The 54,862-nt window shown below is 62.2% G+C and carries 59 protein-coding genes; 22 read left to right on the plus strand and 37 right to left on the minus strand.

Annotated elements, in window-relative coordinates:
• Nucleotides 1–62: 62 nt before the first annotated feature.
• The 4 genes from F2P47_RS09850 to F2P47_RS09865 form a co-directional block, all read right to left on the minus strand.
• Nucleotides 63–767: a tetratricopeptide repeat protein gene (locus tag F2P47_RS09850; protein WP_152216192.1), complete on the minus strand. Its 705-nt coding sequence runs from the start codon at nt 765–767 to the stop codon at nt 63–65.
• Nucleotides 768–936: 169 nt separating this feature from the next.
• Nucleotides 937–2,586, minus strand: a complete 1,650-nt coding sequence (gene groL / locus F2P47_RS09855) for a chaperonin GroEL (protein WP_152216193.1) — start codon at nt 2,584–2,586, stop codon at nt 937–939.
• A gap of 83 nt (nt 2,587–2,669) precedes the next feature.
• Nucleotides 2,670–2,975 carry a co-chaperone GroES gene (gene groES, locus F2P47_RS09860; protein ID WP_152216194.1) on the minus strand — a complete coding sequence of 102 codons (306 nt, stop codon included), beginning with the start codon at nt 2,973–2,975 and terminating at the stop codon, nt 2,670–2,672.
• 173 nt (nt 2,976–3,148) lie between these two features.
• Nucleotides 3,149–3,757: a TetR/AcrR family transcriptional regulator gene (locus F2P47_RS09865; protein ID WP_185681053.1), complete on the minus strand. Its 609-nt coding sequence runs from the start codon at nt 3,755–3,757 to the stop codon at nt 3,149–3,151.
• Between the two features lie 186 nt (nt 3,758–3,943).
• On the opposite strand from F2P47_RS09865, the gene F2P47_RS09870 reads away from it, so the two are divergent.
• Nucleotides 3,944–5,083, plus strand: coding sequence for a DSD1 family PLP-dependent enzyme (locus F2P47_RS09870; protein ID WP_152216196.1), 1,140 nt, complete (start codon nt 3,944–3,946; stop codon nt 5,081–5,083).
• A 6-nt stretch (nt 5,084–5,089) separates the two neighbouring features.
• On the opposite strand, the gene F2P47_RS09875 is transcribed toward F2P47_RS09870, so the two are convergent.
• From F2P47_RS09875 to purD, 3 genes are read right to left on the minus strand one after another with little or no spacing between them, the layout of a single operon-like run.
• Complete coding sequence (locus F2P47_RS09875; RefSeq protein ID WP_152216197.1) at nt 5,090–5,515, minus strand: GNAT family N-acetyltransferase; 426 nt, start codon at nt 5,513–5,515, stop codon at nt 5,090–5,092.
• Nucleotides 5,516–5,565: 50 nt separating this feature from the next.
• On the minus strand, nt 5,566–6,666 hold the full coding sequence (locus F2P47_RS09880) for a phosphotransferase family protein (RefSeq protein ID WP_152216198.1): 1,101 nt from the start codon (nt 6,664–6,666) through the stop codon (nt 5,566–5,568).
• Between the two features lie 57 nt (nt 6,667–6,723).
• Complete coding sequence (purD, locus tag F2P47_RS09885; protein ID WP_152216199.1) at nt 6,724–8,007, minus strand: phosphoribosylamine--glycine ligase; 1,284 nt, start codon at nt 8,005–8,007, stop codon at nt 6,724–6,726.
• A 140-nt stretch (nt 8,008–8,147) separates the two neighbouring features.
• Here purD and xseA point away from each other — a divergent pair, with 140 nt between their 5' ends.
• From xseA to F2P47_RS09900, 3 genes are read left to right on the plus strand one after another with little or no spacing between them, the layout of a single operon-like run.
• Entirely contained in the window at nt 8,148–9,623 is a 1,476-nt protein-coding gene (gene xseA, locus F2P47_RS09890; RefSeq protein ID WP_152216200.1) for an exodeoxyribonuclease VII large subunit, read from the plus strand.
• Nucleotides 9,624–9,663: 40 nt separating this feature from the next.
• Nucleotides 9,664–9,897: a DUF2093 domain-containing protein gene (locus tag F2P47_RS09895; RefSeq protein WP_152216201.1), complete on the plus strand. Its 234-nt coding sequence runs from the start codon at nt 9,664–9,666 to the stop codon at nt 9,895–9,897.
• The gene (locus tag F2P47_RS09900; protein WP_152216202.1) at nt 9,894–10,745 is read left to right on the plus strand and encodes a M23 family metallopeptidase; all 852 of its coding nucleotides are present in this window, start codon (nt 9,894–9,896) and stop codon (nt 10,743–10,745) included. Before F2P47_RS09895 ends, F2P47_RS09900 begins: the two co-directional genes overlap by 4 nt.
• 6 nt (nt 10,746–10,751) lie before the next feature.
• Here the strand turns inward: F2P47_RS09900 and F2P47_RS09905 are convergent, their stop codons facing one another.
• The 10 genes from F2P47_RS09905 to F2P47_RS09950 form a co-directional block, all read right to left on the minus strand.
• Entirely contained in the window at nt 10,752–11,633 is an 882-nt protein-coding gene (locus F2P47_RS09905; RefSeq protein ID WP_152216203.1) for a lysophospholipid acyltransferase family protein, read from the minus strand.
• A gap of 71 nt (nt 11,634–11,704) precedes the next feature.
• Entirely contained in the window at nt 11,705–12,760 is a 1,056-nt protein-coding gene (lpxK, locus tag F2P47_RS09910) for a tetraacyldisaccharide 4'-kinase (RefSeq protein WP_152216204.1), read from the minus strand.
• Nucleotides 12,753–14,090 (minus strand): 3-deoxy-D-manno-octulosonic acid transferase, encoded by a 1,338-nt coding sequence (locus F2P47_RS09915; RefSeq protein WP_246176841.1) that lies wholly within the window; start codon nt 14,088–14,090, stop codon nt 12,753–12,755. Before F2P47_RS09915 ends, lpxK begins: the two co-directional genes overlap by 8 nt.
• Before the next feature lie 5 nt (nt 14,091–14,095).
• Nucleotides 14,096–14,842 carry a lysophospholipid acyltransferase family protein gene (locus F2P47_RS09920; RefSeq protein ID WP_152216205.1) on the minus strand — a complete coding sequence of 249 codons (747 nt, stop codon included), beginning with the start codon at nt 14,840–14,842 and terminating at the stop codon, nt 14,096–14,098.
• A gap of 11 nt (nt 14,843–14,853) precedes the next feature.
• Nucleotides 14,854–16,734: an ABC transporter ATP-binding protein gene (locus F2P47_RS09925; protein WP_185681054.1), complete on the minus strand. Its 1,881-nt coding sequence runs from the start codon at nt 16,732–16,734 to the stop codon at nt 14,854–14,856.
• A 181-nt stretch (nt 16,735–16,915) separates the two neighbouring features.
• Nucleotides 16,916–17,458 carry a TspO/MBR family protein gene (locus F2P47_RS09930; protein ID WP_204886614.1) on the minus strand — a complete coding sequence of 181 codons (543 nt, stop codon included), beginning with the start codon at nt 17,456–17,458 and terminating at the stop codon, nt 16,916–16,918.
• Complete coding sequence (locus F2P47_RS09935; RefSeq protein ID WP_152216207.1) at nt 17,455–17,694, minus strand: DUF4170 domain-containing protein; 240 nt, start codon at nt 17,692–17,694, stop codon at nt 17,455–17,457. Before F2P47_RS09935 ends, F2P47_RS09930 begins: the two co-directional genes overlap by 4 nt.
• Nucleotides 17,695–17,744: 50 nt before the next feature.
• On the minus strand, nt 17,745–18,557 hold the full coding sequence (locus F2P47_RS09940; RefSeq protein WP_246176826.1) for a 3'(2'),5'-bisphosphate nucleotidase CysQ: 813 nt from the start codon (nt 18,555–18,557) through the stop codon (nt 17,745–17,747).
• The gene (locus F2P47_RS09945) at nt 18,544–19,920 is read right to left on the minus strand and encodes a TldD/PmbA family protein (protein ID WP_152216208.1); all 1,377 of its coding nucleotides are present in this window, start codon (nt 19,918–19,920) and stop codon (nt 18,544–18,546) included. The genes F2P47_RS09940 and F2P47_RS09945 overlap by 14 nt, the downstream gene beginning before the upstream one ends.
• 129 nt (nt 19,921–20,049) lie before the next feature.
• Entirely contained in the window at nt 20,050–20,451 is a 402-nt protein-coding gene (locus F2P47_RS09950; protein ID WP_152216209.1) for an MAPEG family protein, read from the minus strand.
• Nucleotides 20,452–20,542: 91 nt separating this feature from the next.
• Here F2P47_RS09950 and F2P47_RS09955 point away from each other — a divergent pair, with 91 nt between their 5' ends.
• On the plus strand, nt 20,543–21,061 hold the full coding sequence (locus F2P47_RS09955) for a macro domain-containing protein (protein ID WP_152216210.1): 519 nt from the start codon (nt 20,543–20,545) through the stop codon (nt 21,059–21,061).
• Between the two features lie 170 nt (nt 21,062–21,231).
• Entirely contained in the window at nt 21,232–21,489 is a 258-nt protein-coding gene (locus F2P47_RS09960; protein ID WP_152216211.1) for a hypothetical protein, read from the plus strand.
• A gap of 69 nt (nt 21,490–21,558) precedes the next feature.
• Here the strand turns inward: F2P47_RS09960 and F2P47_RS09965 are convergent, their stop codons facing one another.
• Nucleotides 21,559–21,825 (minus strand): hypothetical protein, encoded by a 267-nt coding sequence (locus F2P47_RS09965; protein ID WP_152216212.1) that lies wholly within the window; start codon nt 21,823–21,825, stop codon nt 21,559–21,561.
• Nucleotides 21,826–22,098: 273 nt separating this feature from the next.
• Between F2P47_RS09965 and F2P47_RS09970 the strand changes: the two genes are divergently transcribed.
• The gene (locus F2P47_RS09970; protein WP_152216213.1) at nt 22,099–23,049 is read left to right on the plus strand and encodes a TerC family protein; all 951 of its coding nucleotides are present in this window, start codon (nt 22,099–22,101) and stop codon (nt 23,047–23,049) included.
• Nucleotides 23,050–23,085: 36 nt separating this feature from the next.
• Here F2P47_RS09970 and F2P47_RS09975 read toward each other — a convergent pair whose 3' ends face one another.
• On the minus strand, nt 23,086–23,826 hold the full coding sequence (locus F2P47_RS09975; protein WP_152216214.1) for a transglutaminase-like cysteine peptidase: 741 nt from the start codon (nt 23,824–23,826) through the stop codon (nt 23,086–23,088).
• A gap of 253 nt (nt 23,827–24,079) precedes the next feature.
• On the minus strand, nt 24,080–25,606 hold the full coding sequence (locus F2P47_RS09980) for a UbiD family decarboxylase (protein WP_152216215.1): 1,527 nt from the start codon (nt 25,604–25,606) through the stop codon (nt 24,080–24,082).
• 144 nt (nt 25,607–25,750) lie between these two features.
• On the opposite strand from F2P47_RS09980, the gene F2P47_RS09985 reads away from it, so the two are divergent.
• Nucleotides 25,751–26,347: a DUF6101 family protein gene (locus tag F2P47_RS09985; RefSeq protein WP_152216216.1), complete on the plus strand. Its 597-nt coding sequence runs from the start codon at nt 25,751–25,753 to the stop codon at nt 26,345–26,347.
• A 59-nt stretch (nt 26,348–26,406) separates the two neighbouring features.
• Here the strand turns inward: F2P47_RS09985 and F2P47_RS18130 are convergent, their stop codons facing one another.
• The 4 genes from F2P47_RS18130 to F2P47_RS10005 all read right to left on the minus strand — a co-directional run bounded on the left by F2P47_RS18130 (nt 26,407) and on the right by F2P47_RS10005 (nt 28,622).
• On the minus strand, nt 26,407–26,835 hold the full coding sequence (locus F2P47_RS18130) for a PIN domain-containing protein (RefSeq protein WP_152216217.1): 429 nt from the start codon (nt 26,833–26,835) through the stop codon (nt 26,407–26,409).
• A gap of 3 nt (nt 26,836–26,838) precedes the next feature.
• A complete protein-coding gene (locus F2P47_RS09995) occupies nt 26,839–27,168 on the minus strand; it encodes a hypothetical protein (RefSeq protein WP_152216218.1) in 330 nt (109 codons plus the stop codon).
• Between the two features lie 88 nt (nt 27,169–27,256).
• Entirely contained in the window at nt 27,257–27,763 is a 507-nt protein-coding gene (locus tag F2P47_RS10000; protein WP_152216219.1) for a DUF1993 domain-containing protein, read from the minus strand.
• 67 nt (nt 27,764–27,830) lie between these two features.
• A complete protein-coding gene (locus F2P47_RS10005) occupies nt 27,831–28,622 on the minus strand; it encodes an enoyl-CoA hydratase (protein ID WP_152216220.1) in 792 nt (263 codons plus the stop codon).
• Between the two features lie 190 nt (nt 28,623–28,812).
• Between F2P47_RS10005 and F2P47_RS10010 the strand changes: the two genes are divergently transcribed.
• The gene (locus tag F2P47_RS10010) at nt 28,813–29,391 is read left to right on the plus strand and encodes an HdeD family acid-resistance protein (RefSeq protein ID WP_152216221.1); all 579 of its coding nucleotides are present in this window, start codon (nt 28,813–28,815) and stop codon (nt 29,389–29,391) included.
• A gap of 15 nt (nt 29,392–29,406) precedes the next feature.
• Here the strand turns inward: F2P47_RS10010 and F2P47_RS10015 are convergent, their stop codons facing one another.
• The 5 genes from F2P47_RS10015 to F2P47_RS10035 form a co-directional block, all read right to left on the minus strand.
• The gene (locus F2P47_RS10015) at nt 29,407–30,057 is read right to left on the minus strand and encodes a class I SAM-dependent methyltransferase (protein ID WP_152216222.1); all 651 of its coding nucleotides are present in this window, start codon (nt 30,055–30,057) and stop codon (nt 29,407–29,409) included.
• The gene (locus tag F2P47_RS10020; protein ID WP_152216223.1) at nt 30,054–30,998 is read right to left on the minus strand and encodes a bifunctional riboflavin kinase/FAD synthetase; all 945 of its coding nucleotides are present in this window, start codon (nt 30,996–30,998) and stop codon (nt 30,054–30,056) included. The genes F2P47_RS10015 and F2P47_RS10020 overlap by 4 nt, the downstream gene beginning before the upstream one ends.
• A 215-nt stretch (nt 30,999–31,213) precedes the next feature.
• Nucleotides 31,214–32,092, minus strand: coding sequence for a TIGR01459 family HAD-type hydrolase (locus F2P47_RS10025; protein WP_246176827.1), 879 nt, complete (start codon nt 32,090–32,092; stop codon nt 31,214–31,216).
• 7 nt (nt 32,093–32,099) lie between these two features.
• Entirely contained in the window at nt 32,100–32,666 is a 567-nt protein-coding gene (rsmD, locus tag F2P47_RS10030) for a 16S rRNA (guanine(966)-N(2))-methyltransferase RsmD (RefSeq protein WP_152216224.1), read from the minus strand.
• A complete protein-coding gene (locus F2P47_RS10035) occupies nt 32,663–33,913 on the minus strand; it encodes a pseudouridine synthase (protein WP_152216225.1) in 1,251 nt (416 codons plus the stop codon). The genes rsmD and F2P47_RS10035 overlap by 4 nt, the downstream gene beginning before the upstream one ends.
• 79 nt (nt 33,914–33,992) lie before the next feature.
• Here F2P47_RS10035 and F2P47_RS10040 point away from each other — a divergent pair, with 79 nt between their 5' ends.
• The 3 genes from F2P47_RS10040 to F2P47_RS10050 all read left to right on the plus strand — a co-directional run bounded on the left by F2P47_RS10040 (nt 33,993) and on the right by F2P47_RS10050 (nt 36,559).
• Nucleotides 33,993–34,460, plus strand: a complete 468-nt coding sequence (locus tag F2P47_RS10040; RefSeq protein ID WP_246176842.1) for a nucleoside deaminase — start codon at nt 33,993–33,995, stop codon at nt 34,458–34,460.
• A gap of 138 nt (nt 34,461–34,598) precedes the next feature.
• Nucleotides 34,599–35,837: an acyl-CoA dehydrogenase family protein gene (locus F2P47_RS10045; RefSeq protein ID WP_152216226.1), complete on the plus strand. Its 1,239-nt coding sequence runs from the start codon at nt 34,599–34,601 to the stop codon at nt 35,835–35,837.
• A gap of 71 nt (nt 35,838–35,908) precedes the next feature.
• On the plus strand, nt 35,909–36,559 hold the full coding sequence (locus F2P47_RS10050; protein WP_152216227.1) for a glutathione S-transferase family protein: 651 nt from the start codon (nt 35,909–35,911) through the stop codon (nt 36,557–36,559).
• A gap of 4 nt (nt 36,560–36,563) precedes the next feature.
• On the opposite strand, the gene F2P47_RS10055 is transcribed toward F2P47_RS10050, so the two are convergent.
• The 4 genes from F2P47_RS10055 to F2P47_RS10070 form a co-directional block, all read right to left on the minus strand.
• On the minus strand, nt 36,564–38,507 hold the full coding sequence (locus F2P47_RS10055; protein WP_185681055.1) for a PAS domain S-box protein: 1,944 nt from the start codon (nt 38,505–38,507) through the stop codon (nt 36,564–36,566).
• Nucleotides 38,508–38,658: 151 nt separating this feature from the next.
• On the minus strand, nt 38,659–39,729 hold the full coding sequence (locus tag F2P47_RS10060) for a phosphotransferase (protein WP_152216229.1): 1,071 nt from the start codon (nt 39,727–39,729) through the stop codon (nt 38,659–38,661).
• A gap of 119 nt (nt 39,730–39,848) precedes the next feature.
• Nucleotides 39,849–40,868, minus strand: coding sequence for a fatty acid desaturase family protein (locus F2P47_RS10065; RefSeq protein WP_152216230.1), 1,020 nt, complete (start codon nt 40,866–40,868; stop codon nt 39,849–39,851).
• Complete coding sequence (locus tag F2P47_RS10070; RefSeq protein ID WP_185681056.1) at nt 40,865–41,536, minus strand: TetR/AcrR family transcriptional regulator; 672 nt, start codon at nt 41,534–41,536, stop codon at nt 40,865–40,867. The genes F2P47_RS10065 and F2P47_RS10070 overlap by 4 nt, the downstream gene beginning before the upstream one ends.
• A 362-nt stretch (nt 41,537–41,898) precedes the next feature.
• Here F2P47_RS10070 and F2P47_RS10075 point away from each other — a divergent pair, with 362 nt between their 5' ends.
• Entirely contained in the window at nt 41,899–43,149 is a 1,251-nt protein-coding gene (locus F2P47_RS10075) for an MFS transporter (protein ID WP_152216232.1), read from the plus strand.
• Here F2P47_RS10075 and ubiA read toward each other — a convergent pair.
• Nucleotides 43,146–44,069 (minus strand): 4-hydroxybenzoate octaprenyltransferase, encoded by a 924-nt coding sequence (gene ubiA, locus F2P47_RS10080; RefSeq protein WP_152216233.1) that lies wholly within the window; start codon nt 44,067–44,069, stop codon nt 43,146–43,148. The two genes, F2P47_RS10075 and ubiA, sit on opposite strands and share 4 nt — an antisense overlap.
• 4 nt (nt 44,070–44,073) lie before the next feature.
• Complete coding sequence (locus F2P47_RS10085; protein WP_185681057.1) at nt 44,074–44,568, minus strand: NUDIX hydrolase; 495 nt, start codon at nt 44,566–44,568, stop codon at nt 44,074–44,076.
• 96 nt (nt 44,569–44,664) lie between these two features.
• Between F2P47_RS10085 and F2P47_RS10090 the strand changes: the two genes are divergently transcribed.
• The 5 genes from F2P47_RS10090 to F2P47_RS10110 all read left to right on the plus strand — a co-directional run bounded on the left by F2P47_RS10090 (nt 44,665) and on the right by F2P47_RS10110 (nt 48,676).
• Nucleotides 44,665–45,453: a 16S rRNA (uracil(1498)-N(3))-methyltransferase gene (locus tag F2P47_RS10090; RefSeq protein ID WP_152216235.1), complete on the plus strand. Its 789-nt coding sequence runs from the start codon at nt 44,665–44,667 to the stop codon at nt 45,451–45,453.
• Between the two features lie 175 nt (nt 45,454–45,628).
• Nucleotides 45,629–46,999: a glutamate--cysteine ligase gene (locus tag F2P47_RS10095; RefSeq protein ID WP_152216236.1), complete on the plus strand. Its 1,371-nt coding sequence runs from the start codon at nt 45,629–45,631 to the stop codon at nt 46,997–46,999.
• 148 nt (nt 47,000–47,147) lie between these two features.
• Nucleotides 47,148–47,384 (plus strand): hypothetical protein, encoded by a 237-nt coding sequence (locus tag F2P47_RS10100; RefSeq protein WP_152216237.1) that lies wholly within the window; start codon nt 47,148–47,150, stop codon nt 47,382–47,384.
• 217 nt (nt 47,385–47,601) lie between these two features.
• The gene (locus F2P47_RS10105) at nt 47,602–47,985 is read left to right on the plus strand and encodes a VOC family protein (protein WP_152216238.1); all 384 of its coding nucleotides are present in this window, start codon (nt 47,602–47,604) and stop codon (nt 47,983–47,985) included.
• 22 nt (nt 47,986–48,007) lie between these two features.
• Nucleotides 48,008–48,676: a hypothetical protein gene (locus F2P47_RS10110; RefSeq protein ID WP_152216239.1), complete on the plus strand. Its 669-nt coding sequence runs from the start codon at nt 48,008–48,010 to the stop codon at nt 48,674–48,676.
• A 9-nt stretch (nt 48,677–48,685) separates the two neighbouring features.
• Here the strand turns inward: F2P47_RS10110 and tldD are convergent, their stop codons facing one another.
• Both tldD and F2P47_RS10120 read right to left on the minus strand, forming a co-directional pair.
• Nucleotides 48,686–50,119 (minus strand): metalloprotease TldD, encoded by a 1,434-nt coding sequence (gene tldD, locus F2P47_RS10115; protein WP_152216240.1) that lies wholly within the window; start codon nt 50,117–50,119, stop codon nt 48,686–48,688.
• 42 nt (nt 50,120–50,161) lie between these two features.
• Nucleotides 50,162–50,560 (minus strand): hypothetical protein, encoded by a 399-nt coding sequence (locus F2P47_RS10120; RefSeq protein ID WP_152216241.1) that lies wholly within the window; start codon nt 50,558–50,560, stop codon nt 50,162–50,164.
• Between the two features lie 568 nt (nt 50,561–51,128).
• On the opposite strand from F2P47_RS10120, the gene coxB reads away from it, so the two are divergent.
• From coxB to F2P47_RS10140, 4 genes are read left to right on the plus strand one after another with little or no spacing between them, the layout of a single operon-like run.
• On the plus strand, nt 51,129–51,983 hold the full coding sequence (coxB, locus tag F2P47_RS10125; protein WP_152216242.1) for a cytochrome c oxidase subunit II: 855 nt from the start codon (nt 51,129–51,131) through the stop codon (nt 51,981–51,983).
• Nucleotides 51,984–52,038: 55 nt separating this feature from the next.
• Nucleotides 52,039–53,646: a cytochrome c oxidase subunit I gene (gene ctaD, locus F2P47_RS10130; protein ID WP_152216243.1), complete on the plus strand. Its 1,608-nt coding sequence runs from the start codon at nt 52,039–52,041 to the stop codon at nt 53,644–53,646.
• A 20-nt stretch (nt 53,647–53,666) separates the two neighbouring features.
• Nucleotides 53,667–54,632: a heme o synthase gene (cyoE, locus tag F2P47_RS10135; protein ID WP_152216244.1), complete on the plus strand. Its 966-nt coding sequence runs from the start codon at nt 53,667–53,669 to the stop codon at nt 54,630–54,632.
• Nucleotides 54,633–54,642: 10 nt separating this feature from the next.
• Entirely contained in the window at nt 54,643–54,855 is a 213-nt protein-coding gene (locus tag F2P47_RS10140) for a hypothetical protein (RefSeq protein WP_152216245.1), read from the plus strand.
• Nucleotides 54,856–54,862 lie beyond the last annotated feature (7 nt).

Consider the following 54,862-nt stretch of genomic DNA (forward strand, 5'->3'; position numbering starts at 1 on the left):
GATCTGCTCTTCCGTAAAACGCTGCCTCTTCATCGTCCGTCTCCCTTCCATAGGGCCGGACTCTAAATCCTTCTGGACGAAAATCTCAGTGGCACGTCAATTAGTCCAAGTACTTCCGGCGAACGACGTTCAAAACTGTCGAACGTAGTGTAGTCTTGCAGTATGGCGACCGCCTCGCATGGGCGCCCCAGTTTTGCGGCGTCCTGAGCTAGGGACTCAAACGCTCGGTAAAGGATTGTCGAAGGGTCCGAGAAAACATAGATCGCCTTGCGAATATCCTCGTAGGAACCGGCAATATCGCCGTGTAATGCGCGGACCTCGCCGCGATTGAAATAGGCTTTGCCAGAGCTCGGGTAGATTTCCACCACTCGTGTAAGGGTCTGTTCCGCCGCTTCAAAATTGGACAAACCTTTTTGAGCGACGACGAGGGGTTCCATCAAGTCAACATTGGAGCCACATTTCTTCTCTGTATTTTGAATGAAGGAAATCGCGGCCGCATATTCGGAGGCGCCTGTCAGTGAAGCGCTTAGCCGCCTTGCCAGCATCCGATTGCAGGGTTCTTCATTTAGCCGAATCACGATCTGGCGCGTCGACGCATCAAGGCGCGAGAAGGTATTTGCGGATATGGCGTACTCGGTCTTCGGCAGAGTTAGATAATACCAAAGCCCAATAGCGCCGGACGCCAATAACATGGCGGCAAAAATCAGGAGTGCGTAGCTCTTCTCCGAAGAACCGCTCCCATAGCTCCGTTCTCTGATGTCGTTCAATGGATCCCCCCATACCTTTCCCGACGTCGATTATGAAGCGACGCTGCGAACAGTTTCAATCCGGGAGTTTTGAGCAGGGACCGCCAGGCGACCGCATCGTATCGCAAAGCAAAAGGGCCGGTGTTTCCACCGGCCCTTCGCATCCCGTAGCGTCGTCTGAGCGCTGGACTTAGAAGTCCATTCCGCCCATGCCGCCCATACCACCCATGCCGCCGGGCATGGCGGGGGCGCCGCCGTCCTTCTTCGGGGCTTCGGCGATCATGGCTTCCGTCGTGATGAGGAGGCCGGCGACCGAGGCCGCGTCCTGAAGCGCCGTGCGCACGACCTTGGTCGGGTCGATGATGCCGGCGGCGACGAGGTCGACATACTCTTCGTTCTGCGCGTCGAAGCCGAAATTGGCGACTTTCGACTCGAGGACCTTCTGCACGACGATCGAGCCTTCAACACCGGCGTTCTCGACGATCTGACGGATCGGAGCTTCGAGAGCCTTGCGAACGATGTTGATGCCGGCCTGAATGTCCGGGTTGTCGCTCGTGAGCTTGAAGACGGCCTTGGTGGCCATCAGGAGAGCCGTGCCGCCGCCGGGGACGATGCCCTCTTCGACAGCCGCGCGGGTCGCATTGAGCGCGTCGTCGACGCGGTCCTTGCGCTCCTTCACTTCGACTTCCGTCGCGCCGCCGACCTTGATCACCGCAACGCCGCCCGCGAGCTTCGCGAGACGTTCCTGCAGCTTCTCCTTGTCGTAGTCCGACGTCGTCTCTTCGATCTGACGTTTGATCTGCGAGACGCGGCCTTCGATGTCCTTCTTCTTGCCGACGCCATCGATGATCGTCGTGTCGTCCTTCGTGATGCGGACGCGCTTGGCCTTGCCGAGCATGTCGGGCGTCACGTTCTCGAGCTTGATGCCCAGTTCTTCGGAGATAACCTGGCCGCCCGTGAGGACCGCGATGTCCTCGAGCATGGCCTTGCGGCGGTCACCGAAGCCCGGCGCCTTCACGGCGGCAACCTTGAGGCCGCCACGGAGCTTGTTGACGACGAGCGTGGCCAGAGCCTCGCCTTCGATGTCTTCCGCGATGATGAGGAGCGGACGGCCCGACTGCACCACGGCTTCCAGGATCGGGAGCAGCGGCTGAAGGTTCGTGAGCTTCTTCTCGTGGAGAAGGATCAGCGGCTCGTCCAGTTCCGTCACCATCTTGTCGGCGTTGGTGATGAAATAGGGCGAAAGGTAGCCGCGGTCGAACTGCATGCCTTCGACGACTTCGAGCTCGCTGTCGAGCGACTTGGCTTCTTCAACCGTGATGACGCCTTCGTTGCCGACCCTGGCCATCGCTTCGGCGATCATCTTGCCGATTTCAGCTTCGCCATTGGCCGAGATCGTGCCGACCTGGGCGATCTCGTCGTTCGACTTCACCTTCTTCGAACGCTTCGTAATGTCTTCGCGCGCCGTGGCAACGGCGAGGTCGATGCCGCGCTTCAGGTCCATCGGGTTGAGACCGGCAGCAACGGCCTTCGCGCCTTCGCGAACGATCGCCTGCGTCAGAACCGTCGCCGTGGTGGTGCCGTCGCCGGCCGTGTCGTTCGTCTTCGAAGCGACTTCCTTCACCATCTGGGCGCCCATGTTCTCGAACTTGTCTTCAAGTTCGATTTCCTTGGCGACCGTGACGCCGTCCTTCGTGATGCGCGGCGCGCCGAAGGACTTGTCGATCACGACGTTGCGGCCCTTCGGACCGAGCGTGACCTTTACCGCATCGGCGAGAATGTCGACGCCGCGGAGCATGCGCTCGCGGGCCGAACGGCCGAATTTGACTTCCTTAGCCATGTTTTGGTTCCTCTAGAATTCTGTGCAGGTTCGGATGCGGGACATGAAAAATGCCCGCGAACCGTTCACCGGTTTCACGAGCCTTAGGCCTTCTTCTTGGCGCCTTCGACGATGCCGAGAATGTCGGACTCTTTCATGATCAGCAGATCCTGGCCGTCAATCTTGACTTCCGTGCCGGACCACTTGCCGAAGATCACCCGGTCGCCGACCTTGACGTCGAGCGCGACGATCTTGCCGTCTTCGCCACGGGCGCCGGGGCCCACGGCGAGAATCTCGCCCTGCGAGGGCTTTTCCTGGGCCGTCTCGGGGATGATGATGCCGCCGGCGGTCTTCGTATCTTCCTCGACGCGCTTGACGACAACGCGGTCATGCAGAGGACGGAATTTCATCTCTGTCTTCTCCTGTTTCGGAACCGCGGGTTTCGCGGGAAACTTTAGGGATTATGGATTGTTAGCACTCACCCTCCGGGAGTGCTAACAGCCCGACAGAGAGATAGTGGCGACCCTCCATTGAGTCAAGGAGGGCCACAAAACCTTCTTGTTTCCAAAGGTTAACGTGTGCGTCAGGCTGATTTTTTGAGACCGCGGAGGCAGAGGCGGACGATCCGGGCCAGCCTGTCCTGAAAGTTGGCCTCGCTCCCGGCTCCGCTTTCGGCGCCATAGGCGGCGGCGATCAGCGTCTCGGCAGCGCTTTCGACGGAAAATCCGGCCGATTTTGCGTCCAGTTCGCCCCGGCGGATGCCATCCCGGAGGACCTTGGCGATGGATGCCCGGAAATCCCGGTCGACCGATTCAAAGATCGTGGCCGAGAGTTGGGCCTTGGAATCGATGAGTTCCGCCGCATGGGGGCTCGACAGGACCCAGCGATAGAGGAAGCCAAGCTTGGCATCGAAAAGGGCGAGAATCTTTGGCTCGGTGTCGAGGTCGCGGGCCGCTACCGCCTTCAGATTGGCCTCGATCAACTCGGCGAGCCGCCGGGCCAGCGCTTCGAAAAGCTCGTCCTTGCTTTTGAAATAGAGATAGAGCGTACCCTTGGCGACATTGGCCGCCCGGGCGATGTCTTCCATCGAGGTGCGGCGGAAGCCGTAATGGCGAAAGAGGTTGAGCGCAGCGTCGAGGATCAGCGCGTGTTTGTCCGCGCCTCCCGCCTTCACGCCCATATCTTCCTTCACTCGTGCTGCCATAGCTGTTGCGGACTGCGCCGCTGACCCTTTGACTGATGCTGCTTAATTATTCGCATATAGAAGTTCGCCGCGCAAAGTCATGGGACGCGCGGTCGCAGCCAGGTGGAAGGCGAGTTGCGGTTTGGAGAAGCCCCGTTAGGATGGCGCCTCGTTTCAAATCGCGGGGAGAGCAGAATGGCGGGCCGTTTCGTCAATGAGGGGCTGATTGGAAGGCCGGGTTCGAGAGGCAAGCTTCAGACGCCCGCGCTGGTACTCGATCTCGACGCCTTCGAGCGCAACGTCGCCGCCATGGCCGAGCATTGCACGCGGAACGGTATGAAGCTTCGCCCCCATGCGAAGACGCACAAGAGCGTCGCCATCGCGAAGAAGCAGATCGCGGCAGGAGCCGTGGGACAATGCTGCGCCAAGCTCGGCGAGGCGGAAGCGATGGGCGAAGGCGGCATTGAAAGCCTGCTCATCACTTCGCCGGTCGTGACCGAAGGCGCGATCATGCGCCTCATGGCGCTCAATGCGCGCGTAGCCGATCTCATGGTCGCCGTCGACAATCCGCAGAATGCCGAGGCGCTCGCGGGTGCCGCGAAGGCCGCGGGCAAAAAGCTCAAGGTTCTCGTCGATCTCGATCCGGGTCTGCACCGCACAGGGATAGCGCCGGGAGAGCCGGTGCTGTCGCTCGGCCGTCAGGTCCATGCCTCCGAATGGCTCGAGCTTCGCGGGCTTCAATGCTATGCGGGCCATGTCATGCATATCGAGGACTTCGTCCAGCGGCGCGAGCAGTCGCTTGCGGCAATGAAGGTTCTCGGCGAAACGCGCGACGCTTTCCGCGCGGCGGGCCTGCCGGTCGATATCGTGTCGGGCGGCGGCACGGGCAGCTTCAACATCGACCCGGAAGCGAAGGTGCTGACGGAGCTGCAGGGCGGCTCCTACATCTTCATGGACAAGCAATATAATGATGTCCATGTCGGCAATGGCGCGCCGATCCCCTTCGAGACATCGCTCTTTGTGCAGATGAGCGTTGTCTCGAACAATACGAAGAACCTCGCAACGACCGATGCGGGCTTCAAGGCCTTCTCGACCGATGCGGAGGCGCCGATGCTTCTGTCCGGTGCGCCGGAAGGCTCGGCCTATTTCTTCTTCGGAGACGAGCAGGGTGGTATCGCCTTGCCGCAGGGCGCCTCGCTTTTGCTTGGCGCCGCGCTCACCGCGATCACGCCGCATTGCGACCCGACGGTCAATCTCTACGACGCCTATCATGTCGTGCGCGGCGATACGCTCGTTGACATCTGGCCGGTCGAGGCGCGGGGCAAGAGTGCCTGAGAGTCCTCACCGCACCAGCATCATCATCTTGTCGGCCTCTTCGCCGGCGATGAGCGAGAAGCCCATGCGCTCGTAGAGCGCGTGGGCGTCCCTGGTGCTGAGTATGATGCGGCTGATCCGGGCAAGCGCCGGATCGTTCACCACCGTTTCGACGAGCCACTTGCCGAGGCCCCGCCCGCGATGCACGGGCAGGACATAGACGTCGCTGAACCAGGCAAAGCGCGTCATGTCGGTGACCATGCGCGCGAAGCCTGCCTGCTCGCCATCCGGCGAGTACAAGCCGTAGGAGCGTGAGTTCAGAATGCTTTCCCACAACTCCTCGGCCGGAACTTCGCTTGCCCAATAGGTGGCGCGGAGCATGCGAAGGATCGAATCCCTGTCGAGTTTCGTCTTGTCGGTATTTATCTCGAAGCCGTGACGCGACCAGTTCATCGTTTCGACAATCCCTGTTTTTGTTGTTATTGGGGTTGTTTGTTATTGGGTTATTTGGCGCCGGCGCGCTGGGCGTATTTCCATGCTTCCACAGCCAGAGGCCTGACGTTCTGCGACATGGTCTTCGCATGTTCGCTCGACGCCGTGCCGTCGCGTACGCGGCCCGCGATGCCCTGCAGAATCCCTGCGAGGCGGAAGAAGTTGTACGCGAAGTAGAAGTCGAGATTGTCGATACCGGAGCGGTTTGTGCGCTCGCAATACATCTTGATGTATTCATCGAGCGTCGGGATGCCGAGGCTCTTGAGGTCGGCGCTCGCGATAGAGCCCGTGCCGCCACCCGTGCCCTGACCCGGCATCACCCATTGCATGCAGCTATAGGTGAAGTCGCCGATCGGATGGCCGAGCGTCGAGAGCTCCCAATCGAGCACGGCGATGACCTTCGGTTCGGTCGGATGCAGGATGGTGTTGTCGAGCCGGTAGTCGCCATGGACGATCGAGGTCGAGTCGTCGGTCGGCACGTTCTCCGGCAGCCACTCCATCAGCCTGTTCATCTCGGTGATGGTCTCGGTTTCCGATGCGACGTACTGCTTCGACCAGCGCGAGATCTGGCGCATGAAGTAATTGCCGGGCTTGCCGAAATCGCCGAGGCCAATGGCTTCGTAATCGACCGTGTGGAGGCGCGCCATGGTCTCGTTGAGCGAGTCGTAGATCTTCCAGCGCGTGGCGGGGTCCTGCCCGGGCAGTAGCGGCTCCCAGAGCACACGGCCCTCCACCATGTCCATGATGTAGAAGGCTGTGCCGATGACGCTGTCATCCTCGCAGAGGCAGTAGGTGCGCGGCGCGGGAAAGCCGACGCTATGGAGCGCCGTGATGACCTTGTATTCGCGGTCGACCGCATGTGCGGAGGGAAGGAGCTTCCCCGGCGGCTTGCGGCGCAGCACATATTTGCGGTTCGGCGTCACAAGCTGATAGGTCGGATTCGACTGGCCGCCCTTGAACTGGCGCACCTCGAGCGGGCCGGTGAAACCCTCGACATGCTCGCGCATATAGGCTTCGAGGCTGGCGGCGTCGAAGCGATGCGATTCGACCACGTCCTTCGTGCCGGAAAACTGGTCCTGCCGGCTCGCTTCAGTCGGTGTCCCGTTGCTCATGGCCTTGCTCTCCCGATAGGTTTTTATTTGTATACGGATTTTGATGAAGGAACGGTTTCACTCCGTTCCGCGTTCGCGCTCAATCGCGCGCCAACCGATATCGCGGCGGCAGAAGCCTTGCGGCCAGTCGATGAGGTCGACGGCGCGATAGGCCGTTGCCTGAGCCTCCGAAACCGATTTTCCGGTCGCGGTCACGTTGAGCACGCGGCCACCTGTGGCCAGAATGCGCCCACCATCGGCACGGGTGCCTGCATGGAAGACCTGCACGTTTTCGATCGCGCCGGCCTGGTCGAGACCCTTGATCCCCGTGTCCTTCACATAGTCACCCGGATAGCCCTTCGCGGCCATGACGACAGTGAGCGCCACTTCGTCTTTCCAGCCGAGCGCGATCTTGTCGAGCGTGCCGTCATGCGTCGCGATAAGTGCAGGCAGGAGATCGGATTGGAGTCGCGTCATCAGCACCTGAGTTTCGGGATCGCCAAACCGGGTATTGTATTCGATGAGCTGCGGGCCCTTCTTCGTGATCATCAGCCCTGCAAAGAAGACGCCCTTGAAAGGCGTTCCGCGCTTCTGCATGGCGGCGGCTGTCGGCTCCACGATCTCGCGCATCACGCGGTCGATGAGTTCGGGCGTGAGAACGGGCGCAGGCGAATAGGCGCCCATGCCGCCTGTGTTCGGGCCCCTGTCGCCATCGAAGACGCGCTTGTGGTCCTGCGCGGTTGCGAGCGGCAGCACGGTCTTGCCGTCGCAGAGTGCGAAGAAGCTCGCTTCCTCGCCGTCGAGAAATTCCTCGACCACGACTTCCGCGCCCGCTGCGCCGAAGCGCCCGCTGAAAATCTCGTCGATGGCCGAGTCGGCCTGTTCCACGGTTTCGGCGACGGTCACGCCCTTGCCCGCGGCGAGACCGTCAGCCTTTACGACGATCGGCGCGCCATTGGCCTTCACGAAGGCTTTCGCGTCGACGGCATTGGAGAAGCGTCCATAGGCTGCGGTCGGAATGTTGAATTCGGCGCAGAGATCCTTGGTGAAACCCTTGGAACCTTCGAGACGGGCGGCCGCCGCGCTCGGTCCGAAGGACTTGATGCCTTCGTGGTCAAGCCGGTCGACGAGACCGTTGACCAGCGGGTCTTCAGGGCCGATGACGACGAAGCCGATGTCCTTCTCGCGGCAAAAGGCGACGATGGCGTCGAAATCGAGGGGCTTCAGAGATACGCATTCAGCGACTTTCGCGATGCCGCCATTTCCCGGCGCGCAGTAGAGCCTGGTCAGAAGGGGGCTCGATGCGAGCTTCCAGCAGAGAGCATGTTCCCGGCCGCCGGAGCCGATGACGAGTACGTTCATGCCAAGAGTGCTTCCCTGATTTCGTGAGCGAGGCCGCGACCTTAAGGTTACGGCCGAAGAGGTTTTCCTTGTAACATGAGGGCCGATTCAGGCAAGTCTGCGCCTCTTTATTAACCATATCCTTTCCCGCCCGGAGTCCGATGGCCGAACCAGTGTCAGGCAGGCGCAAAGCCCCCGCTTCCGCCTCGGGCGAAGCGGGGGGTAACGCCCATGAATTCTCGGTCAGCGAGCTTTCCTTCGCGCTGAAGCGGACGGTTGAGGAAACCTTCGGTCATGTGCGCGTCCGGGGCGAGATCACGGGGTTTCGCGGCGTCCATTCCTCGGGCCATTCCTATTTCGCCCTGAAGGACGAGAACGCCCGGCTCGAAGCCGTGATCTGGAAGGGCGTCTATTCGAAACTCCGCTTCAAGCCCGCCGAAGGGCTCGAGGTGATTGCGACGGGCAAGCTCACCACCTATCCGGGCAGTTCGAAGTATCAGATCGTCATCGAGCAGCTGGAGCCCGCAGGCATAGGCGCCCTGATGGCGCTTCTCGAAGAGCGACGCAAGAAGCTCGCGGCGGAAGGCCTCTTCGCGCCGGAGCGCAAGAAAAAGCTGCCGGACATTCCTGATGTCATCGGCGTTATCACCAGCCCGACCGGTGCTGTCATTCGCGACATTCTGCATCGGCTGGCAGATCGTTTTCCGCGCCATGTCATCGTCTGGCCCGTGCGCGTGCAGGGCGAAACGGCGGCGGCGGAAGTTGCAGCCGCTATCGAAGGCTTCAACAAGCTCAAGCCCGGCGGCAAGATTCCGCGGCCCGATCTTCTCATCGTCGCGCGTGGCGGCGGTTCGATCGAGGATCTGTGGGGCTTCAATGAAGAAGTCGTCGTCCGTGCCGCAGCCGCCAGCGACATTCCGCTCATCGCGGCGGTAGGCCATGAAACCGATGTGACGCTGATCGACTACGCTGCGGACAAGCGCGCGCCGACGCCGACGGCGGCTGCCGAAATGGCAGTGCCCGTGCGCGCCGATTGCATCGCAACCGTGCTTGATCTCCAGCGAAGGCTCTTGCGTGCCGAGGTACGGCTTGTCGACAACAACCGTTCGCAGTTGAGGGGCCTCGCGCGGGGTCTGCCGCGTCTGCAGGATCTCATTGCGCTGCCGCGCCAGCGTTTCGACCATATCGGGGAGCGGCTCGGCCTCGCGTTGAGGCGCGCAGCGGAAAACAAGCGCGCGCGGCTCAGCCGTATCGAGGGCAAGCTTTCGACGCAGTTCATCCGCTTCAAGATCGCAGATGGGAAGAAGCGTCTCGAACAATATGACAAGCGCGCGGTAATGGCCGAGTGGCGGCATCTCGCCGATCTTGCCCGCCGTCTCGGCGGTGCGGGAAAGCTCCTTCAATCCTATTCCTATCAGGGTGTGCTGGAGCGCGGCTTTGCGGTGGTACGTGGCGCGGATGGCAAGCCGGTCCGCGCGTCGGCGGGGCTCAAGCCAGGCGCTGTGCTTGCCATTGAGTTCGCGCATGAAGACCGCGTCGGCGTTGTGGTCAGCGGCATGGATGCGCCGAAGCCGGCGGTCCGAAAAAAAGAGAGCGGCGGTTCGCAGGGCGGCGGTTCGCAGGGAAGTCTGCTCTAGCACCTTTGAAGTTTCGGCGGCAGCCGGTTAGAATGCGCCCATGAACAGGATTGATAATACGGGCAATGGCGGAGAGGCCGAAATCGTCTATGGCGATGGCGATTTTCACGTCGTGCGTCCCGGCGCCTATGTGACTTGTGCGGTCACGGGCCACCGCATTCTTCTCGACGATCTGCGCTACTGGAGTGTCGATCTCCAGGAGGCTTACGAAAGCCCCGAAGCCTCGCTGGAACGTCATCAGCAGAAATATCCTGCACTTTTCCCGCGCAAATGAACCGCTTCGCTGCGCTTCTTCTTTTGGGCGCGGCGCTTGCCGGTTTTCCGGCGCGCGCCGAAACCATGCTCACGGGCGCGGTGGAGCAGGGCTCGCTCGTCGTTGGGCGGGCTGAGCCGGGCGCGAAAGTTGCGCTTGATGGAGAGGCCTTGCCGGTATCGCCGGACGGCGTCTTCGCCATCGGCTTTGACCGCGATCATGGGCGCAGCGCGAAGCTCGTCGTGACGCTGCCGGACGGACAGGTCGAGACGAAGGTACTCGCCGTCGCGCCTCGCGCCTGGCAGATCCAGCGCATCGAAAAAATCGCGCCCGCCCTTGTCACGCCGCCGCCGGAGGCGATGGCGCGGATCAAGCGCGAAGTGGCGATGAAGGCGGCCGCCCGCCCGACGGATACGCCGCGGGAATGGTTCGCCGGTCGCTTCATCTGGCCTGCGAGGGGCGTCATCTCAGGCGTTTTCGGCAGCCAGCGCTTCTATAACGGCACACCGAAAAATCCGCATTACGGCGTCGATGTCGCCGCGCCGACCGGCACACCCATCGTTGCGCCTGCCGACGGCATCGTGCGGCTTGCTGAGCCCGACATGTATTTCGAAGGCGGGCTCGTCTTTCTCGATCACGGGCAGGGCGTTATCAGCATCATGATGCATATGTCGCGCATCGACGTGAAAGCGGGGCAGCACGTTCATCAGGGCGACCCGATCGGCGCTGTCGGCCAGACGGGTCGCGCAACCGGCCCGCATCTTCACTGGGCGATGGTCTGGCGCGCGGCGCATATCGATCCGTCGCTGCTCGTGCCGGGCGTTTCGACGGCGGGCGCCGCTTCCGGTGCGGCAGTCGGCGGCGACTGACCGTCCTCAATCTCTCCAGCGATTGTGCAGCCAGAACCATCCTTCGGGATGTTCGCGGATGCGCGCCTCGAGGAAGTCGTTCAGCAATTGCGTCACGCGGAGGATTTCGCCTGTCGGTTCGGCATCCTTGTCGACGACGACGGGTTCATGGACGGTTATGCGAAAATGCGCGCCTTGTGTGCGAACGATCGACGCCGGAATGAGCGCTGCGTTATAGCGCAACGCGAGGACGGCGGGCGTCGGTGTCGTCATTGCGGGAAGGCCGAAGAGCTTCGCTTCTATGCCTTCGGTCAGGCGCTGGTCGATCAGCATGGCAACGAAGCGCTTGTCGCGAATGGCCTGGATCAGCAGGCGCGCGCCCTTCGGGCCCTTGGCGATCTGCTCCGGGACGATGAGCTCGCGCCGCATCGTCACCATCCAGTCGTTCACATAAGGATTGTTCGCTGCGCGATAGACGCCGCCACCGTCGAGCCCTTCGAGCCGCATGACAAGTGGCATGAGTTCCCAATTGGCGAAATGTCCCGATACCAGCATGCCGCCCTTGCCGGTTGCGGCATAGGCGAGCAAGCCCTCGATGCCCACGACTTCGACGCGGTGGCGTTCCTCCGGCCGGCTGAATTTGTCGAGATGGGCATATTCGAAGGCGGTGCGGCCGAGATTATCCCACATGCCGACGACAATGCGCTCAACCTCTTCGGTCGAGAGTTCGGGCATGGCGCGTTTGATGTTGCCGCGCGCCCGACGCGTGATGCCGAGTTTCGGCCCGACATTGCGGCCAAGCCAGCCCCCCAGCGCCGACGAACGGTCGAGACCCAGCAAGCGGCAGAAGGCGAGCATCGCCTTCAGAGCCGCGATTTCCGCGAGGTACTGGATTTTCTTCGCAAACATCTGTTTGGGGTGCCTTGCTGTCTCGCCGCCGCTTATATCAGCCGGGCCGCGCCTCTGGCGAGCCTAATGCCTCAGCCCGCTTGCGCGGCGCGCTTGGCTGCGCGTTGACGTGCGAGCCTGATCTGATCCTGAAGCAGCCGTTCGAAGCTCGCAAAGTCGTCGATCAGGGCGCGAACCGAAATCGTCTTCGCGGCATCGCGGAGTTGCGCGCGGGCGCTTCCGGCAGGTGCGTTGCGGAGCCGGGCAAGATCCTTCTCGGTGGTGACAGGTGTCGCGTTGAGGTCTCGGGCGCGGACGAGAAGGTTCAGCGCCTCGCGCTCGGTGAAGGCGTGATGGTCGGGGAAGTCTTCGGTTGCCACGATGTCGGCATGGAGCTCGCGGAGCGTCGCGTAGAATTTCTCGGGCCGCCCGATGCCGGCAAAGGCGAGCACCGGCAACCCGTCGAGCTCCGGCGCGGGCGCGGCGCGGAGGATGGCGCGGAAGGCCGGAATGGCGCGGGCGCGGGCGCGGGCGGCGAGCCCGTCCGCCGCGTGGCCGCGGCCGATGATGACGACGGCGCCGACACGCGAAAGCGCATCGTCCATGCGCTCGCGTAGCGGCCCGGCAGGAAGGAGCCGCCCATTGCCAAGACCCGCCGCGGCATCGATCACGAGGATCGAAAAGTCCTTTTCGATCGTCGTGTTCTGGAGCCCGTCATCCATCATGACGAGCGATGCGCCGTCGAGCACGGCGGCGGCGGCACCCTCAGCGCGGTCGGCGGAAATCCAGGTCGGTGCGACGGCGGCAAGCAGCAGCGGCTCGTCGCCCACATCTTCGGCACTGTGCTTTGCGAGATCGACGCGGAGCGGCCCCTTTTCGGAACCGCCATAGCCGCGCGAGAGGAAGTGGAGCTTTTCGCCCTGTCCGACAAGGCGCGACGCGAGCGTTAGTGCCAGCGGCGTCTTGCCGGTGCCGCCCACCGTCATGTTGCCGATGCAGATGACGGGCACGGGCGCGCGTTCGGGCGTGGCGAAGCGTTTGCGCAGGCGACCGGCAAATCCGTAGAGGAGGGCGGCAGGCGCGAGAAGGCGCGGCATGATGCGGATTTCGCCGGCGCGCGGTGCCTGCCAGAAGCGCGGTTCACGCATCGCTTCCTCCCGTTGCGGGAGTTTTCAGCAGCGCGCGCAGCGCCGAGACTGTGCGATCCGTTGCGCCACTCGATGTGCTGGCAATGATTTCCGCCGCATCGCTGCGGCGCGTACGCTCGGTTGCATCGTCCAGAAGCCGCGCAACCGCCTTCGCGAGTGTCGAGGCGTCTTCGATGCGGATCAGCGCATCGGCCTTTTCGAAGCTCGCATAGCTCTCGGAGAAATTGAAATCGCTAGGGCCCGCGATCAGTGCCGAATGGAGCCGCGCCGGTTCGAAGGGATTATGTCCGCCCGTATTCGTCAGTGTACCACCTATAAAGGCGATGTCGGCAAGGCGATAGAAGAGCCCGAGCTCGCCCAGCGTGTCGGCGAGATATATATCGGTCGCAAGGCTTATCGCTTCGCCGAGCGAACGCCGCGCGACATTGAAGCCGCGTTTCTTCAGCTCAGCGGCGATGGCGGTTCCACGCGCCGGGTGGCGCGGAACGATCAGCGTGAGAAGGCCGGGATGAGATGCTGCGAGCGCCTGATGCGCATCGGCGGCGGCTTTTTCCTCGCCCTCATGTGTGTTGGTTGCGATCCAGATCGGGCGAGCGTCGATGGCGGCGCGGAGCGCTGCAAGTTCCTTCTCGTCAGCGGTGAGCGGCGCGGCGTCATGCTTCAGGTTGCCGGGTATGCCAACCGTATGCGCGCCGAGCCCTTCGAGGCGGCGCGCGCTCGCCTCGTCCTGCGCGAGGAGTAGCGAGAAGCGGTCGAGAAGATTTGCGATAAAACGCGGGAAACGCTGCCAGCCCTCGAAGGAACGCTGCGTGATGCGCGCATTGATGAGCGCGAGCGGAATGCCGCGTTCATGGGTGGCGACGATCAGGTTCGGCCAGAATTCGGATTCAACCCAGACGGCGAGATCGGGCTTCCAGTGGTCGAGGAAGCGCGCGGCGTAGTCCGGGTGGTCGAGCGCCGCGAATTGATGGATTGCGCCTTCGGGCAGGCGCTCCCCCATGAGATGCGCGGAGGTGACAGTGCCTGTAGTGATGAGAACATGGAGGTTTGCCGCGATCAGCCGGTCGATCAGCGGCAGCACGGAAAGAGACTCGCCGACGCTTGCTGCGTGAATCCAGACGAGCTTTCCATCCGGCCGGTCGAGAGAGGGAATGCCGCAGCGCTCGGTCAGGCGGCTCGCATCTTCCTTGCCGCGCCGCATGCGCAGTGCAAGGAGCAGCGGAAGCGCGGGGCCCAGCGCGCGCGTCGCAAGACGATAGGCGGCGAGGCCGAGCCCGGCGCTCTCGCTTCGATGAGAACGGCCGGTCGTCATGTCCTTCCCGGTCGTCATGTCTTTCAAAGCGCAGCCGCCCCGGCGCCAATGGGCTTCGGCTTGCGGCCGACGATAATCTCAGCTTCTTCGCTGACCGCGTTGAGTTCCTCCTCGACGCGGCGGCGGACCTCTTCAAGCGTGTCGGGGTCGGCATCGCGGGGCACGTAGATGGGCTCGCCCCAGACCAGCGCGCCCTTGGAGAAGGGCAGGTTGATCGTGAACTTGTCCCAGTTGTTCAGCTGAATGCGCGCGCGCGTCGTCGCGGCAACAGGCACGATGGGGCAGCCGGAAAGCCGTGCCAGCATGACGATGCCGTCGCCTGCCTTGCGCGCGGGGCCTGGGGGGAGGTCAGCCGTCATGCCGACGGAAACGTTCTCACCGAGCGCGCGCACCATGGCACGCAGCGCGCCCGCGCCGCCTTTGCCCTTGTGCTTCTCGCGGCGCTCTTCGCCCTTCGGGACGCCGGAGCCGCGGATCGTACCGACACCGAGGAAATGCATGATCTGGGAAACGATCTCGCCATCGCCATGACGCGAGACGAGGATGCGCATCTCGCGCCAGTTGTGCCAGAAGGTCGGCAGGATCAGGTTCTGCCCGTGCCATGTCGCGCCGATGAACGGCTCATCGCCGGTCCAGAAGCGGGCTGCGATGTCGCCGCGCCGCACCTCAAAGCGGCTGGTCCGGCGCACGAGCCTTATCAGCATGGCCGCGAGAAATGCCAGTGCCGTCTGTACCCATTCGCTCTTAGCGATGTCCTTGCCGAACGACATTCCTTCGTGCCTCACACGCCTGCGACGGCTTTGACGGCGCCGCCGGAGGATACAGTTACTTCATCATCGGGGATGTCGTGGTCGAATTGCGAGTGCGACAGTTCGGCATAGAGGCCACCTTGCGCGACCAGCGAGGCATGGTCGCCGGATTCGAGGACGCGCCCGTCGTCGATCACATAGATCATGTTCGAATGCTTGATGGTCGACAGCCGATGCGCGATGACGAGCGTGGTGCGGCCCTGCATCAGCGCGGCGAGCGCATTCTGCACTTGCAGTTCAGAAGCCGTGTCGAGCGCCGAGGTCGCTTCGTCGAGAAGCAGGATCGGCGCATTCTTCAGCATGGCGCGTGCGATGGCGATGCGCTGGCGCTGGCCGCCGGAAAGTTTCATGCCCGCCTCGCCGACGCGCGTGTCATAGCCTTTGGGTAGCGCCATGATGAAGTCGTGTGCCGCCGCGTTGCGGGCGGCGGTTTCGATTTCGGCTTCGCTCGCGCCGGGGCGGCCATAAGCGATGTTCGCGCGCACCGTGTCGTCGAAGAGGAAGGGTTCCTGCGTGACCAGCGAAATCGCGTCGCGCAGCGAGTCGAGCGTTACCTCGCGGATATCCTGACCGTCGATCAGAACGCGGCCCGATGAGGGGTCGTAGAAGCGCGGCACCATGTTGAGCGTCGTGCTCTTGCCGCCGCCCGAGGGGCCGACCAGGGCGACCGTATGGCCCCTTGGCACCTCGATGCTGACGCCTTTGAGCGCGTGGGTCCCGTCGGAATAGGCGAAGTTCACATTCTCGAAGCGGATCGCGCCGTCCTTCAACTGGAGCGGCTTTGCGTCCGGGCCGCTCACAATGGTGGGCTCTATGTCGAGGATCGGGAAAACGCGGGCGGCCGCGGCGACGCCTTCCTGCATGATGGTCTGCGTGTTCGCGACCGCCTTCAGTGGCTGGTAGGCGAGCATCATGGCGGAGATGAAGGCCATCAACTCACCCTTGGTCAGATGGGCGTCGATCACGGCCATGCCGCCGAAATAGATGACGCCCGCAATGCCGACGCCGGAGAGCGATTCAGTCAGCGGGCTCGCCTTCGCCTTGGCGCGGAAGCCACGCATGGCGTGGCCGAGCACGGTCTGCACCGTGGCCGAGACGCGCGTGATCTCATGCTGTTCCTGGCCATAGGCCTTGACGACGCGGATGCCGCCCAGCGCTTCGGAAATGAGGGCGGAGAGATCGCCTGTGCCTTCAAGCCCCTTGCGCGATGCCTTGCGCGTCTTCTTGCCGAGCTTTCGCATATAGATCATGCCGAAGGGAATGACCGAGCAGCCCATCAGCGCCAGTTTCCAGTTCATGAAGAACATGCTGCCCATGAGCGCAACGACCGTCAGCGAATTCTGCGTAAAGTCGATGACGGACATGGTGACCGTGTCGCGGACGCGGCCGGCATCGGTCATGAAGCTCGATATGAAGCGGCCGGAATGCGTCTTCGCGATCCAGGCGAGGTCGGCCCGCATGATCCGCGCGAACATGCGGGTCTGGATCGCCGAGATGATCCTCTGGCCGATCGCGTTCTTGGTCATGTTCGTCGTGTAGGCGGCAAGGCCCTTGAAGGCCGAGACGCCGATCGTGCCGAGTGCGATCAGGACGAGTTTCGTCACGTCCTTGTGGTCGAGAACTTCGTCGAAGACCTGTTTGATGAGCCAGGGGAGAATGCCGGTGGTACCGGCGACGACGACACTGCCGACCAGCGAGGTCACGACGAGGCGCCAGTTGGGTAACAGATATTCAGTCGTGGTCCGCTTCAGGACCTCGAGTGTTTTCAGTTCCTCATGCCCCTTGTCGACGGCGGGCCGCGGCAATGACTTCTGCCCGTCGGCCTTCGTCTCCGGTGCGGTCGTGTCGCTCAACTGCGGCCTCGTCACATGGTGTCTGGCGGGCGTGGGAGAATGGTAAAACGCCGGGGTTTCAGCGGCTTTAAGGCCCAAACCATATCATGGCGGGGGCCGAGCCGCCACCGCCATGGACCCGCCTTATATAAGGTAAACTCCCGCGCTGGCTAGGTTTTTTGGCCCTACGCGCATTTCTGGCTCAGTCGTTCAGGAGCCAGACCATGGCCGTCAGATAGGTCGCGAAGAGGCTCCATGCAAGGTAGGGGAGCAGAAGCAGACCCGCGAGCATGTTGACGCGCCAGAAGGCGATGATGTTGGCGACGATGGCGGCGAGCAGCACGAAAATCTCGACGAGGGCGCCGCCCGGGCTATGCAGGCCGAAGAAAACCACGCTCCAGGTGAAATTGAGCATGATCTGGGCGCCGAAGATCGAGAGCGCGGCGCCGCCCGGGGCAAAGCCGCCCGCGCTGCGCCAGACGAGCCAGCCGGAAAGGCCCATCAGGAAGTAGAGGAAATTCCAGACGACCGGAAAGACCCAGTTCGCGGGGGTAAGTGACGGCTTCTGGAGGTCGACGTACCAGCTCTCGATGTTGGTCGACGTCACATAGCCGCCAAGGCCCGCAAAGGCGAAGACGAAGGCGAGAAAGCCGAAAAGCAGCAGGATCGACTGAATGGTGCCGGGCGTTTGCGGGGAGGGAGCAGGCGGTATGCGCCCGCTCGGTGAAGCAACGTCGCCCGTCATTCATCATGCTCCGTGGGGCCGTGGGTCGGATCGAGCAGGCGATGCAGATGGACGATGAAGTAGCGCATATGGGCGTTGTCCACCGTGCGCTGCGAGGCGCCCTTCCAGGCCCGGTAGGCGCTGGCATAATCGGGGAAGATACCGACGACATCGAGGTGGGACGTATCGCGGAAATCCGTCCCTTCGAGGTCCTCAAGTTCGCCGCCGAACACAAGATGGAGAAGTTGATGGGACACGCGTACTACCTCGGGCCGTTACTAAGGCGGCGGAGTTTAGCACGGACCGTTCAGGATGGTAGTGCCAGTTGGGCGACACGGCGGTAGAGTGCCTCATAAAGCCGGGGGCCCGCCGCGATGAGGCTGCGATGGCGGGGCAGTTCGCGGTTATAGACGAAGGGCTTGCCGTCATGGGTGGTGAAGCACCCGCCTGCCTCGCGCAGGATGAGGTCCGCGGCAGCGAGGTCCCAGTCGTTCTTCGCGGTGAGCGCCAGTGCCGCGTCGGCCGCGCCGCACGCGACCAGCGCGATGCGGTAGGCAATGGAATTGCGCTCGATGATTTCCATTTCGGGCCAGGGGGCGGGCCAGGCGGGATGCTTGAACATCGCCCCGTGAGCGGCCATGCGGCAACCTTCGATCTTGGTGCGCTCGCTCACAGAAATCGCCGCGCCGTTCAGCGTCGCGCCTGCCCCGAGCGAGGCTTCGAAGAATTCATCGGTCGCAGGATTGAAGAGAACGCCCATCACCGGCGCGCCGTCCTCAACCAGCGCGACGGAGAGCACGAAATGCGGCTTGCCCTTGGCAAAGGCGCGGGTGCCGTCGATCGGGTCGACGACCCAGACGCGCGAACGCTTGAGACGGGAGGGATCGTCCTCCGTTTCTTCCGACAGCCAGCCGTAATCCGGCCGCGTCGCGGCGAGGCGCTTTTCGAGGAGGTCGTTCACGGCGATGTCGGCCTCGGTGACGATGCTGTCGCCGAGCTTCATCCATTTCTTGAGTTCGGTCTGATAATAGCTGAGCGCCAGCGCTCCCGCCTCGCGCACGGCATCGACCATCAGATCGCGATCTTCGGCGCGCGTGGGAAGCGTGTCAGGTGCCTGCAACTGTCATTCCTTCGACGCGAAGAGTGGGCGCGTTGGTCGCATAGCGGAAGACGAGATCGTTGGCGGGAACGATGTGAAGGAACATGTCCCTCAGATTGCCAGCGACGGTGATCTCGCTCACGGGGAAGGCGAGCTTGCCGTTCTCGATCCAGAAGCCCGATGCGCCGCGGCTGTAGTCGCCGGTGACGCCATTGATGCCCATGCCGATCATCTCGGTGATGTAGAGGCCTTCCTTGATGTCGGCCATCAGCTCTTCTGGCGAGAGCGTGCCTGCCGCCATGTGGAGATTGGTAACGGAAGGCGAGGGCGGGCTGCCCGTGCCGCGCGCGGCATGGCCCGTGCTCTTCAGGCCGAGCTGGCGGGCGGAGGACGTGTCGAGAAGCCAGGTCGTCAGCACGCCATCATCGATGAGTTTCATCATGCGGTTCGCCACGCCTTCGCCGTCGAAAGGCTTGGAGCGGAGGCCGCGCTTCCTGTGCGGATCGTCGACGATCTCGATGCCCGGGGCGAAAACCGGCTTGCCGAGCGCGTTTTGCAGGAAGCTCGATTTCCGCGCGATGGCGGCGCCCGAAATAGCGCCGACGAAATGACCGACAAGGCCCGACGAAACACGTGGATCGTAGATGATCGGCACGGATTGCGATTTCACCTTGCGGGGGGCGAGACGGCGCACGGCGCGCTCGCCCGCCGAGCGGCCGATGGCGGCTGGCGCTTCCAGATCGGCGAGATGTCGGGCCGAGGAATAATCGTAGTCGCGCTCCATGCCCGTGCCCTCGCCCGCGAGAACCGAGCAGGAAACGGAGAAGGAGGTGCCCGCATATCCGCCCGCGAAACCTTCGCTGGTGACGAGCGCCATGCCGGAACGGCCCCATTGCGCGCCGGCTCCGCCGGAATTGGTGACACCCTTGACCGCCAGCGCAGACTCTTCGGCCTCGGCTGCAGCTTCGGCCAGCGCTTGGGCGCCGGGCGGCGTCACCGGATCGTCGATGTCGAGATCGGGAAAGTCGCGGGCGAGTAGTTCACGGTCGGCGAGCCCCGCATAGGGATCTTCCGGCGCGACCTTGGCCATGGCGACGACGCGCTCGACCAGCGGCGCGAGGGATCGCTCCGACAGATCGGTGGTCGAGACGACGGCCTGACGGTGGCCCATGAAAACGCGCAGGCCTACATCGCGGCCTTCCGAGCGTTCCACATCCTCGAGCTTGCCGAGATGCCAGGAGACGCCGACCGACTGCCCCTCGAAGACGATGGCCTCGGCCGCCTCCGCGCCCGCCTTCAGGGCGCGCTCGACCAGCATGGCGGCTGCGTCGAGAACGCCAGAGTCGGCGGACGTCGAGGTGGTGGCGGGCTTTGTCTCGGCCATGAAGGGAATTCCTGTTGAGGGACGGGCCCGGCATGGGAAGGGCCTCGACCCTTATACAGATCGAGGCCCTCAGCGAAAAGACAAGTGGGCAATTCGGGGCGAAGCGACGCGGGGCGCCGCCCCTCGCGCCTACATCAGCGCGTAATAAAGGCAGGCGGCGCCGGAAATGAGCTGTCCTGCCCAGGTGAGCACCGTGCCGACAAGGCGGGGCGGCGTCGATTTGCGTGCGGCGTTGGTCAGGCCGATCGCATGGAGGAGGCGCCCGATCGTCAGGCAGATGCCGGCGAGATGGATCACATAGATCGAGGCCGAAAGAAGATGCAGTGTGACGAGGCCGATAAGCGCAATCGGCGTATATTCGACATTGACCACATGGGCCCGGTTCGCATTGTAGAGCTTCTCGTCCTCGCCCGTGCCGGTCATCACGTCAGAGCGGACGCGGTTCGCCGAAACGCGATAGGCGAGAAAAAGGTTGATGAGGAGATTGAGGCCGACATAGACGCCGACGATTTCCAGCGAATAATTCAACATGAGGCCCTCCGATGGTGATCACGCTCCGCCATACGCAACGCATTGGCGTGATTCGCTTGTGCCGCAGGGACGCTAGCATGCCGAGGTCCACATGACATCCGCAGAGGCGAGGATCGAAATCCATGTTGGCGACATTACGCGGTTGCCGGTGACGGCCATCGCAAATGCAGCAAATGAGGCGCTGGCGCCGGGCGGTGGCGTTTGCGGCGCGATTTTTCGGGCAGCGGGGCCAGGGCTTGCCGAGGAGTGCCGGGCGCTGCAGGGGTGCATGACGGGGGATTGCAAGCTCACCTCCGGTTACGGCCTGCCCGCCCGATGGATATTGCACTGCGTCGGGCCGGTCTGGCATGGCGGCGGGCGCGGGGAGGCCAGGCTCCTCGCCTCCTGCTACACACAGGCGCTGGCAATCGCGGCTGAACGGAAGTTCGAAAGCGTCGCCTTTCCGGCGATCTCGACCGGCATTTACGGCTATCCGCCAGCCGAGGCGGCTGCTGCAGCGGTCGGGGCGGTCAGGGCACATCTGGCGACGCATGAATGGCCACGCCGTGTCGTGCTGGTCGCGTTCGACGAGGCGGCGGCGAGCCCCCTCAGGGCCGTACTTTCGAACTGATCTGCTTGACCCCCATCCTTAATGCAACCATTGATACCGGCCACATATACCGCCGGATGCCCGGTGCGCTTTATATGGCGCGATTTTGATCACGATGGAATTTTTATGGGTCGCCGATCTAGTGTCGTGCGCCGGCGCAAAGCCGCCTGCATATCCGCCGGATCATCATCATGCGCTTCATTGCCTATCCGCTCGAATATTATCTCCTGCGCGATGTGACTTCCGATGGGCCGACCATAGGCCACTATGCAGGGCGACACGTCCCCGAGGCTGTCATCGACGCCTATGGACGTCGTTATGTCTTTGGGGGATTGGCGCCGCGGCGCGCGGACGGGCGCTACGACATCGGGCGGTTGCGGGACGGCGAATTTCTGCTCGAGCCCGGCCTCGTCTACACTCTGGAGCAATGTTCCAAACAGAAAATGTGAAGGGACGCTGGCCGGAGAGCAGGCCCGCGTCCCTTCATTGCCACTCCGGGAAAGTGGAGCGGCTGTAGGTCAGTCGTCCCCTTCCAGGCGGGATTTCATTTGCAACACAAAGCCGCGATAGGTTCGGCCTTCCTCGATGGCGAAGCGAAGAGCATGCTCATTTGTGCGAAAGCGTCCGCCGAAGAGGCCTCGATCGCCGCGGACTTCCCACAGGCCATTGGGGAGTTCGATTACATCGATGGTGGTGAATCCGTTTTTTGGTTTTTCCGCCTTGCGCAACACGCTATGCGCGGGATCGGCGGGAAAATCCGGAAGAAGATGGGCGCGAGCAGACATGAAACCACGTCCTGGCTGTTTCAACGGTACCGCGGTGCCGGAGCATGAGGCGTCGCGGATGATGGTAGGGTAGAAAAAAGCGCATAAATGATCGAGACGGGTTTCTTCTTCCGCGCATAAAGAGGCGGCAGGTGGTTGCTTGATTTTCAGAATTCGCGCCTTATTTTTATTCCAATGAGGAGGTCCGGGCCCCTCTGGCGGTGGAGGCGTCCACCGCGATGTCGGACCTGATCTGACATGCGCTGCCGCGGCGCGTTGAGAACCGGGATTTTCATGGAACTCTTCGGCACCCCCATCTGGGCCTGGGGCGCCTTCGCTGCAATCGTTGCCGGACTTCTCGCCTTCGATCTCGGCGTTCTTCACAAGGAAGACCGGGAAATCGGCGTCCGCGAGAGCCTCTGGCTATCGGCGGGCTATATTGCCGTCGCCTGTCTGTTCGGCACGGGTGTCTGGTATATCCTTGGCGCGGAGCATGGGCTCGATTTCTTCACTGGCTTCTTTGTCGAGAAATCTCTTTCTCTCGACAATGTCTTCGTCATTTCGCTGATCTTCAGCGCCTTCGCCATTCCACGCCTCTATCAGCATCGTGTGCTCTTCTGGGGCATTCTCGGCGTGATCGTGCTGCGCGGCGCAATGATCGGTGTCGGCGCGGCGCTGATCGCCGAGTTTCACTGGGTGCTCTATTTCTTCGGGGCCTTCCTCGTCGTCACCGGCATCCGCATGGCCTTTGCCGAGGAGCATGACCGGCCGATCGACCAGCAGCCGCTGGTCAAGTTCCTCCGGCGCCATATCCGCATCACGGACAAGCTCCACGGGCATGATTTCTGGGTCTGGGCGAACCATGACAAGAGCGGCCGCGTGGTGCGCCACGGAACACCGCTTCTCCTCGCGCTGGTCCTGATCGAGTTCACGGACCTCGTCTTCGCAGTTGATAGCGTGCCCGCCGTCTTCGCGATCACGCAGGATCCCTTCGTCGTCTATACGAGCAATATCTTCGCGATCCTTGGCCTGCGCGCGCTTTACTTCGCGCTTGCCGCCATCATTCACCGCTTCGCCTATCTTAAATATGCTCTGGCTGCGGTGCTCGTCTTCATCGGCGGCAAGATTTTCTATGCCGAGTTCGTCGCGAAGGTACCGGCCGCTCTCTCGCTCGGCGTCACCTTCGGGTTACTTGCGGCCGGCGTTCTGGTTTCGCTTGCGAAGACAAGGGCGACTTCTGCCTGATCCACGTTCGCCTGAGCTACGTCGCGCGGGTGGAAATCAGGGGGCGGAAACGGCGCCCGTGTCTGCATTCTGTTGTGGCTGCGCGATATTGCGCGCGGCAAGTATGAAGGGCGGCGTTTCGCCGAGTGCAGGCAGCGTGTCGTTACCTGCGGTCCGGAAAGTACCGCGGTTGAGATTGACCCAGATATAGGACCGCTCGCGCGACTGGCGCTTCTTCCAGATATAGGGCGCCTCGTTCCATGCGACGATTTCCCTATTCAGGTTATCGAGCACATATTCGCCCCGATCGGTTTCGACGATGACGACCGTATGGAGGCCGCGGTTCCATTGCTCGACCGTCGCGAGGAGAACGGCGCTTGCGGGCCAGCCGCGCTCGATCAGCATCTTGCGCTTCAGCAGCGCGAGGTCTTCGCAGTCGCCGCCGCGCTCGTTCGGATAGGTCCAGTATTCGCTGCGCTGGTAATTGTCTTCATCGGCGATCTGAGGCAGGCGGTTGACATAATCGTTCACCGCGTCGAGCTCCGACCACCGCCCGGGCGTGAGTACAGGCGTGGCGGGCGTGTCGGTGCCGATCTCGCAGTCCTTTTCGCTGCGCAGACAAAAGTCGATGAAACCGAAAGGTGGTACCACCTGCTGCCCCACCGGCATGTAGGAGGCGAGCACGACACTGCGTCCAGAATCCCGATGAGCCTCACCGTTTACGCCACTGCAACCCGTCAGCATCGAAGCGAGAAACAGCCCGCTCACAATGCGCTTCCACCACATGCCACTCGTCAATCTCAAGCACTCCAGAACTCACACGGCAAATTTTGCCAGCGACTACATACGCGAAAAATAATGGAGGAGATTAGCGAGCGTCGAATTCACCATACGAATCTGTCAAAATTGACGAGGAAATTTTGTCGCAGTCCCGCGATGAAACAGGGTTTGTGTGAGTGAAATAAAAAAACGAATATTCCCCACAAGGAATAAATGACGAGACGGAGCGGCGCGTCTAATCAAGAGACGCGCCGCGGCGGCTTCTCAGGGGCTATTTCCAGATCGGCTTGCCCGTGCCCGGAAGTCCGAGCGAGCTCCATTTGCGGGTCACTTCGTCGATGACGTTCTGATCCATGCGGATCTGGGTGCCCCATTCGCGTTTCGTCTCGGGCGGCCATTTGTTGGTGGCGTCGAGGCCGATCTTGCCGCCGAGGCCTGACTCGGGCGAGGCGAAGTCGAGATAATCGATGGGTGTGCCTTCAATGAGTGTCACGTCGCGCACGGGGTCCATGCGCGTGGAAATCGCCCACATCACGTCTTTCCAGTCGCGCGCGTCGATGTCGTCGTCCACGACGATGAGCCATTTCGTGTACATGAACTGGCGCAGATAGGACCAGGCGCCCATCATCACGCGCTTGGCGTGGCCCGGATAGGCCTTCTTCATCGAGATGACGGCGATGCGATAGGAGCAGCCTTCCGGCGGCAGCCAGAAATCGACGATTTCGGGGAATTGCTGCTGGAGAAGCGGAATGAAGACTTCGTTGAGCGCTTCGCCGAGCACGGACGGTTCATCCGGCGGCCTTCCGGTGAAGGTCGAGAGATAGATCGGCTTCTGCCGCATGGTGATCGCGGAGATGGTGAAGACCGGGAACTTCTCGACCGAGTTGTAATAGCCCGTGTGGTCGCCATAGGGACCTTCATCGGCATATTCGTCGAGCGAGACATGCCCCTCGAGCACGATCTCGGCCTCGGCGGGAACCTTCAGCGGTACGGTCTTGCAATCGACAAGCTCGACCTTCTGCCCACGGAGAAGCCCCGCGAACTGATATTCCGAAAGTGTATCGGGAACAGGCGTGACGGCGGCGAGGATCGTTCCCGGATCGGCGCCGATGACGGCGGCGACGGGAAGCGGCTCCGATTTCTCGTCCTTCCAGCGGCGATGATGCTGCGCGCCGCCGCGATGAGCGAGCCAGCGCATGATGGTCTTGTTCTTGCCGAGCACCTGCATGCGATAGATGCCGAGATTGTAGTCGTCCTCGCGCTTGGTGCCGGGGCCCTTGGTCACGACGAGTGGCCAGGTGATGAGCGGCGCGGGCTCGCCCGGCCAGCAGGTCTGGATGGGCAGTGCGTTCAGGTCGATGTCGTCGCCCTTCAGCACCACTTCCTGACAAGGCGCGGAAGAAAGCGTCTTCGGCTTCATCGCCATGACGGTTTTCAGAAGTGGCAGCATGGAGAAGGCCTCGCGGAAGCCACCCGGCGGTTCCGGCTGACGAAGGAAGGCGAGGAGCTCGCCCACCTCGCGCAGGTCCTTCGCCGTTCGCCGCTCTACGCCGTCCATGGTCACGGCAAGCGCCACGCGCTCCACGGTGCCGAAGAGGTTGATGAGCACCGGCATGGGCGAGGGGCTTCCATCGGCCTTGGTCGTATTCTCGAAAAGGACGGCCGGTCCCTTTTCGGCGAGGAGCCGCGTCTGGATCTCCGTCATTTCGAGCACGGTCGAGACGGGTGCCTTCACACGGGCGAAATCGCCTGTCTGGTCGAGCCGGTCGAGAAAGTCGCGGAGGGAGGAATAGGACATGGGGATTCCGGAATAGGCGCTTCTGTTGGCGGGGAGAATGCCGGAAAGACGGGTTCAAGCCAAATCGGGGCAGACCGAAGCCCCGTTAAGAGAATGCCAACCTTGGGGGCCTAGCTTCAATTCGAAACAAATTGGAGCCAATTCATGGGCCGGGCAACCATTGCTCCGCTGACGCGCAAACGCTGGGCTGGCGGCGAGATCGACGCTGATCCCTTCGCGCTGCCGCAGCGAGTGACCATCCCCGCGCCGGACCTCGTGCCGCGGCTTTTTGGCTTCATCCGCTATGCCGATATCCGGAACGATGTGGTGAAGGCGACCGACTCGTCGCCCATTCTCGGTCTTTTCGATTGGACCGAGCCTTTGTCCGCCTATCGCGGCGTGGCGCTGCGCGTGGCGCATCGCAAGGCGTCGGGCGCGAAGCCCGTCATTCTTGTCGAGATAGTGCATGAAACGAACGAGAAGCATTCGGTGGTACTCCACGCCTCTTTCGACGGCGCGGATGTCGCCGCGCGCTGGCGGAGCTGGGCGCGGGTGCTGCGCCTGCCTCTTCTACTCGAAGATCGCGGCGGCGAATTGCAGGAGGCCGAACGACGTCTCGGCTCCCTGCGCATCGACGTGCCGCAGCCCCATGCCGGGGCCAATCCGCTTTCCACGCGCCGCCCGATGACCTTCGGCCATACGGGCCGCCCGCGGCTTTTCCAGCAGCGGCTTTCAACGGGTACACGGCCGCTGGCCTATTGAGGCGTGGTGTTTCTCATCAGAGAAAAATTTCTAGAGTCCATCTGAGTGTTGTGCCGATATCACTTCAAAATTTCAATGCTTCTATTTCTGCAGATATCGGAGAAGTCACGTTCATTGTAAGTGGCTAGATAGCGGATTTTCATATCAGGTTCGTCGAGTAGTATGCGGATAAGGCAATCGACAAGGCTAAGTGGCCTGTTCTTGCGCAAGGATGACTCAAGCGAGAGAGCAAGTGCCTCATCCCTATAAGGAGTATCTTCTACAAGTATGATATTTGGAGACTTTAGCTGTTTCTCGAATCCTTCGAGAGCGAGGCGATTCTTGACAAATCTTGACCTAAGCGTTTCGTAAGTAACTGGCCAAGGGACTATAATGTGAAATCGCGCTATTCGATCTGCCAACCGGTCGACCGCTTCTCGCTCTTGAGGTCGATCACGTTGGTCAAAAATGGCGTACCAAACGCCTGTGTCAACGAGAATTGCATTCATGGGCTAAATCTCATCATCGACTGTCTCCGAGTCTCTGGAGGAGTAACCCGTCCATGGTGGGGTACGTCTCCCCCCGAAAATGAAATTTCCCTTCATTTTCTTGGTCGACGGCTCGCGATAAATGACATAGAGGCGGGTGCGCTTGTCAGTGGTAATGGTTCTTCCGAGTTCCTCTTTGAGCATCTTTACCAATGAGCCTTGGTACTCATAAGCCAAAACCGCTACTGAATCGCCGCACTCCTTAGCGTCGTGGGAGTCGAGCCAAGCATAGAGGCTCTCATAGTCTCCTCGCACGCCAAGATCGTACGATATCCAGATCGTTCTCTTGTTCATTCGTGTTTTCTCCATCAAGTGTATTGGCTATTTGATGGTGGTTTTCATTATATATCCGTAGGTTGATATACTTAAGATTTTATCTGCCTCAGATCGAGCCGATGAAATCGCGCTTGCCGATCTGGACGCCTGCATGGCGCAGGATGTCGTAGGCGGTGGTGGCATGGAAATAGAAGTTCGGCAGGAAGAAGTGGAAGAAATACTGGCTGCCCTTGAGCTTCAGCTCGTTGCCGCCGATCTTCAGCACGACTTCGCGATCCTCTGAGCCGACGATCTGATCCGGCGTCACGCTCTTCACGAAATCGGCGGTCTTGGCGATGCGGGCCTTCAGCTCGTCGAAGGTCTTTTCCGTGTCTGCATAGGAAGGGATGTCGATTCCGGCGAGGCGGGCGGCGCAGCCCTTGGCCTGATCGGTCATGATCTGGATCTGGCCCGACAGCGGGATCATGTCCGGCGCGAGGCGGTATCCGACGAGGATGGCCGGGTCGATCTTGCGCTCCTCGCAATGCGCCGCCGCCTTGTCGAGCACGGCGGAAATGCTCCCGAACATCTGGAGCATGAGCGGGATCGATGCCTGATGCATGTTGAGCTTCATGGGGTTTCCTCTGTCCTGTTTTGATTATTGGCAGCGGAGGCTCATGTCGGGTGCGCTTTGCCCCGTATCAAGAGACTTTCGAAAAATCAGGCGCGCGCTTTTCGAAAAAGGCGCTGATCGCTTCCTTGACTTCCGCCGAGCGGAGCTGGGCGGCGAAATGGGCGCCCTCCTTCTTCTGCTGCGCGAGCACGGCGGCGCGGTCGTCGCCCTTGAGGAGCGCCTTGGTGAGTTTCACGGCGGTGGGCGCCTTGGCAGCAAGCGTCTCGGCGCGAGCGAGGGCTTCCGCCTGTAACTCCGCATCGGGGAAAACGTCGGCGATGATGCCGATCGCTTCGGCCTTGGCCGCGCCGATCTTCTTGCCGGTGAGGAAAAGGTCGGCGGCCTTCTGCAATCCGACGAGGCGCGGCAGCAGCAGCGTCGAGCCCGCTTCGGGGATAAGGCCGAGATTGACGAAAGGCATCTGAAGGGTCGCGCTCTCGCCCGCATAGGCGAGGTCGCAATGTAGGAGCATCGTCACGCCGACGCCGACTGCGAGCCCGTTCACGGCCGCAATCAGCGGCTTCTCGGCCTTGGCGAGATTTTCGAGGAAGCGAGTGACGTTCGACTGGAGGCCACCATTGCCGCTATTCGCCGGAGCGTTGCCTGCGGCGGCAAAGTCGGCGAGATCGTTGCCCGCCGTGAAAGCATCGCCATTGGCACGGAAGAGGACGACACGGATCGCCGGGTCACGCTCGGCCTGTTCGATGCCGTCGGCCAGGGCCTTGTACATCGCGTCGGTCAGCGCGTTCTTCTTTTCGGGACGGTTGAGCGTCAGCGTCAGAACGCCCTTGTCGACGGCGGTGATCACATGGTCGGTCATGGCGGCTGCTCCCTCGAATGAATGACGGCGTGAACCCTGCCGCAGACCGGGCGCTGTCGCAAAGCTCAAATCTGCACAAGGGGCAGGCGAAATTGTTTCCTGCGTGTCGTGCAGCGGCGCATCAGGAGACTTTCGGTAAATCAACTTCACGCGGTGTATAGTTTCGGGAGCCGCAAATCAGGAGGACGACATGAGCGATCGCAGGGGTGACCAGGGGGCAGCCAATCTCATCCACCGTTTTCGGACGGGTTACATGGTTGCGGGCGGCATTCTGATCGCGGGCGGCGTCCTCGCCATCCTCTTCCCCTATTTCGGAACGCTGGCGACGACCATTTTCGTCGGCTGGGTTCTCATCATGTCGGGCGTGGTCGAAATCCTTCATGCCCTCAGCGTGCGCGGCGCGCCGACCATCGTGCTCAACATGCTTGCCGGGCTTCTCAGTCTCGGCGTCGGCACCCTCATCCTGACGGACCCAATGTCCGGGGTCTTCAGCCTGACGCTGCTGCTCGGGGGCTTCCTTGCCGCCGATGGCGTCATCCGCATTCTTTCGGCTGCGCAGATGGGCGGTGTACCGGGACAGGGCTGGGTTATTGTGAACGGCGTTTCAAGTCTTGCGCTGGCAGGTGCCCTGCTCTGGTTCCTGCCGACGGCTTCGCTTTACGCGCTAGGCATCCTTTTGGGGGTCGATCTCATCGTGGCGGGCAGCACGCTCTTTTTCCTCGGCAAGGTGGCCAAGGTTTTCGAGGATCTGGTCAGTGGAAAAGAGTGAACATGAGTTCACAGATCAGACGACGCGCCAGACACTCGTATTGCGGACATCTGTGTCCTCGAGTTCCCGAGTGGTCTTGACGGCGTAGGAGATAAGTTTCTCCAGCCCGGATTTCGGCAGATAGGTGCGGCCGGGATCGCCGATCAGGGCCGTGGCGCCACCATCGACCAAGGAATGAACCCACTTCTCAATTCGTTCCGCCAATGGGCGCTCATAGCACATGTCGCCGATCAGGATGACGTCCCAGCCCTGATTGGGCGAACCGACAATGTCCTCGGTCGTGACGTCGAGTGAAACGCCGTTCACTTCGGCGTTCAGGCGGATCGACGCGGCGGCGAAGATGTCGATATCGGCGGCAAGAACTGAAACGGCGTTCGCCTTCATCGCGGCAATGCCGATCATCCCCGACCCTGAGCCGAAATCCAGAACGCGCTTGCCGCGCACGACTTCCGGATGGTCGAGGATATAACGCGACAGCGCCTGACCGCCTGCCCAGGCAAAGGCCCAGAAGGGCGGGGGCAGGCCCGACTTCTCGAGTTCCTCTTCCGTCATCTGCCAGATGGGCACGATCTCGCTGGCGAGGTGAAGCTTCACCTCCGGCACCAGTGGCGGCTCATGAAGCGCCGTATTGGCGCGGATGAAGGCGGCGGGGTCTTGCGATGTCATGCGGGCGTCGTGGCGAGGATTTCGCGCGCCCTGGCGCTGTCCTTTGCGATCTGCTCCTTCAGCGCATCGAGGCCTGAGAATTTCTGCTCGGGGCGCAGGAAGCCTATGAAGGAGACGGCGGCGTGGTTGCCGTATATATCGCCCGCGAAATCGAAGATATGAACTTCGAGCAGCACGTCTTCCTTGTCGAAGGTCGGGCGGCGGCCGAGATTGGCGACGCCGTCATAGACGCCCTTGTGGGGTCCGTCCTCGAATTCGATGCGGACCGCATAAACGCCGAAGGCGGGCTGCACATAATCTTCGAGCGCGAGATTGGCGGTCGGAAAGCCGATGGTGCGGCCGCGCTGGTCGCCGCTGCGCACATGGGTTTCGATCGTCCACCAGTGACCGAGCAGCCGCGCCGCGCCTTTCGGATCGCCCTTGCCGAGCAGATCGCGGATGCGCGTCGAGGAAATGGTTTCTCCGTCGAGCGTGGCTTCCGGAACGATGGAAACGCCGAAGCCTTCCATCTCGCCCATATAGGAAAGCACGCTGGCGTCGCCCGCGCGGGCCTTGCCGAAGCGGAAGTCGTAACCGGCCACGACATGCGCGGTGCGCAGCCCGTTCACCAGCACATCCATGACGAATTCCGGCGCGAGCTTTTTCGACATGTCGGCGTCGAAGGGCAGGGCGGCGAGAACATCGACGCCGAGGGATTCGAGGAGCCGAGCCTTGGCGCGGAAGGGCGTCAGGCGGAAGAAGGGTTCATTGGGAAAGAAGAACTGCTTGGGATGAGGCTCGAAAACCAGCACGCCGAGCGGCACGCCCAGTTCCCGCGCCACGCGCGCCGCCTCGCCGATGACGCGCTGATGGCCGAGATGCACGCCATCGAAATTGCCGAGCGCGAAAACGCCGCCCTGAAGCGGCGCCGGCACAGCGGCATATTGGCGGATGATCTGCATCAGGCCGCAAAGCTCCGCAGCGCGGGGAGAGGGTTCCCCATACGCCTGTTCAGAACTTCAATGCTGCAGCCGATGTCGACAGTCATCGCGGACTCGCTTGGGCTCAGTGTTTGCGGCGCGCACTCTATCGCGTGCAGGTGCGAAATCACAAGCGATGAACGTGAATTCAGGTCAATATCTCGTGCAATAGATGCACTGGCCAACGGGGCGCGCCTTTACCAGATCAGGCGGGGCATGGCCGCTACAGGCTGAACATCGGCCCCGGCGCAGACCTTCGCCACCAGTTCCGCCTGTGGGTGCTCGGGATCGGGCCCGCAGGCCGTAGCGGCAATGCCGCCCGTGATGAAGAGCCCGTCGATTCCCTGACCCTTCGCGCCCTTCATGTCGGTCGGGAGCCCGTCGCCCACGGCGAGAATATGGGTGTCGGGGATGGGGCGCCCGGAAATTTCCATCAGCCGGTGCCGCGCGATGCCATAGACCGGGCCATGCGGCTTGCCGAAATAGGTGGCCGCGCCGCCGAGCTCTTCATAGAGCCGCGCCAGTGCGCCCGCGCAATAGATGTGGCGGGGTCCGCGCTCCACCACGATGTCTGGATTGGCGCAGACGAGCGGAAGGCCGCGCGCGACGAGGCGGGTGAACTGCTCGCGATAATCCTCCGGCCCTTCGACCTCGTCGTTGAAGGGGCCGGTGACGAGGATGAAGCCCGCATGATCTTCGTCGACGAGCGAGACGTTCGTCCCGTCGAAAAGCGGCAGGTCGCGTTCCGGGCCGATGTGATAGCAGGCGCGGCCGAATGTGTGGCTGGTCAGAAATTCGCGCGTCGCATCGCCCGAGGTGAGAATGCCGTCATACGCCGTAGACGGAATACCCATACGCTGGAGCATGGCGGGGAGTTCGGTCGACGGGCGCGGTGCGTTCGACAGAAGCAGCACATGCCCGCCCTTGGCGCGAAATTTTTCAAGCGCCTCGGCGACACCCGGATAGGCCTCGCGGCCATTATGCAGCACGCCCCAGACATCGCAGAGCAGCGCGTCGTAGCGATCGGCGATGGCGGAGAAGCCGGGAATGAGGGGCACGGATTTATCGGCTGTCACGCTCGTCTCACGCCTGTTTCAGAAACACGATTTCGGTGATGCCGTATTTGCGGCGGTCCAGTTCCTCGAAGCCTTCGGGTGCTGCAAAGCGCGAGCTTGCGGCTTCCTCGACGACACAGAGCGCATCGGGTTCGAGCCAGCCGCCATCGCGCGCGGAGACGAGAGCAAGTTCGGCCAGGCCCTTGCCGTAGGGCGGATCGACGAAGAGCAGCGAGAAGGCGGGGCCGACGCTGCCGGGCCTGGGGCCGAGCGTGGTCGCGTCGCGCTTGTAGATCTTCGCATGGCCGGTGAGGCCGAGCGCTTCCATGTTCTCGCGGATCGCGCCCCGCGCATCGGCGTCTTCTTCCACAAAGAGCGAGAAGACGGCGCCGCGTGAAATCGCTTCGAGGCCGAGCGCGCCGGTTCCGGCGAAAAGGTCGAGCACGCGCGCGCCTTCGAGGTCGAAGCCGTCGAAATCGGCATGGGCCAGAATGTTGAACAGCGCCTCGCGGATGCGGTCGCTGGTGGGGCGCACATTGTGGCCGGGCGGCGCCGTGATGGCGCGGCCCTTATGGGTTCCGCCGACTATTCTCATCTCTTGCCATTCGGTTTGCCGCGAGAGGGCCTGCCGCCACCGGACGGCTTTCCTGCTCCGGGCTTGCCCGCGAAGGGTTTACCGCCTGTCGGCTTTCCGACGAAAGCCTTGCCGCCCGCGGGCTTGCCGCCAGCCTTGCGCAGATCGGCGCGCGTCTTCTGCTTGGGGCCGCCGGGCTTTCCGCCCTCCGCTCGCTTGGGTGTGTAGAAACTGTCTGTGCTGGGACCGCGCTCGCGCTCCTGCCTTCTGCCGCCCGCGCGGTCCGGCTTGCTGCCGAAAGCCCGGTCCTGCTTTTTGTCGCGCGCGACCTGCAACCTGGCGGGCTTGGCGCCTGCCAGGGCGCCGGGCTTTTTCGCGGGCGCTTTGCCTGCGGGCTTTCTGGTGGGGCTGAACGTCACATCTTCGGCGAGGTCGATCTTCGCCTTGAAGGCTTCGCCATGCGCGCCGAGCTGATCCATCAGCACACGGTTCGGCACCTGCTTGACCTCGCCCTCCAGCAGATCGCCGATCTGGAAGGGACCGAAGGAAAGACGGATCAGCCGGTTGACGGTGAGGCCGAGCGCGCCGAGAACACGCTTCACTTCACGGTTCTTGCCTTCCTTGAGGCCGACAGTGAGCCAGACATTCGAGCCCTGCACCTTGTCGAGCGAGGCTTCGACGGGCCCGTAGCGCACGCCTTCGACTTCGATGCCGTCCTTCAGCTTGTCGAGATCGGCCTCCGTGATGTCGCCCCAGGCGCGCACGCGGTAGCGGCGCGTCCAGCCGGTGGCGGGCAATTCGAGCAGGCGCGCGAGTTCACCGTCATTGGTAAGAAGGAGAAGCCCTTCGGTATTGATGTCGAGGCGGCCGACCGAGACGACGCGCGGCATGTCCGGCGGCAGATGCTCGAAAACGGTCGGGCGGCCTTCCGGGTCCTTCGCGGTGGTCACGAGGCCGGCGGGCTTGTGATAGCGCCAGAGCCGCGTCGGCTCGAATTGGGGCAGGGCCTCGCCATCGACCGTTACGCGGTCGCGGGGGGTCACGTTGAAGGCTGGCGACGACAACACCTTGCCGTTGACGGAGACCTTGCCCTCTTCGATCAGGCGTTCAGCGTCGCGGCGCGAGCAGATGCCGGCACGGGCGATGACCTTGGCAATGCGCTCGCCCTCCCGGGCCTCGCCGGAGGCGGGGGCGGCTTTGCGTTTCTGGTCGGGTCTGGCCGGACGGGGACCGGTCTGGCCGGGTTTGGCGGTTCTGGGGGCGTTCATGGCCCTTCTTTATCAGGCGCGCGCGCGGGCCGAAAGCCACGTCTTGACGAGGTTCGGCCTCGCGGGCACGGTCCGGGTCATGACCGAAGCGCCGAAAGCCGCCCCGACCTTCATGGATCTCGCCTTTGCCGAGGCCGAGGCTGCCGCCCTGCGGGGCGAGGTGCCCATCGGCGCGGTGATCGTCGATCGCTCGGGCACTGTCATCGCCGCGGCGGGCAACCGCACGCTCGAACTCAAGGACCCGACCGCTCATGCGGAGATGCTGGCGATCCGGGAGGCTTGCGCGAAGTTTGGGTCAGAGCGTCTGACCAGTTGCGATATCCACGTAACGCTCGAACCGTGCCCCATGTGCGCAACGGCGATTTCCTTTGCGCGGTTGAGGAGAGTCTACTTCGCCGCGTCCGATGAGAAGGGCGGCGGCATCGAGCATGGGCCGCGTATTTTCGCGCAACCCACCTGCCATCATCGCCCCGATGTCTATGGCGGCATCGGCGAGCGGCGCGCCGCCGAGATGCTTCGCAATTTTTTTGCAGTGCGGCGAAACTGAAGAGACTGCATCTTTCGGTCGCGGCGCGATTTGACTCGTGATTTGCGGAGATCAACCCGCTACAGTCCCTCCCATTCGCTATTGGAGCGGGGAGGCTGCGAAGCACCCTCGTTCAAACCAAACTACGAGGGAGACGATATGGACTTCGAATATTCCGACAAAACAAAGGAACTGATGGCTCGCCTGAACCGGTTCATGGACGAGCACATCTATCCGAACGAAAAGACCTATGACGCGCAGATGGCCGCGTTCCGCGCGCAGGGCAATCCTTGGCAGGTGCCGCAGATCCTCGAAGATCTGAAGCCGAAGGCGAAGGCCGAGGGCCTCTGGAACCTGTTCCTGCCCGAGTCCGAACTCGGCGGCGGCCTGACCAACATGGAATATGCGCCGCTCTGCGAGATCATGGGCCGCGTCGGCTGGGCTTCGGAAGTATTCAACTGCTCCGCGCCCGATACCGGCAATATGGAAGTGCTGGAGCGCTACGGCTCCGAGCGTCACAAGAAGGAATATCTTGTACCGCTGCTCGCCGGCGAGATGCGTTCGGCCTATCTCATGACCGAGCCGGATGTCGCTTCGTCGGATGCCACCAATGTCTCGACGCGTATCGAGCGTGACGGAAACGAATATGTCATCAACGGCCGCAAGTGGTGGTCGTCGGGCGTCGGCGATCCGCGCTGCAAGATCGCGGTCGTCATGGGCAAGACGGATCCGAAGGCGGACACCTATCGTCAGCAGTCGCAGATCCTCGTGCCGCTCGACGCGCCGGGCGTGAAGGTTGTGCGCATGCTGCCGGTGTTCGGCTATGACGACGCGCCGCATGGCCATGCCGAGGTCATTCTCGAGAACGTCCGCGTGCCTGCCGAGAACCTGCTTCTCGGTGAAGGCCGCGGTTTCGAGATCAGTCAGGGCCGCCTTGGACCTGGCCGCATTCATCACTGCATGCGCACCATCGGCGTTGCCGAACGCGCCCTGGAACTCATGGTGAAGCGTCTGCTCACGCGCGAAGCCTTCGGCAAGAAGATTGCCGAGCATTCCGTGTGGGAAGAGCGCGTGGCCCGCGCCCGTATCGACATCGAAATGGCGCGCCTGCTCACGCTGAAGGCCGCCTACATGATGGACACGGTGGGCAACAAGGTTGCCCGTGCCGAGATTGCGATGATCAAGGTTGCGGCGCCGAATGTCGCGCTCAAGATCATCGACGACGCGATCCAGGCGCATGGCGGCGGCGGTGTGACCACCGATTTCGGTCTCGCCAAGATGTATTCGGGTATGCGTACCCTGCGTCTGGCGGACGGTCCGGATGAAGTCCACGCCCGCACCATCGCCAAGCTCGAGTTCAAGAAATACTCGAACAAGGTACGCGCCGCTGCCGAGTAAGGCAGGCATAAAGAAACTGAACGGCCGGTCCAGACAAAGGATCGGCCGTTTTGGTGCCGAGGGAAGTTTCCATGAGCATGAAACTCTACAACGCCCAGCTGTCGCCCTTTTCGGCGCGTGTCCGCCTTGCCATTTACGCGAAGGGACTCGACGTCGAGATCGTCGAGGGATTCAGCACCCCGGAACTTGAAGCCGAGGTTGAAGCACTCAATCCGATGCACAAGGTGCCGACGCTGGTTTTCGACGGCAAGGCGTTGCCCGAGTCGGAAGTGATCTGCGAATTTCTCGAGGATCTGGGGCGCGGGCCTTCGCTCCGGCCCGCGGACCCGCTCGAAGCCGCTCAGGTGAGGCTCCTCGCGCGCATCGGTGACCTCTATGTCATGGAGCCGATGAACCACCTCTTCGGTCAGGTGAACCCCAAGGGACGCGATCAGGCGCTGGTCGATCGGGAGCTGACGGAACTCCGCAAGGGTATAGGCTGGCTTTCCTTCTATCTCGACGGCTCGCCCTACGCAGTCGGCGGCAAGCTTTCGCTCGCGGATTGCACACTGGCGCCGATGCTCTTCCTCTATGTCGAGGTCGGGCCGATGTTCGGCATTGCTGACGTCTTCCAGAATGCGCCGACGCTCAGAAGTTATTACGAGGGGTTGAAGCAAGACCCTCATGTCACGCGCGTCCTCGTCGAGCTCGAAACGGCGCTGCGCAAGGCGATGGGCCGTTGACGCTCTACTGAGCGGCCGCCATCACGGGCATCAACGGCAGGTCGACACTGACGCTCGTTCCGTGGCCGAGATCGCTTTCGATGCGGATCGAGCCGCCATGAAGCTCCGCCAGAGAGCGGACCAGCGCGAGGCCCAGCCCCGTCCCCTGTTTGGATAGATCGGCGTCGAGCGAGACCTGCTCGAAGGGCCGCGCGAGACGCGGAAGATCTTCCTTCGCAATGCCACGCCCCGTATCGGTGACATTGAAGCGGACGCCGCCCTCGATCGCTGCGACGCTTGCCTGAACGCGCCCGCCTGCGGGCGTAAACTTGATGGCATTCGACAGAAGATTGAGCAGTATCTGCTTCAGCGCGCGCGTGTCGGCGATGAGCGGTATGGCGGCGATATTTTCAGGCATGCAGACTTCGAGCGCGAGGTCTCCTTCCTCGGCGCGCGGGCGGACGAGGCTGACGGCGGAAGTCATCACCGTTTCGACGTCGGTGCGCTCGTAATGGAGATCATATTTTCCCGCCTCGATCTTCGACATGTCCAGAATGTCGCTGATGAGATCGAGCAGAAGTGCGCCGCTTTCATTGATGAGATGCGCATATTCGAGATAGCGCGCATGGCCGAGCTTGCCGAACATTTCGAGCTTCAGCATTTCCGAGAAGCCGATGATGGCGTTGAGTGGCGTGCGAAGCTCATGGCTCATATTGGCGAGAAAGCGCGACTTGGTGCGGCTCGCGGCTTCCGCCCGTTCCCGCGCTTCCAGCAGTTCGAATTCCTGCAGCTTGCGCTCGGTCATGTCGCGCGTGGTGCCGATCAGCTCGGTGATCCTGCCGGTGCCCGGGTCGCGTACCGGGCGCATGGCCGTTTCCACCCAGACGTAATGGCCGACCTTGTGCCGGAAGCGATATTCGACGCGGGTCGTGCCGTCGCGTTCGAGGAGGTGCTGCCTGTATTCGATGACACGGTTGCGATCTTCGGGATGTATGTGCGGCAGGACATCGTCAATCAGCGCCATCTCTTCGGGCGAGTAGCCGAGAACGCCTTCGACCGAGGGCGATATGAAGACGAGCTTTCCGTCCGGCCGGAGGTGGTGAATGATGTCCGAGGCGCGCTCCGCGAGGAGGCGATATTTGGCTTCGCTCTGGCGCAATGCCTCTTCGGCCCTGATCTCTTCGGTTACGTCTTCCGCAAGACCCACCAGCGCGCCCACTTCTCCCTGCGCATCGAGTTCGCCATAGGCCTGGGTCTTGATGTGCCGGTAGCTGCCGTCGCCAGCGAGGAAGCGCGTGACCGAAGTAACCCGATCCTTCGTCTCGAAAGCGTCGAGGAATTTCGACAGGAGTTCGTCGCGGTCATCTGCGTGGATGAGGTCCAGATACCAGTCGCCGCCGACGGGCATTTCCGCGAGAGGCCGGTCGAGAATCTTCGCGACACCCGCCGACCATGTCGGCGCCATCGCGCCTTTCGCCCAGCGCCAATGGCCGAAGCGGGCGAGACGCTCGGCTTCGTGAAGCTGCTGTGCGAGCCGCCACGCTTCCGTGACGTCGCGCGACACGCAAAGGACCGCGCCGACATTCGGATCGCCGAGCAGGTTCTTTGCCCGCGCTTCCATCCAGCGCCAGCTTCCATCGATATGGGGAAGGCGGAATGTCTCCATCGACACCCAGTCGGGCGAGCGGGTGCAAGCGTCGAGCCGCTCGCGAACCCGTTCGCGGTCGTCCTGATGAACGGCGTCGACGACGGGTGTGCCGACCATGAGGTGGGCATCGACCCCGAGAACTTCATGAACTGCGGGGCTGTTGTAGATGATACGGCCATCGGCATCGAGAAGTGTCAGGATGTCGCCGGCATTTTCGACGAGGGCGCGGAAGAAATTCTCGCTGGCGCATGGCGTCCGGGCGTCGCCGCGCAATGCGGGCGACAGATCTTCCTCCGGCTGCACATTCTTGCGACGAGCCATCTTCCTACCCCGAAGTCCGGCCTTGGCGGCCATCCGGTCGGTGGAAACACTTCCTGTGCGCCACGCCGGACTGGGAGGAGATTAAATGTAGAGCTTTAATATATGTTGAAGCGTAGGGGTTTACGCTTCGCTAACCATGCGCGCTTCGGCACTAGTCCTTACGCTGAAGAATCTCCCAGGCGTTATCCGCGAGATTGCGGCAGGCATCGCCAAGGGTCATCGCGCGTTCCGAACTCGCATTGCCATCAAGCCCGCGCTTGTAGACGCCCTGGCTGATGGAAGCGAGGCGGAACATCGAGAAGGCGAGGTAGAAGTTCCAGTCTTCAATGCCATCGCGGCCTGCATGGCGGCAATATTCGGCGGCGAATTCCTTGTCCGTCGGAATGCCGGGTGTCGCCGTCCGGTCAATCGGGCCGACGCCACCCGCGACGCCGAGCAGGTCATACATGCAATTATAGGCGACATCCGCGAGCGGGTGGCCGATGGTGCAAAGCTCCCAGTCGAGCACCGCGATCATGCGCGGCTCGGTGGCGTGGAACATGGTGTTGCCGAGGCGGTAATCGCCATGGGCGATCGTCACCGACTGCTCGTCAGGAATATGCGCTGGCAGATATTTGATCAGCTCTTCCATCGACGGGATATCGGTCGTCTGTGCGCCACGATACTGCTTGATCCAGCGGCCGATCTGACGCTCGAAATAATTGCCGGGCTTGCCGAAGTCGGCGAGGCCGATCTTCTCGTAATCGACCTTGTGAAGCCGCGCGAGATTCTCGGCGAGGTTCGAATAGATCGCGCGGCGCTCTGCTTCGCTCGATCCGGGCATGGTCGAGTCGCGGAAGACGCGGCCGTCGAGATATTCCATGACGTAGAACGAGGTGCCAATGACGCTGTCGTCCTCGCAGAGCGCATACATGCGCGGCACAGGCACGTCGGTGTCGGCAAGCGCCTTCATGACGCGATATTCGCGATCGATCTGGTGGGCGCTGGCAAGCAGCACGCCCGGCGGCTTCTTGCGCATCACATAGCGCTTAAGCCCTCGCGGCCCTTCCTCCGTCAGCAGGAATGTCGGGTTCGACTGACCGCCTGAAAACTGGCGCACGTCGAGCGTGCCGCTGAAGCCTTCCACTGCGTCGCGGCAATAGGCTTCAAGCCGCTTCACATCGAAACGATGCGCTTCGCGAACTTCGCCGATCTCGCCATCCTGCTGAGCCGCTTCGGCCATGGCCGTCTCTCCCTTGCGAATTTCTTGTTGGGAGAGATTTAGCAGGTCGGGGCGAGGAAAAACAATGTTGGGGAGGCGGCCCCCCGGCGCAATGCCGGGGTGACGCGACGGAATGGGCGTCAGGCTGTCTCGTCCGTCGGCGTGAAACCTTCGCCCATCGTGCCTTCGACGCGCTGCCTGCGCGCATTGTGGACCAGCGTGCCAGGCTTGTCCTCGTCCTCGGGCCGCGAGGTCGCCATGCGCAGCACTTCGGCGTAGCTCTCCTTTGTCTCGATGCGCGGGCCGAAGCCGTTGGCGATCAGGAAGGCGCGGGTCTTGGGCAGATTGTAGCAGGGCACCCACATCAGTAGATGGTGCTCGACGTGATAATTGACCCAGTAGGGCGCGATGAGGGCGCGCATGACGAGGCCGGCCTTGGTGGTGCGGGCGTTGCGGAAATCGTCGTTGCCGTCCGGCACCATCGCATGCTCCGCAATATTGCGGATACGCGTGATCGCCTGCTGCCAGGTCAGGAAGGGGAGCAGCCAGAGAGCGAAATAGAGGTACCAATGGCCGCTCGCAGCCAGGATCGCGAAGATGACAAGCTGGCAGATGGTGGCGCGGCCAAGCTTCGACCAGTAGTTGCGCAGGCGCCGTTCGAGCGGCCATTCGGGACGCCCGAGCGCGTTCAGGATTTGCGCCTTGCGCTGCTGGTAACCCGTCTGGCCGGTGAGGTCGCGGATCATCTTGCGGCGGAAGCTGGACTTCGTGATCGGGAAGGGCGCAGAGAGGACGAGGTCCGGGTCGTCGGCCTGCTGTGTATGGGCGTGGTGCTTCAGGTGATAGCGGCGATAGGCGCCGGTCTCGGCCATCATCGGATAGGCGCAGAGCCATTGGCTCAGGAACATGTTGAGCTTCTGGTTGTGGCAGAGAACGCCGTGCGCGCCGTCATGCATCAGGATCGCGAGGCCGAGCTGGCGCGCGCCGATCAGCGCCACGGCGACGAGGAATGTCACCGGATTGGGTAACCAGACGAAAAGCGCCATGGAGCCGAAAATCACACCCCAGGCATGGACGACGCACCAGAGGCCGCGCCAGTCGGAGCGGGTGCGGACGATGGAAAGCTGGGCGGGCGTCAGGAGTTCGCTGGCACTTATCATGCTCTGATCCTCGGTTCGCCAGTTCTGGCGTCTGGGGCTTTCACTTTAATGCGGGGCTGGAGCAGGCCGACGCCTGCGAGGCAGAAGGTCATGATCTCGTCGACGACCTTGTCGCCCTTTTCGTCGAGTTCATGGGATTCAGGCGCGAGCGGGCCGATCAGTGCTGTCGGTATCGCGCCCGCGATGCAGGCCGCCGTGACCTTCACGTCGCGCGCCGGGAAATCGCCCGCGGCGATGCCCTCTTCGAGGAGCCCTGCGAATATCTCGCCATGGGTGCGGCGGAAGCGGGCGCGTTCCTCGGCGAGGCCGACATCGACGGGCTCGGCGAGCAGCGCAAAGGCAAGCCTGCGGCCACGTACGGCGCGGGAGGCGAAGGTGCGTAATACGGATTCAAGTCTTTTGGCGGCAGTCCCCGGTCCTTGCGCGATGCCGGCCAGCACATTCATCTCGCGGGCCGAAACCTCGCGGAAAACCTGGCGGCAAAGCTCTTCCTTGGAGGGGAAATAGCGATAGAGCGTTCCTGTGGCGACGCCCGCCTTGCGCGCCACTTCCGTCATCTGGGCGGCAGCGAATCCGCCCTCAGCGACAAGCTCGCGAGCCGCATTCAGAATATGCCGTCGCGTATCGGCGAGCCGGGCGGCAACGGTATCTGTGCGTCTATAGGCCAAAGCGTGAACCTCCATTCGAATGGAGAGAATGAACTATGATTCAGGTTTGGGGTCAAGGCCCCACGTGAACGCCTTCACAAGAATCTCGTGAGCGCCATTTCGAGGCGAGCCCGCGCCTATGACTGAATTTATATTCATTTCTATCTACATAATTGGGGCGAGCGGTGTCGAACTTCATCTGGATGGGTGGGGCGGCTTATATATATGAACTATAATTCATTTTTTGCGCCAAAGGCTTTGCTTTTCCGCCAAGCGAAGGGCCGCGACAGGACGCGAATCCTGGGCCATAAAGCGCATCGCGGGGCGAGGGGGCCCGCCGGGCCGCGCCGTGGCTGCGGGGGTTCCAGTTTCGAGCGACATCCATGGACACGACCTCCACTCCTCATGTTTCCCTCAAAAGCGTCCTTGGGGTGCGGGATTTCCGCTTCTTCCTCGCGGGGCGGTTTCTCGGAACGCTGGGCTCGCAGATCCAGTCCGTCGCGGTCGGTTGGCAGATCTATGACCTCACCCATAGCGCGATGGCGCTCGGCTTTGTCGGACTCGCGCAATTCCTGCCCATGGTGCTGCTGATCCTGCCGGCGGGCGATGTCGCCGACCGGATCGATCGGCGGATCATCGTGGCTGTGAGCTATGGGCTTCAGGCGCTCGCCATCGCGTTGCTCATCGCGTTGACGCACATGGAGTCGACCAATGTCTGGCCCTTCTATCTCGTGCTGGTGCTGACGGGCATTTCGCGCGCCTTCGCGGGGCCTGCGCTGCGCTCCTTCGTGCCGCTGCTTGTTTCGAAGGAACAGATGCCGCGCGCAATCGCGCTGAGTTCATCGTCCTTTCAGGTTGCGGTCATCGGCGGTCCGGCGTTGGGCGGTATCATCTATATCTGGGGACCGACGGCTGCCTATGGCGCCTGCCTTCTCTTCTTCGTCGCGGTTGCTGTCGCCTTCGTCGCGCTGCGGACGCAGCACCAGCAGCAGCCCGTCGATCCCACCATGGGGGCCTTTGCCCGCGCCATGGCGGGTATCGCCTATATCAGGACGCAGCCCATCGTGCTCGGCGCGATCTCGCTTGATCTCTTCGCGGTGCTGCTCGGCGGCGCGACTGCGCTTCTGCCGATCTATGCGAAGGATATTCTGCATGTGGGACCGGAAGGTCTCGGCCTCATGCGTTCGGCGCCCGCCATCGGCGCTGTCATCGTCAATTTCCTGCTGATCTGGCGGCCGCTCCATCGGCATACGGGGCTTGCGATGTTTGCCTGCGTCGCGTTGTTCGGCGTGGCGACCATCGTCTTCGGGCTCTCCGAGACCTTTATGCTGTCGCTTGCGGCGCTTTTCGTCATGGGCGGCGCGGACATGGTGAGCGTCTTCGTGCGTTCGACGCTGATCCCGCTGGCGACACCGCCGGAAAAGCTCGGCCGCGTCAGCGCCGTCGATCTCATCTTCATCAGCGCGTCCAATGAATTCGGTGAGTTCGAAAGCGGCATGGTCGCAGGCTGGATCGGCGCGGTGCCCGCAGTTGTCGTCGGCGGGCTTGGCACCATCGGCGTCGTTGCGCTCTGGATGTGGCTCTTCCCCGATCTCAGAAAGATCGACCGGCTGACCGACGTGAAGCCCGGCTAGGTGAAAAGCCGGGCGAGCGCGATCGCCGCGAAGACAATAAATCCGAAATCGCGATTGGACCGGAAGAGCTTGAGGCAGCGGCCTGAGTCGTCGATATCGAGCGAGCGGATCTGCCAGATGAGATGCGCCACGGCGAGCGCAATGCCGACGTAATAGATCGGCCCCAACCGCGCTGAAATGCCGACCGCGACGAGCGTGATCGCCATGACGCCGTAGAACATCCACATCCAGCGATGCGTCGCCGCGCCGAAGCGTAGCGCGGTGGATTTCACGCCGATCAGCGCGTCGTCATCCTTGTCCTGATGCGCATAGATCGTGTCATAGCCGATGGTCCATGCGATGGAGCCGAGATAGAGCAGCACAGGCGCCAGCGCGAGACGGTCTGTCGCCGCGGCATAGCCCATCAACGCACCCCAGTTGAAGGCGAGACCGAGCACGAATTGCGGCCAGTAGGTGATGCGCTTCATGAAAGGATAGGCAGCGACGATGGCGAGCGAGGAGACGCCAAGCAGGATCGCAAGCGGCGACAGCGCCAGTAGCACCGCGAGGCCGACGAGGCATTGCAGGACGAGAAAGGCCCATGCCTGTTTCACGCTCACCGCGCCGCTGGGGATCGGGCGTGAGCGCGTGCGCTCGACCCGGCCGTCGAAATCGCGGTCCACAATGTCGTTGAAGGTGCAGCCCGCGCCGCGCATGACGACGGCGCCGATGACGAAAAGGATGAGCAGGCGGAAATCCGGCAGCCCGTCGGCGGCCAGCGCAATAGACCACCAGCAGGGAAGCAGCAGCAGCCATGTGCCGATCGGCCGGTCGAGCCGCGCGAGGCGCGCATAGGGGCGCAGCGGCGCTGGCGCCCAGCGGTCGACCCAGTTTTGCGCGGGTGCGTCGGCGACGCGGGTTTCGCTGGCGGATGTGGACATGAACTCAAAGCCCGATAGTGATCGTGTCGGCAGGATAGTCGCCCTTGAGAAGGGGCGGCAGATGTTCCTTGAGGCAGAGCGGATAGAAAATCTCGTCGCTCGCCATCAGCTCATCCATATCCCACCATTTCATGTCTTTTATCACGGCGCGTTCGAGTTCGGTCCAGTTCTCGCTGCGCAAGGCGGTTTCTTCGGTCCGGGCGAGGAAATAGGTCTCTTCGAAAAGCCGCTTCTCGCCTTTGACGGTGAGGACACATTCGCGATACCAGACCGGCGGTCCGAGGCGGACCTTGGTGTGTCCGGTCTCCTCGCCGATTTCGCGCAGAGCCGCCGTGGGGAGGTCCTCGCCGTCTTCTACGCCGCCGCCGATGGTGAACCAGTAGGATGTGTCAGAGATGCGGCCTTCGTGGTCCCCGACATCCGGATCATGCGCGCGCATGAGGAGAAGCCGATCCTCGGCGTCGAAGAACAGAATTCGCACGGTGGGTCTGGTTTGCATGGGACGAATTTTTGTTTCCGATTGTCTTGTGATTACCATAGCTCTAATCGTCATGGCCCGGTCAAGCCGGGCCATGACGGAGAGGGTGACAGCACAATGCGCAACGACGAAGACGACGACAGCCCCGCGCATTGCGGCACCGGCAAGACGCGGCTCTATGTCGATGCGCCGATGGCGGCGGGCGGCGATGTCCAGCTCGACAAGGACCAGTCGCATTATCTCGTCAATGTACTGCGCATGGGGCAGGGCGAGCACGTTCTCATCTTCAACGGGCACGACGGCGAGTGGGCGGCGGAGATTGCCGAAGCCTCGAAGAAGGCCGCGCTTCTCCGCGTGATCGAGCGGACGCGGGCGCATCAGCCGCTTCCCGACATCTGGCTTCTCTTCGCGCCGGTGAAACGCGCGCGGCTCGACTTCATCGCCCAGAAGGCGACCGAAATGGGCGCCGCGATGATCCAGCCCGTCATCACGCGGCGCACCATCGTGTCGCGCGTCAAGGATCAGCGCTTGCAGGCGAACGTCGTCGAGGCGGCCGAGCAATGCGGGTTGGTGGCGCTGCCGGAGGTGCGCGAGGCGGAGAAGCTCGACGCGCTGCTCGATCGCTGGAGCGAGCGCGAAGGCCCAAGGCGCATTCTTTTCTGCGATGAGGCCGCCGAGCCCGGCGGCTCGAAAGTGGCGCTCGAACGTCTCGCGGCGGAAGGCGGCAAGGGCAAGCCTTACGCGCTGCTGATCGGCCCCGAAGGCGGCTTCGATGCGGAAGAACGGGCCCGGCTCCACGCCCGCAAGGACACAGTCGCGATTTCGCTGGGGCCTCGCATCCTGCGGGCCGATACCGCGGCCATCGCGGCGCTTGCCGCCGTCCAGATGATTCTGGGGGACTGGTAGCGGGCGGACGCCTTTTGCGTAGCGTTCGCAAGTTCACGGAGGCAATTCTTTAGCGCTTGTCAGGTCGCGGCGGCGCTCCTACATGTTGGCGACGTCAAAAAAGGGCCGGGGACCGGGCAGGGGCGATGCGGCCTCGCGATCAACGACACGGCCTGTCCAACCCAGGGGGCTCTTCATGAGCGTACTCGTCGCAGGGCCCGAGCCCATCACGAGCCGGGACGATCTCGTCGCCGCGCTCGAACGTGGCTCCAAGCCGAAGGCCGAATGGCGTATCGGCACGGAGCATGAGAAGTTTCCGTTCTATCTCTCCGATCATTCGCCCGTTCCTTATGAGGGCCCGAATGGCATCCACGCCATGCTGGAAGGCCTGCAACGCTTCGGCTGGCTCCCCGTGCGCGAGGGTGAGACGCTGATCGGCCTCGAAAGCCCGAAGGGCGGCGGCAATATTTCACTGGAACCCGGCGGACAATTCGAGCTTTCGGGCGCGCCGCTCGAAACTCTGCACCAGACCTGCGCGGAGCTGCATGACCACCTCGCCCAGGTGCGCGAAGTCGGCGGCGAACTCGGCCTCGGTTTCCTCGGCCTCGGCTTCACGCCGAGCTGGCGGCGAGATCAGATCCCGGTCATGCCCAAGGGCCGCTACAAGATCATGACCGAGTACATGAAGAAGGTCGGGACCATGGGTCTCGACATGATGTACCGCTCCTGCACCGTGCAGGTGAACCTCGATTTTGCCTCCGAAGCGGACATGGTGAAGAAACTGCGCGTCGCCGTCGCGCTCCAGCCCATTGCCACGGCGATCTTCGCCAATTCTCCGTTCACGGAAGGAAAGCCGAACGGCTATCTCTCCTACCGCTCGCATGTCTGGACCGATACGGACCGGGCGCGCACGGGCATGATCCCCTTCATCTTCGAGGACGGTTTCGGCTTCGAGCGTTATGTCGACTACGCGCTCGACGTGCCGATGTATTTCGTCCACCGGGAGCAAGGCTATATCGACGTGACGGGCCAGTCCTTCCGCGACTTCATGGAAGGAAAGCTCAAAGGTGCGGAAGGCGAGACGCCGACGCGGGGCGACTGGATCAACCACCTCACGACCATTTTCCCGGAAGCGCGGCTGAAGAATTACATCGAGATGCGCGGCGCAGACGGCGGGCCCTGGGCGCGGATCTGCGCGCTGCCGGCCTTCTGGGTCGGGCTCACCTACGACCAGTCGTCGCTCGACGCGGCCTGGGATCTCGTCAAGGACTGGACGGCGCAAGAACGGCAACAGCTCCGCGACGACGTTCCGCGTCTTGGGTTCAAGACGCCTTTCCGCAATGGCACGCTGCTCGACATCGCGCGCCGCGCGGTCGAGATTTCGCGGGCGGGCCTCAAGGCGCGAGCGAAGGGCGATGGCGCGGGCTCGGAAAACGAGACCGTGTTCCTTTCCACCGTCGAGGACATTGTCGGCAAGGGCAAGTCGCCCGCCGATGAAATGCTCGAGGCTTTCCATGGCCGTTGGGGTGGCAGCGTCGATCCGGTGTATACGGAATACGCGTTCTAGCCGCTCTTTCCGGCTGTCATGCGCGACCGTCTCTGAATTCAAGGAGACTGGCCAGCCACGTCTTGCCTTTTGCTCTCAATGCGAACAGCGGCCGGTTTACCTTTTGTTTGCAATTGAGGTCGATCCTTCTCCCATCAGGGAGACAGAGATGGTCAGCATCTTCATCACTGCGTTGGGTTTGAGCTTCTTCCTCGTCCGTCTGGCCAAGGGAAGCTGGGTCCGCAATCCTGCCTATCTCGCGCTCGCGATCTTTGGCAGCATGGCGGGACTGCTCATCCTCATGCGGGTGTCTCCGGGCGCCGAGGACAGCATGATCTACGGCAATCTGGCAGCCTTTGCAGGGGCCGCGAGCGCGATCATGGCCTACGATCTGACGATCGGGTAGCCGTTCGGGCGATATGCCGGGGACATGCCCGAGGCTTGGCACCGCGGTTGGACAGGCAGCATCGATCCAGTATGCGCTCCAGTCTTTTGGCTTTTCTTATTCGTCATGCCCGGGCTTGACCCGGGTATCCACGTCTTCTCTGATCAGAAACGGTAAGAAAGACATGGATGGCCCGATCAAGTCGGGCCATGACGGAATGGGAAAAGGGAGGGCATCCATGTTCAGTCATGTGACCATCGGATCGAACGATCCGGGAGAGCTCGAAGCCTTCTACGACGCGGTGCTGGCGACGCTCGGCATCCATCCCTTCTTCAAGATTGAGGGTACGCTGAGCTACGGCACGGCGGCCGGCCCGAAGGTCTTTATCCTGAAGCCGTTCAACGGCCAGCCTCATCAGCCGGGCAATGGTGGTCATGTCGCCTTCCTCGCGCCGAGCCGCGGGGCGGTGGATGCGTTCCACGCCAAGGCGCTCGAACTCGGCGGCACCAGCGAAGGCGCGCCGGGGCTGCGCCCGCATTACCATCCGAATTATTACGGTGCCTATGCGCGTGATCCCGACGGTAACAAGATCCAGGCGGTCTGCCATAGTAAGAACGGATAAGCCAATTGGGAGTTGAGGCGAGATGAGCGCTCTAAGTCCTGAATTTTTGGAATGGATATGGTCCTACAGACAAGTATTCAAATGGTTTGACGAGTTTGATGCTGCTGCTCTTAAGCTTAATCCGGCTGAATGGGACGGAGATACTCAGCTAAAATTCCTTACGACATATGGGCTGACGCGCGGCGTTGCCCACCAAAGCTTGCAATCAAATTTCACGAGGATTGTCGATAAATTACATGCACTATTTGGTAACAGACTTGACGAAGGCAACGCTCTAAATGATTTAAATAATCGTTGGAGCGAGGGAATAAATGTGGTTCGAGATATTCAAAATGGCCGTGATCTAAAATCCTTCACATCGAAGCTATTGTGGTTTTATCAGCCCAAACACATGACGATGTTTGATGAATTTGCGCGGTGTGGCTTGCGAAAGTGGAAACTCAGCCAGACTGCAAAAGGCGCGCTCAACGTCAACGAGAAGAATTTTCTAGAATTGTTCGACGATTTCTACCTCGGAAGTGCGAGTTGGATCGAAGCGGCAGCCCGTTATTGTGATCGCTCTTATCCATACCCTCGGCGGATTGCCGATCAATGGCTTTGGTTGAACGGAAGGCCTGCTCGTGAGAAGAAGGCCATCCTGGACCGGTTTCGGGTATCAATAGAGAGTTCGCCTATCTTCGAGCATTATTGATGGGCGGCCTCACGCCGCCTTCGCCGTTCCGCCGACCGTCAGCCCGTTGATCCGCAGCGTTGCCTGACCGACGCCGACGGGGACGCCCTGGCCGGCCTTGCCGCAAGTGCCGATGCCCGGATCGAGTTTCATGTCGTTTCCGATCATGGCGACGCGGGTGAGCACATCCGGTCCGTTGCCGATGAGGGTTGCGCCCTTCACCGGCGCGCCGATCTTGCCGTTCTCGATGAGATAGGCCTCGGTGCAGGTGAAGACGAACTTGCCGCTGGTGATGTCGACCTGTCCGCCGCCGAAGGAGACGGCATAAAGGCCCTTCTTCACCGAGCGCAGGATTTCGTCGGGCTCGTGGTTGCCCGAGAGCATGTAGGTGTTGGTCATGCGTGGCATGGGCTGATGCGCGTAAGATTCGCGCCGCCCGTTGCCGGTGGGCGCCATGCCCATGAGGCGGGCATTCATCCGGTCCTGCATGTAGCCCTTGAGGATGCCGTCCTCGATCAGCACGGTGCGCGAGGTCGGTGTGCCTTCATCGTCGACCGAGAGCGACCCGCGGCGGTTCGCCAGCGTGCCATCGTCGACGACCGTGACGCCGGGGGCGGCGACGCGGCTCCCGAGCAGGCCGGAGAAGGCGGAGGTCTTCTTGCGGTTGAAATCGCCTTCAAGCCCGTGACCGATCGCTTCATGAAGCAGGATTCCCGGCCATCCCGGCCCGAGCACGACATCCATCTCGCCGGCCGGTGCCGGAACTGAATCCAGATTCACTAAAGCCTGACGCAAGGCTTCGTCGACCTGCGCCTGCCATTGCAGCGGGTCTATATAAATGTCGTAGCCGGTGCGGCCGCCGACGCCGTAGCTGCCGGTTTCCTGCCGGTCGCCCTGACCGGCGATGACGGAGACGTTAAGCCGGACGAGGGGGCGGATGTCGCGAACGGAGCTGCCATCCGGACGAAGAATCTCGACGGCCTGCCACTCGCCGACCAGGGACGCCGAAACCTGCCGGACGCGGGAATCCTTGTCGCGGGCATAGGCGTCAATATCTGAAAGCAGCTTCACTTTTTGCTCGAAGCTCTGGGCGCCGAGCGGGTTCTCGTCGGAATAGAGATGAATGTTGGTTCGCTTCGGGCCATCGGCCAGTGTGAAGCTTCGCCCCTGCTTCACCGCCTGCACGGCCTCGCCTGCGCGCTTGATCGCGCCTTCCGAAAGGTCGGACGCATGGGCATAGCCGGTCGATTCGCCGACCACGCAGCGCAGGCCGAATCCCTGCGACGTGTCGAAATTCGCCGTCTTGAGTCGGCCGTCATCGAAGGCAAGCGCCTCTGATTGGCGATATTCGAGGAAGAGCTCGCCATCCTCCGCGCCGTCGAGCGCATTGCCCACGAGTTTCTCGACCCGTGAACGGTCGAGCCCGGCTTGCGAGAAGAAAAGGTCGTCAGCGGAGTTGCTCATGGATATTCCCGATCTTGCCGTCAGGGGTTGCCGGAACGGCAGTTATTTGCGCGCGAGCCATTCCTCGACCGGCACCAGCCGCCGGGGCAGGCCCGACAGGTCGCAGCGCACGATGCTCGAGCCGCAGCTATAGAGCGGATATTGCACCACGCGGAGCAGCTTCAGATCGACCAGAAAAACGCCGTTGATGCGGCCGAACCAGTTGTCCCACTCGGTGAAGCGCCAGTCTTGCCAGCCCGCGGGCGGGGGAGCGATCACGTCTTCCACCATATCGGGATGACAGGCGCAGAATCCAACCACGGAGCGGCCCGGATTACGCGGATCGAGATAGGGCGCGGCTTCGCTGATGAGATCGGGCGCCGCCGAACCGTTGGCGGCAAGGACGAGTCCGGCCGAAATCTGCCGGCCATAATGGAAATGGATCAGGGCCTCGTCACGCATCTACACCTCGCCTCCTGAGAGTGACTATCACTTTACTCTTTTGCGACGCAGCGTCGATCCCCTTCCCGTAATGCGCGGTGGGGTCGGCGAGGGGCCGGACAAGCAGTCCTGATTGTGGCAAAACGTCGCAAAAGGCCGTCGAGGGATGTGGCCGATCGCCGCTGCGTGTCTATACTCGCGGCACGACTCGGCAAGAACGAAAATCAAGAGTGATCCGCCTCTTCCTTCCGTTCTCCGAAAGGCGGCAGCAATTTCAGGCATCGAGGTGCTTGCGGCGGGCATCGGTTTATGTTTTCTGACGCCCAGAATTCGGAGTGCGGCTTTTCGCCCCGCGACGGCGCGGCCTATTGATCGGGTCGGCGACTTGCGAATCGAGGCGAGAGGATGGACGGGGGGAGTTCCGTAAGTCCGGGGGGACGGGCAGCGGACATCTCAACCAAGAGACAAGGCCTGCGGTTTCGCAGGATCGGTATTTGTGTTGGCAGGTCGAAACTTCTTCGCAAGGCGACGCTCTTCGGCAGGAAGACGTCCGTCTCAAACGGGAAGACACTGGGAGCTGGGAACGAGCATGCGGTTTCTGATTGGTATGGGCCTTTTCGCGTTCGCGCTGGCGATCGGTCATCTGGATGGCGGGTTCATCGCCTCGGCTCTCGCGGACGGCATGCCGGCGCCCAGGGAAATGGGCATGCAGGCGGCAGCGACGCCGGTCATGGAAGACCTGGTCGCCTTCCACAACCTGCTCCTCTACATCATCACCGCGATCGTCATCTTCGTTACGCTGTTGCTCATCATCGTGATGGTGCGTTTCAACAGCAAGGCGAACCCGACGCCGTCCAAGACGACGCACAACACGCTCATCGAAGTGCTGTGGACCGTTCTGCCGGTGATGATCCTCGTCGTCATCGCAATCCCGTCCTTCCGTCTCCTCTACAAGGAAGTCGTGATTCCGAAGGCCGACCTCACGGTGAAGGCGACCGGCTACCAGTGGTACTGGGGCTATGAATATCCCGACAATGGCGGCCTCTCCTTTGATTCCAACGTCGTCGCCGATGCGGATCTGAAACCCGGCCAGCCGCGACTTCTCACCGCCGACAATTCGATGGTCGTTCCCGTCGACACCACGGTCCGCGTGATCGTCACCGGCGCCGACGTGATCCACTCCTTCGCAGTTCCCTCTTTCGGGGTGAAGATCGACGCCATTCCGGGCCGCCTCAACGAGACGTGGTTCAAGGCGACCAAGACCGGCATGTATTACGGCCAGTGCTCCGAGCTTTGCGGCCAGGCCCACGCCTTCATGCCGATCAGCATCAAGGTCGTGACGAAGGAAGAATTCACAAGCTGGCTCGCGGAGCAGAAGAAGTCGGCCGATGCAGGCTCGTCTTCCGCGACGGTGAAGACGGCGCAAGCCGACATCGCGCACTGAACCCGGCTTTGGCTTTGACAGACAACAGAACAGTTAAGAGCGAAGGATAAGACAGATGGCAGGGCAAGCTCACGCCGCGCACGCCGGTCACGCCGACCACCCCACGGGCTGGAGGCGATACGTCTATTCGACCAACCACAAAGACATCGGCACGATGTACCTGATCTTCGCGATCTTCTCGGGTCTCGTCGGCGGTGCGATGTCGGTGATGATCCGCATGAACCTGATGTATCCGGGCGGCGGCATCCTTCACCTCGATCACAACCTCTACAACGTGCTCGTGACCGGCCACGGCCTGATCATGATCTTCTTCATGGTCATGCCCGCCATGATCGGCGGCTTCGGCAACTGGTTTGTGCCGATCATGATCGGCGCGCCGGACATGGCCTTCCCGCGCATGAACAACATTTCGTTCTGGCTGCTGCCGCCCGCGCTGGCGCTGCTATTCATTTCGATCTTCGTGCCCGGTCAGCCGGGCGGCGATGGCGCCGCCGGTGGCTGGACGATCTATCCGCCGCTCTCGACCACGGGCACGCCCGGACCGGCGATGGATTTCGCGATCCTCTCGCTTCATATCGCCGGCGCCTCGTCGATCCTTGGTGCGATCAACTTCATCACCACGATCTTCAACATGCGCGCCCCGGGCATGACGCTGCACAAGATGCCGCTCTTCGTCTGGTCGGTTCTGGTGACGGTGTTCCTGCTTCTTCTCTCGCTCCCGGTTCTTGCCGGCGGGATCACGATGCTCCTGACGGACCGCAACTTCGGCACGACTTTCTTCAAGCCTGAAGGCGGCGGCGATCCGGTGCTCTTCCAGCATCTCTTCTGGTTCTTCGGTCACCCCGAAGTGTACATCCTCATCCTGCCGGGCTTCGGCATGATCAGCCAGATCATCTCGACCTTCTCGCGCAAGCCCGTCTTCGGTTATCTCGGCATGGCCTATGCCATGGTTGCGATCGGTGTCGTCGGCTTCGTCGTGTGGGCTCACCACATGTATACGGTCGGTCTCTCGGTCAACACGCAGGCTTATTTCGTCGCTGCGACGATGGTCATCGCGGTTCCCACGGGCATCAAGATCTTCTCCTGGATTGCCACGATGTGGGGCGGATCGATCGAGTTCCGTGCGCCGATGGTCTGGGCGATCGGCTTTATCTTCCTCTTCACCATCGGCGGTGTGACGGGCGTCGTGCTCGCTAATGCCGGCGTCGATCGCGTGCTGCAGGACACTTACTACGTCGTCGCGCACTTCCACTACGTGCTGTCGCTCGGTGCCGTCTTCGCGATCTTCGCGGGCTGGTACTACTGGTTCCCGAAGATCACGGGCTACATGTACAGCGAGTTCCTGGCGAAGCTGCACTTCTGGACGATGTTCGTGGGCGTGAACATGGTGTTCTTCCCGCAGCATTTCCTCGGCCTCTCGGGCATGCCGCGCCGCTATGCGGACTACCCGGATGCCTTCGCCTTCTGGAACTACGTTTCGTCGATCGGTTCCTACATCTCGGTCGTCGGCGTTGGCGTCTTCCTCGTCTGCGTGATCCACGCCTTCGTGAGGAAACAGAAGGCTGCGGACAATCCGTGGGGCGAGGGCGCGACGACGCTGGAGTGGACGCTGTCCTCCCCGCCGCCGTTCCATCAGTTCAACGAATTGCCCCGCATTAAGTAAGCAAGGACCGGTCCCGAAAGATGTCGGACAGTTCGATCGCAAGCGAACGCCTCGGAAGCGAAGCCCTGCCGCAAAGCGGCATGGCCTCGCCCCGGGACTATTTCGAGCTCCTGAAGCCGCGCGTCATGTCGCTGGTGGTCTTCACGGGGCTCGTCGGGCTTGTGGTCGCGCCTGGACACATCAATCCGGTCATCGCCTTCACGGCGCTGCTCTGCATCGCGATCGGCGCGGGCGCGTCGGGCGCGCTCAACATGTGGTACGACGCCGATATCGACGCGAAGATGGCGCGTACCGCGAACCGGCCCATTCCGGCAGGCCGCGTCACTCCGGGCGAAGCTTTTGCCTGGGGCATCACTCTTTCGGTCGGCTCCGTGTTGACGATGGCACTTGCCGTCAATAACACCGCGGCCTTCCTGCTCGCATTCACGATCTTCTTCTATGCCGTCATCTATACGATGGGGTTGAAGCGCCGTACGCCGCAGAATATCGTCATCGGCGGCGCAGCCGGCGCTTTCCCGCCCATGATCGGCTGGGCGGCGGTTACGGGCAATGTCACGATCCCCTCGATCGTGCTCTTCCTCATCATCTTCATGTGGACGCCGCCGCATTTCTGGGCGCTCGCCCTGTTCCGCTCCAAGGATTACAAGGATGCTGGCGTGCCGATGCTTCCCGTGGTCGCGGGCGAGGCGGAGACGCGGCGCCAGATCCTGATCTATTCGGTACTCCTCGTGCCTGTAACGCTGGCGCCGGGCTTTCTCGGCTTTGCGGGCTTCATCTATACGGGCGTGACGGCGGTTCTGGGCGCTGTCTTCCTTGTCTTCGCGTGGCGGGTCTTCGCATCGCGCGCGGATACGGACGTGGCCAAGGCCGCGCAGGACAAGGCGGCAAAGCATCTATTCGCCTATTCGATCCTCTATCTGTTCCTCCTGTTCAGCACCTTGCTGGTGGAACACGCTTTCGGCTTCTCAATCCCATTTGGCATGTGAGGGGAACCCCATGAGCGAAGACAATAACCACGGCGCGCCGCAAGTGCCGCAGCAGTGGACCGAAGAACAGTTGAAGCGCCGCCGCCAGCGCAATCTGGCGCTGGCCTGGGTACTCGGCGCGCTGGTGACGCTGTTTTTCGTCATCACCATCGCGAAGCTCGGCGGCAATGTCGCGAAGCGGCCTGTCGTCGGAGCTGCGGACAGAATTGAACAAGTTGGTTAAGAGCATT

The organism is Parvibaculum sedimenti, from assembly GCF_009184905.1.
Classification (GTDB): domain Bacteria; phylum Pseudomonadota; class Alphaproteobacteria; order Parvibaculales; family Parvibaculaceae; genus Parvibaculum; species Parvibaculum sedimenti.

Excerpts from the sequence above, each read along its gene's own strand:
- lpxK (WP_152216204.1), bottom strand. The coding sequence starts at position 12,760 with ATGCGTGAACCGCGCTTCTGGCAGGCACCGCGCGCCGGCGAAATCCGC.
- F2P47_RS09875 (WP_152216197.1), bottom strand. The coding sequence starts at position 5,515 with ATGAACTGGTCGCGTCACGGCTTCGAGATAAATACCGACAAGACGAAA.
- groL (WP_152216193.1), bottom strand. The coding sequence starts at position 2,586 with ATGGCTAAGGAAGTCAAATTCGGCCGTTCGGCCCGCGAGCGCATGCTC.
- F2P47_RS09870 (WP_152216196.1), top strand. The coding sequence starts at position 3,944 with ATGGCGGGCCGTTTCGTCAATGAGGGGCTGATTGGAAGGCCGGGTTCG.
- F2P47_RS10045 (WP_152216226.1), top strand. The coding sequence starts at position 34,599 with ATGGACTTCGAATATTCCGACAAAACAAAGGAACTGATGGCTCGCCTG.
- F2P47_RS10090 (WP_152216235.1), top strand. The coding sequence starts at position 44,665 with ATGCGCAACGACGAAGACGACGACAGCCCCGCGCATTGCGGCACCGGC.
- F2P47_RS09970 (WP_152216213.1), top strand. The coding sequence starts at position 22,099 with ATGGAACTCTTCGGCACCCCCATCTGGGCCTGGGGCGCCTTCGCTGCA.
- F2P47_RS10035 (WP_152216225.1), bottom strand. The coding sequence starts at position 33,913 with ATGAACGCCCCCAGAACCGCCAAACCCGGCCAGACCGGTCCCCGTCCG.
- F2P47_RS10060 (WP_152216229.1), bottom strand. The coding sequence starts at position 39,729 with ATGGCCGAAGCGGCTCAGCAGGATGGCGAGATCGGCGAAGTTCGCGAA.
- F2P47_RS10000 (WP_152216219.1), bottom strand. The coding sequence starts at position 27,763 with ATGAAGCTCAACATGCATCAGGCATCGATCCCGCTCATGCTCCAGATG.
- F2P47_RS10140 (WP_152216245.1), top strand. The coding sequence starts at position 54,643 with ATGAGCGAAGACAATAACCACGGCGCGCCGCAAGTGCCGCAGCAGTGG.
- F2P47_RS09900 (WP_152216202.1), top strand. The coding sequence starts at position 9,894 with ATGAACCGCTTCGCTGCGCTTCTTCTTTTGGGCGCGGCGCTTGCCGGT.
- F2P47_RS09895 (WP_152216201.1), top strand. The coding sequence starts at position 9,664 with ATGAACAGGATTGATAATACGGGCAATGGCGGAGAGGCCGAAATCGTC.
- F2P47_RS10005 (WP_152216220.1), bottom strand. The coding sequence starts at position 28,622 with ATGACCGACCATGTGATCACCGCCGTCGACAAGGGCGTTCTGACGCTG.
- xseA (WP_152216200.1), top strand. The coding sequence starts at position 8,148 with ATGGCCGAACCAGTGTCAGGCAGGCGCAAAGCCCCCGCTTCCGCCTCG.
- F2P47_RS10085 (WP_185681057.1), bottom strand. The coding sequence starts at position 44,568 with ATGCAAACCAGACCCACCGTGCGAATTCTGTTCTTCGACGCCGAGGAT.
- F2P47_RS10105 (WP_152216238.1), top strand. The coding sequence starts at position 47,602 with ATGTTCAGTCATGTGACCATCGGATCGAACGATCCGGGAGAGCTCGAA.
- F2P47_RS10055 (WP_185681055.1), bottom strand. The coding sequence starts at position 38,507 with ATGGCTCGTCGCAAGAATGTGCAGCCGGAGGAAGATCTGTCGCCCGCA.
- F2P47_RS10065 (WP_152216230.1), bottom strand. The coding sequence starts at position 40,868 with ATGATAAGTGCCAGCGAACTCCTGACGCCCGCCCAGCTTTCCATCGTC.
- F2P47_RS09995 (WP_152216218.1), bottom strand. The coding sequence starts at position 27,168 with ATGAACAAGAGAACGATCTGGATATCGTACGATCTTGGCGTGCGAGGA.
- F2P47_RS09980 (WP_152216215.1), bottom strand. The coding sequence starts at position 25,606 with ATGTCCTATTCCTCCCTCCGCGACTTTCTCGACCGGCTCGACCAGACA.
- coxB (WP_152216242.1), top strand. The coding sequence starts at position 51,129 with ATGCGGTTTCTGATTGGTATGGGCCTTTTCGCGTTCGCGCTGGCGATC.
- F2P47_RS10110 (WP_152216239.1), top strand. The coding sequence starts at position 48,008 with ATGAGCGCTCTAAGTCCTGAATTTTTGGAATGGATATGGTCCTACAGA.
- F2P47_RS18130 (WP_152216217.1), bottom strand. The coding sequence starts at position 26,835 with ATGAATGCAATTCTCGTTGACACAGGCGTTTGGTACGCCATTTTTGAC.
- purD (WP_152216199.1), bottom strand. The coding sequence starts at position 8,007 with ATGAACGTACTCGTCATCGGCTCCGGCGGCCGGGAACATGCTCTCTGC.
- F2P47_RS09905 (WP_152216203.1), bottom strand. The coding sequence starts at position 11,633 with ATGTTTGCGAAGAAAATCCAGTACCTCGCGGAAATCGCGGCTCTGAAG.
- F2P47_RS09950 (WP_152216209.1), bottom strand. The coding sequence starts at position 20,451 with ATGTTGAATTATTCGCTGGAAATCGTCGGCGTCTATGTCGGCCTCAAT.
- F2P47_RS10040 (WP_246176842.1), top strand. The coding sequence starts at position 33,993 with ATGACCGAAGCGCCGAAAGCCGCCCCGACCTTCATGGATCTCGCCTTT.
- groES (WP_152216194.1), bottom strand. The coding sequence starts at position 2,975 with ATGAAATTCCGTCCTCTGCATGACCGCGTTGTCGTCAAGCGCGTCGAG.
- F2P47_RS09955 (WP_152216210.1), top strand. The coding sequence starts at position 20,543 with ATGACATCCGCAGAGGCGAGGATCGAAATCCATGTTGGCGACATTACG.
- F2P47_RS10010 (WP_152216221.1), top strand. The coding sequence starts at position 28,813 with ATGAGCGATCGCAGGGGTGACCAGGGGGCAGCCAATCTCATCCACCGT.
- F2P47_RS10075 (WP_152216232.1), top strand. The coding sequence starts at position 41,899 with ATGGACACGACCTCCACTCCTCATGTTTCCCTCAAAAGCGTCCTTGGG.
- F2P47_RS10120 (WP_152216241.1), bottom strand. The coding sequence starts at position 50,560 with ATGCGTGACGAGGCCCTGATCCATTTCCATTATGGCCGGCAGATTTCG.
- F2P47_RS09960 (WP_152216211.1), top strand. The coding sequence starts at position 21,232 with ATGCGCTTCATTGCCTATCCGCTCGAATATTATCTCCTGCGCGATGTG.
- F2P47_RS10020 (WP_152216223.1), bottom strand. The coding sequence starts at position 30,998 with ATGCAGATCATCCGCCAATATGCCGCTGTGCCGGCGCCGCTTCAGGGC.
- F2P47_RS09880 (WP_152216198.1), bottom strand. The coding sequence starts at position 6,666 with ATGAGCAACGGGACACCGACTGAAGCGAGCCGGCAGGACCAGTTTTCC.
- tldD (WP_152216240.1), bottom strand. The coding sequence starts at position 50,119 with ATGAGCAACTCCGCTGACGACCTTTTCTTCTCGCAAGCCGGGCTCGAC.
- F2P47_RS10050 (WP_152216227.1), top strand. The coding sequence starts at position 35,909 with ATGAGCATGAAACTCTACAACGCCCAGCTGTCGCCCTTTTCGGCGCGT.
- ubiA (WP_152216233.1), bottom strand. The coding sequence starts at position 44,069 with ATGTCCACATCCGCCAGCGAAACCCGCGTCGCCGACGCACCCGCGCAA.
- F2P47_RS09945 (WP_152216208.1), bottom strand. The coding sequence starts at position 19,920 with ATGGCCGAGACAAAGCCCGCCACCACCTCGACGTCCGCCGACTCTGGC.
- F2P47_RS10100 (WP_152216237.1), top strand. The coding sequence starts at position 47,148 with ATGGTCAGCATCTTCATCACTGCGTTGGGTTTGAGCTTCTTCCTCGTC.
- cyoE (WP_152216244.1), top strand. The coding sequence starts at position 53,667 with ATGTCGGACAGTTCGATCGCAAGCGAACGCCTCGGAAGCGAAGCCCTG.
- F2P47_RS10015 (WP_152216222.1), bottom strand. The coding sequence starts at position 30,057 with ATGACATCGCAAGACCCCGCCGCCTTCATCCGCGCCAATACGGCGCTT.
- F2P47_RS09930 (WP_204886614.1), bottom strand. The coding sequence starts at position 17,458 with ATGACGGGCGACGTTGCTTCACCGAGCGGGCGCATACCGCCTGCTCCC.
- rsmD (WP_152216224.1), bottom strand. The coding sequence starts at position 32,666 with ATGAGAATAGTCGGCGGAACCCATAAGGGCCGCGCCATCACGGCGCCG.
- ctaD (WP_152216243.1), top strand. The coding sequence starts at position 52,039 with ATGGCAGGGCAAGCTCACGCCGCGCACGCCGGTCACGCCGACCACCCC.
- F2P47_RS09965 (WP_152216212.1), bottom strand. The coding sequence starts at position 21,825 with ATGTCTGCTCGCGCCCATCTTCTTCCGGATTTTCCCGCCGATCCCGCG.
- F2P47_RS09920 (WP_152216205.1), bottom strand. The coding sequence starts at position 14,842 with ATGTCGTTCGGCAAGGACATCGCTAAGAGCGAATGGGTACAGACGGCA.
- F2P47_RS09915 (WP_246176841.1), bottom strand. The coding sequence starts at position 14,090 with ATGACGACCGGGAAGGACATGACGACCGGCCGTTCTCATCGAAGCGAG.
- F2P47_RS10095 (WP_152216236.1), top strand. The coding sequence starts at position 45,629 with ATGAGCGTACTCGTCGCAGGGCCCGAGCCCATCACGAGCCGGGACGAT.
- F2P47_RS09985 (WP_152216216.1), top strand. The coding sequence starts at position 25,751 with ATGGGCCGGGCAACCATTGCTCCGCTGACGCGCAAACGCTGGGCTGGC.